Origin of the sequence: Rothia sp. HMSC067H10 (genome assembly GCF_001810635.1) — a bacterium.
In the GTDB taxonomy this organism is placed as follows: Bacteria; Actinomycetota; Actinomycetes; order Actinomycetales; family Micrococcaceae; genus Rothia; species Rothia dentocariosa.
Window position 1 is genome coordinate 1,345 of sequence record NZ_KV802312.1, and the last position, 57,671, is coordinate 59,015.

The following is a 57,671-nucleotide window of genomic DNA, read 5'->3' on the forward strand; positions in this document are numbered from 1 at the left end:
TCTGATGACCTTCAAAATACTCCTCAACGCGAGGGAGAAAATCTTTCGACACCTCAAACCCATACCCAAAAAGAACCTCATACCCTTCATGACCGGCAGGCCGCATAGGGTAATGAAACTGCATCGAATCAATGAGACGTACTACATAGTTCGCATAACTGTCACCCCCCAGATAATCGGCCATCTTTAGAACATCTTCAAAATGTTTAAGATAAACAAACAGTCCTTGGCGCATATCTAGCCAGTCGATTTCAGTAGCAAGTTCTTCAGCCCAGTATGAGTCAAATTCACCACTAATTTCATTCTCCCAATCAAGTCGGATCGCTTCCATAAGTCGATACCCAAAATCCCTAGTACCTTGCACTCCTGCGCAATCGACCTCCACAACGCACCATCCTTCTTTCTCGAGGTAAGGGCGCATATAATCTTCCCAGTATCGATCTTCTGCAAGAAACAAGGGCGCAACAAATTTCCTAGAAGAATTCTTTTTATAAGGCATCAATTTTCCTTCCTCGATTTTTACCCGATAAGACGAATAAATGTGTGATAATGATCTGGAGAGTAATACATACTCCCATTACTGCCTACTATTATACGGTGTTTTGTTTGTGGGGCGATGGCTTTCCCATTTTCTTGGATATGTTTTGCGCGAGGAATTGCATTATATTCTGTATAAGTAATACCATTACCGTTTACATCCTTAGTGGGAAGAATGTTACCGGAACTGCCATTTTCTGGCTCGTTATTGTAAAATTTCGGCTTTTCCAGTTTACGCCATTCACCATCTCTAGGAATATCTCCTTCCTTCCAAATGTGAGTAGCACCATCCTTAACTTGAGAAGGAATCATGCCTTGATATTCATTTGCTTCCAGAATTCTATGATCTTCACGGTTCTTACCCACAAGCCCGCTAAGCTCAGTAGACCTATCAGGTGCTACATTTTCTTTCCCCCAGGGAGTAAATTTAGGTAAAGATTTCTTCGCTTGCTCTTCGGGAGATGAAGTGAAATAGTCAGTTTCAGCAGTTTTGAATTTTTCACGATCTCGATAGTACTCGATTCGTTTACCATCTACTTCAGCGGGCATTTCTTGGCGCGGCGTCTTGGCTATATCAGCTTCTAAGCTAGATTTAAGTTCAGTGGCCGTCGACACAGGTCGAGGTGCAGCTTCAATCTCAGTTTCTATCGGTTGAATACCGCTTTTATCCTTTAGAGGACGCACCATCTCTCGACTCTCGGCAGTGGGTTTCTCTAATGATGGAGAATCACCCGTCACACCTTTCGCCGGAGGCAGGTTCTCAACCTTCGGTTCCTCCACAGGTTTCAGCTGCACATTGGGTTCGTGTACTGTTCCTGATGTCCTGTGGTCGAGAGATCCGGTATGGGTAGGTTTGGGTCCGTTGGGTATGTCTATCTGATGTGGGCTATTGTGCGGCGTGGGGTGCACTTTGGGCACTACGTGCTCGATGCCCAGCAGGCTGGTGCGCGTCCATGTGGCAATGCGGTCTTGGATTCCATTGATACGGGTTTTGACGGCGTTAACGGTGTTTTGGGTTTTAATGACAACAGGGGACGTCTTAACCCGATTAACCGTTCTGGAGATAACGGGGACTTTCATCGCCTGGTTGCCGGTGGCGCGTGCTACGGGCGGCCCGGCTTTGAAGAGCATCCCTATGAGTGCGGCTGTGAGTGCTTCTTTCCCGCCTTCCTGAAGGGCGTAAGCCTGCACTTTATCCCAGTCGATATTGCCGTCGGGGGTGTGGAAGTCCATGCCATCAGCGGCACCGTTGGCGGCACCAGAAATAAAACCAACACCGCCAGCCAAGAGGATACTTGTCGGCGCTATGAACAGGGAACCAATAACACCTACAAGAGCCAGAAGGCGCAGACTCTGCTGCACGAAACGTTCGCCTTCTTGGCTCTGATACTTACGGTAATCTGCAACCGTCATGGGGCGCTCACCCCGAGGGTCCACATGCTCCAGCGGATTATTGCCTGCATATGCGTAAACGTCAGCAAACCAGGATGAACCAGCTATTGCGGCCTTCGGGTCTGTTGAGAGGAAACGACGTGAAGGGCTGTCATAGACGCGAGCGCCTAGCATATCTAGACCAGCTACGCGCAGCGACCCTGCACCCGTGAACTCGAAACCGGTGGGCAGCCCGGGCACCGGGGTAGCGCTTGCAGAAGGTACGCCCCAGTCTGTCGGCAGCCCGGGTGTGCTACCTAATGCCGAATCGAAGGTGCTGCCGGTCAACCCGGGGACGTTGAGGGTATGCCAAGGTGTCACTCCGCCGGGTATACCCGCCTGCGAAAAGCCGCCGTCAGAGCTAGGCGCGCTCGTTGCCCCAGCACCCAGAAGATGCGGAATATCCGACCTGGCATCCCACATGAGAGGCACTGTAATGCCCTCACCATCAGAAACAGCGGATACCTCACCCACCGCATCAGCAATCAGTGAAGTGCGTGAAATACCTACACGTGAGGAAACAGAGTCTGTTACCGATGTCAGGCCGCCGTAGGCACCCCAGCTATATTCGCGAGAGTATGAGGCACCGGTGAGCTTATCGGTCGTGACTTCACCACTACGTTCGCCTGCCAGGTTGTAGGAGTAATCCGTGATGGTATGAGCGGCAAGCTCCCCAGCGCCGCCTCGTGCACCTGCGTATGCGCGAGCCTCAACGGCGACTAATTGGTTCGCTTCGTTATGGGTGAAGATACGCTCACCCTCCAGAACACGAGAACCTGCAGCCGTGCGTTTAGACCCGTTAGAACTATCGAGAGCAAAGACGCGCTCGCGCATCATGACTCCGGCTGTGTACTCCCACTCCCACACGTGGGATGCTGCACGGGCGCCCACAAGCTGCCCGGCATCGTCATAGGAGTACAGCACAAGACCATCCGGTGAAGTATCAGATCCCGTTGAATCTAACCCAACCACACGACCGTTATGGTCACGGATCACTTGTGTGCGTTCAAGAACCTTTGATTCTTCAAACCCTCGGACATCGGTGAGCGCCTGTTCACGCACATAGTCTGAGATTAGCCCGGTAGTGCGCTCGTGCGTCCAGGAAGACACCATATCTCCCACCCGAATCCGCGTGAGACGTCCCAGAGGATCGTAGGAGAATACTGAAGAGATAACGTCGTGAGCGGGCTGTCCCGTGGCGTGTGTTGTTACAGCTACCGTTCGACCGGCACCATCTACGGTGCGTGTAGATTTTGCGTAAGGGGTTACTGACGTGATCAGATAACCATCGGCATCATACGAGTACGTTAGCGTATATGCGCCGGTTTTGATAAAGGTATTCAAAGCGTGAAGACGCTCGTGTATATCATCGTCTGCATGAGCGTTGCTTTGCTCGTCCGATCTTAGGAATCCTGAACGGCTGCGAGAGATCAGACGGTCGGAGGAATCATAGACAAAACGATGCTCAAGGTACGGCTTTTCGACACCAGCAAAGGTGGAAGAATCGCGATCCCGGAGTGTAGAAGCTGAGGCGTAGTCACGCACCGTCACGGTCCGATGACCAATAGATGATGCTCCGGGGGAGTACGAATACTCCGCCGCGCACACACCATTGACGCTCAAAGACGCGAGCAGACCGCCACCCTGATAGTCGTAGGAGTATGCACGGGTTCGCTCACCATTATTTTCAGACAGCAGACGACCTGCAGCATCGTAGGTGTACGTAGATGTTATCTCTGCCGTAGAACCCGCGCCCTTAACAGTGCGGATAAGCTGACCTGCGGCATCATAAATATACGTGGTGACCTGACCGGTCGCATCCAGGGTGCGCACCATCTGCCCAGCAGCGTCATACTCGAAATGGGTGCGATACCCTAAGGCATCTACAGCAGTCACTAGCTGACCGGCTGCATCATAGATGAATCTGCGGTTACCAGCACTGTTATCACTCATGCGGATCAGGCGTGAGCACCGGTCGTATGCATACGTTGCTGTGCGAGCCCCATGCTGCACCCGTATAATCCGGCCAAGGGCATCGTACGTCGTATGCTCAGTTGTGCCGTCAGGATAGGTTCGGGCAATAATACGAGATGCGGCGTCGTAGGTTAGCGTTGTGTACGCCCAAGCGGTAGGCTCTTCCCACTCCATGTTCTCGCCCACCGTCGGCTTCTGTTCGGGCACGCTTAGCCCCACGCCCATACGCCGCAGCCGCCCGGCTTGATCATAGTCGAATGTTTGGGTACGTCCCGCCGCAGATACCTCGCGTATCAGCCGGTTTGCCGCATCGTAGGTGCGGCGGGTGAGCTCGCCATGAGCATCAAGAGTTTCAACAGGGTTGCCTGCGGCGTCATAGCTTGTAAACTCGGTAACAGTTTCGCTGTTTCTTGGGGATGCACTCGATGACTTTGAGTTTTGAGATGCACGTCTAACCGGCTGCGAAGAGTGGGTGTTGTTCTCGCCCTCAATAATCACCCGTCCCAGATAATCGACGTGACGGAATGAAGATCCGAGTATTCCGCCGGAGGACGTAGTTTCTTTGCCCGTTCTACGATTTACAGTGCGGTGCGTAACAACGCCAGTAGCATCCGTAATCTGGCTGATTTCGCCAGCCAAGTCGTAGTCAAACTCACTCCGGGCACCCAGAGGATCTGTCACCGCAATAAGTTGTGACAAGCCATCGTATTCATAGTTGGTTACGGCACCGAGGGCATTAATAGTCTTGACCATGTTGCCCCAGGCATCAAATACTGCACGGTTGGTACGACCCAGTGGATCCGTGACAGCGGTGAGCTGGTTGCCGTTATTGTACTCAAAGTGCGTGACATGACCGTAAGGATCTGTCAAAGAAACGGGCAGCTGACCCATAGGGCGCGATGTATCGCGTACACGGTGAGTGTCGCTTTGGCGAACAAAAGCAGGAACATCCAGCTCTTCGGGAGCAAGCTCAGGGTACGTGAGAGACCAGCGTGAACCGGCAGCATCCGTAACCGAGGCGATTTGCCCGGCGGAGTTCCAATGGGTAGAGGTTACGTGACCTAGAGCATCCCTAACCTGCACTATTCGACCGTGTTTGTCGTACTCTAGATGGGCTGTATCGCCAACGCCGTTTGTTATGCTGATCAGCTCTTGACGTGCGTTATAGGTGTATGTGGTACGTACCCCGGTGGGGTCAGTAACACTCAGAAGGTTGCCGTACTCATCCCAGCTATATTCTGTAGTATGTCCATTCCCATCAGTCATAGTGATGGGGTTTGGGTTTGCACCTGTTGGTTCGTAGGTATATGACACTACCACGGGATCACCGGGGTTGAGCCGATCACGGAAATCACATACAGAGGTCGTGAGCAGGCGGTTATGTTCGTCCCAGGTGTACTTAGACAGTGCGCCCTCGGGGGTAAGCTGTTTCGCTAAACGGCTGTGAGAGTCGTAGGAACGGCTTATCGTAGAGCCATCGCGTTCAGTAACGCTGATGCGGTTGCCGAATTTATCGTAGCGCATGACTTGGCGGCTGCCATCAGCAGCCGTCATAGAGCTAAGACGTCCGCGTTCATCCGAGCGCCAAATATTAGAGCTGTCGCCGGTTATCGCGTCAGCAACAATCGTCATAATGCCTGGAGCATACACGAAAGATACTTCACGGGAATGTTCTGTCAGCTGGTGGACCACACGTCCTTGGCCGTCATAGGTATTAGTGACTTCACGGTGGCCGTTCACGTCCCAGACTTCTTCAATAAGGCGCTTAGCGTTATGGGTGTAACGACGAATACCGTCAGGACGGTTAACCGCTGCTAGCAGATCATCATCGTCGTAAATGTAGGTGACGGTATCAAGTATCTGCACATCATGATCTATGAAATAGGTGCTGGCAGATTCAGGGCGAATACGGTTATCACGGGGTGAGTTGCCGTAGCGTATCTGAAGACCTCGACCTGAGGCCGGGTGAACAATGTCAGTTAGCTCTAACGCACCCGTTGCGGAATCCGATGAGTAAAGAGGCAGTGTTAAGGTTGCATAATGCCCCTCCATCACGCCTGTCCAGGCACCAGAAGGATCGTAGAAGTATCGAACGTGCTTGGAATTGTAAACAACCCAATAATATGCGGGTGCAGTAGGTGCGCTGACCTTGCGCCCACCGTTCTCTGCCGTCTTGATTGCTTTTGTCGTCGCTGTGGAAACATAGCTGTAAAGCTCGTCGCCGGGAACAGTTTTGCTAAGCCAATACGATTCGGAAGGAACACGACCAAAACCGTCGCCCATACGAGGGAATGCAAGAGTCCGACCATCAGGCGTGTGCCATACAGCGCCCGTGTTACTCAACGTAAGCTGAGTATCAAGCGTAGAAAACCAACCGAGACCAAAGATGCCCGAAGGGGCTTCTTCGGGATAGGTAACGGCAACGCTGTTGTACATACGTTCAAGCTTGATGAGCGATGCCGCAGGAGCATGCTCGAAGGAGAGATCACACTCATGCTCAATGAAATTCCCTGTGGCAACATTTACGGGATCAAGCGCATATCCCGCTGAGTATACCGCGCCGGTTATTGTCGCACGAGAAACGTCAATACTCGGACGATCTGTAGAAATTTTCTGTTCCTTCAGATAATTCCGGATATACCCCGTATTAAGGTACTGCGGATAATCCAAAAAATCTGCTTCAGAATAAATAGGGCCTAACATTCCTTGAGAACCAGCTGTCGCGAAAGCTTCCGCAACAGTGAGAATCCAACGAACATCAGATTGGTTAGCATCAACCCATTTTGCTAGCGAGTTAAAAAGGCTTGTAGCATCAAAAAAACCCCATGATGTATGCTCAACAAAAGAGCTATAGCATTTGGTGATATTGGAGTAAAGCTCGGCAATTCTTTGATCTAATGTGGAGTTCTTCTGCGCAAATTTCACGATGTTGCCAGGAATAGCCGATGTAGTCTCGGTAGCATCCTGGGCGGCATCCCGAGCCCTCTTTTCGGCGCGATGCGTACGGTTGCGCCCAATAACCTCTGCATTTCTGCCCGTATTACGGGATTTGATAATCGGGGCGCGTTCGTCGAACTTGGGACCTTCGCTATCTAGATTAGGCTGTGGTCGGGGAGGGTAATAGGCAGCGGGATCTTTCTGAAAACTTATAAATGTATTGCGATTATCATTTTCAATGTTATCTCTGATCTTCTTCTTTTCTTCCTCCCAATGTGCCATAGCCTCACGGAATTTTTTACGATTCTCATTTTCTTGGTGTGCGGCATCAGTATATTTCTGCAGGTCGGCGGCGGCATCGCCTAAGGCTGTAATCAGATTTTTACATTCAGAGATGGAATATTTACAGTTCTGATCAAAAATTCGTGCGAAATGTCCTTTAAACTCATGTTGGGCTATGCCGATATACCGCTGCCGTTCCGGAAGCTGTATTTCTAACTTTCTTTTTAAATACCTGAATATACTGAGCAGAATATCGGCATGATTAAAATCGAACTCAACATCACGCTCTAGAACGTGCATGTTGTCGTATTCGCCCATAGTTTATGTATCTTCCGTGATGCGTGGCTGGAAACTATGCTGAACCTAAGTGAAAGGTTGAAGCTCAACTTATGTTACCAGATGTGAACCCCCGATATGAGCACATCCTGTAGGGGCCTGAGGCGTTGCATGAGCTTGTCTAGTCATCTGGAATACTTGAGCCCCTCGAAAGTTTTCGAGGGGGCTCAAAACTCGCGCACTTCCATGCGCATGAACCGCGAAAGTTCTGGTGCTAATCAATAACCGGGCGGATGGTCTCAACCGAGACGATACCACCGTGCTCGGCGGTTGAGACCTGCAGGACTACCGCATCCCCTGGCTCCATATAGGGGTCTTCGGTGGGAAGAATTTTCGCCGAACCCTTCATGAGGTGGCCTTTAAGAGCTTTAAAAACTAGCGGAAAAACGGGGCGATGCGTGCATAGCAGCGAAGGAACTTCCTTTACGAACAGCGATTCGGTCACTTTTGCCGTGCGTTTAGGATGCCCTGCCGCGCCGCTCTCTGAGAGGGACTTCTTCTCTTTGATCGCGATTGCATGGTCGTTCGCATAGGGCGCCACGGTCTGCATGCACCGCAGCCATGGAGACGAAAGCAAACGGGTGGGGGAGTATGCCTCCAGCAGGTGGCTATGCGCAAGCGCCTGGCGTTTACCGGTTCCCGCGAGTGGGCGTTCGTCGTCGGCGGCAGTCCAGTTAGACCGCGGTTTTGCCTTGGCGTGCCGCATAATGACGACCGGGCGAGTGTGCAGAGTACCGGCTTTATGGTGAGCAACGAGCGCATCCAAAGGCTCGTGGTCGGTGCTGTTGCTCAAGAGCTTGCGTGCCTCTTTGGGGGTTACCCAGCGGATTTCATCAACTTCGCCTTCGTCAGCGCGGGGATGCTCACCCACGGGCAACTGTGCGGCCCAGTAGAACACATCCTTGGGGCGCCCCGAGACCATATAGTTGGTGACCGCCAGCGGCACGCCGAGGGTTATTCTGAGGGTGACTTCTTCGCCTACCTCACGAACGGCGGTTTCAACGAGCGATTCGCCCGCATCCTGCTTGCCTTTAGGCCAGGACCAGTCGTTATAGCGGGGCCGGTGAATCATGAGCACTTCAAGTTTTTCGCCGTGCAAGCGCCAGACGAGGGCACCTGCGGCAACGACTGGCGCTGTGTTTTCGCGGGTGCGGGTGATGGCGAGTGAATTATCGTATACGTGGGCGGAATAGTACGTTGATTCGGTGGTCACGGGATCCTCTACGAGCTGGTAGTGATGATGCGGTGTACTCCCATTCTAGGGGAAAAATCTTCAGAGGCGTCACCGTCTCGTAACCTTGTGTTCACCTTCGTAGTAAAAATCCGAATGTTACGTGGCTTGGCGCCCTGCGGAGCGCAATTATGGGCATATAGTGTGGCTTTCAGATCGAAAATTCACTATAGTGCTACTTTTCGGTCTGAAAGCCACTTGCATATGGATTTTACGGAAAGGGAAAACCGCTAAATCTTGTCGTGGTTCTTCCGGGAGCGCGAGCGCAGGTAATAGGACTGCACATCGCGCAGCGGGTTGCCGTCGGCATCGGTATCGAAACGCTTCCACGTGCCGTCACCTGAGAGATGCCAGGTGCGGGATTCGTCGCTCATGTAGACCGTGAACATATCGAGCAGGTACTTGATATGGCGGGGGTCTTTGACCCTTACGAGCGCCTCGATGCGGCGGTCGAGGTTGCGGTGCATCATATCGGCAGACCCGATATAGACGATGGGTTCGCCCGCATTCTCAAACGCGAAGACGCGCGAGTGCTCCAGAAAGCGCCCAAGCACCGAACGCACCCGGATGTTCTCGCTGAGTCCGGGTACACCGGGGCGCAGGGCGCAAATACCGCGCACGACCACATCGACGGGAACTCCCGCCTGCGAGGCACGGTAGAGAGAGTCGATAATCGCCTCGTCCACCATGGAGTTGCACTTGATCTGGATGCGCGCCTCCTTGCCCGCCTTATGATTCTCAATTTCGCGGTTGATGCACTCAATGAGTCCGCTGCGCAGCGAACGCGGGGCGACGAGCAGCGACTTGTAGGTGGTTTTCGGTGCGTACCCGGAGAGCTGGTTGAACAGGCGCGAGACGTCCTCACAAATCTGCTCGTCACAGGTGATAATGCCGAGGTCTTCGTAGAATCGTGCGGTGGAGGGATGGTAGTTGCCGGTGCCGATGTGTGCGTAACGGCGCAGCTGGTTGCCTTCGCGGCGCACTACCAAGGAGAGCTTGCAGTGGGTTTTCAGTCCGACCAGGCCGTAGACCACGTGCACGCCTGCGCGTTCGAGCTTGCGCGCCCAGGAGATATTAGCTTCCTCGTCGAACCGTGCCTTAATCTCAACGAGGGCGACAACCTGTTTGCCTGCCTCGGCGGCTTCGATCAGCGCATCGACAATGGGGGAGTCGCCGCTGGTACGGTAGAGGGTCTGCTTGATAGCCTGTACCTTCGGGTCGGCCGCCGCTTGCGCAAGAAATGCTTGCACACTGGTGGCGAAGGAATCGTAGGGGTGGTGCAAAAGTACATCGTGATCGCGGGTCGCGGCAAACACGTCCGCCTCTTTGGCGGTTTCGGCGGCGTTAAGCCAACGGGAGGTATGCGCAATATGCTTGGGGTAGTGCAACGCGGGGCGGTTGGCGCGCACGATCGCGCCCATACCACGCAAATCCAGCGGCGCGGGGAGCTTGTATACTTCGGAGTCGTCGATATTGAGCTCAGAAATAAGCAGGTCAAGAATCGTGGGGTTGATCGTATCTTCAACCTCAAGACGCACGGGCGGGCCGAAACGGCGGCGCAGCAGCTCCTTTTCGAGGGCCTGCAGCAGGTTCTCGGCATCGTCCTCTTCAACCTCAAGGTCTTCGTTACGGGTTACGCGGAAGACATGGTGCTCAACAACCTCCATGCCGGGGAAGAGCGTGTCAAGGTGCTCTGCAATGATAACCTCTAGCGGAATATAGCGGGATTCCTTGCCGGTCGTGTTGGCGGCGCGGGGACCATCCACCGAAATCATGCGGTCAAGCTGATCGGGCACCTTCACACGCGCGAAAAGTTCCTTGCCGGTCTGCGGGTTACGAACCAGCACCGCAAGATTCAGTGAAAGCCCCGAAATATAGGGGAAGGGGTGCGCCGGGTCTACCGCGAGCGGGGTGAGAATCGGGAAAATATCGCGCAGGAATTCTTGGCGCAAACGGGTTTTAGCGTCTGCATCCAAGTCATCCCAGCCCACAATATGAATGTTCTGTTTTTCTAGTTCCGGGAGTATCTGCTCGTGAAATACCTGGGCGTGGCGCTTTTGTAAGCTGTGAGCGGCGGTCGAGATCGCTTCCATCTGTTCGTCAGGACTCAACCCTGCGGCGGAAGGTACTGCCAGTCCGGTAGCGATGCGGCGTTTGAGCCCCGCCACGCGCACCATAAAGAACTCGTCAAGGTTCGAGGCCACGATAGACAGAAAATTCAGGCGCTCCAGCAGGTACAGATCAGGGTCTTCGGCAAGCTCCAGCACCCGGGAATTAAAATCGAGCCAGCTGCTTTCACGGTCGAGAAAACGCTCGGCCCCAAAATCGCCTTCGATGCTGGGCAAATCGAGTTTTTCACCCGCCTCAATGCGGTCGGCACGGGTATCGGCACGCTCAATCTTCGAGATATCGTTTCCGATGTGAATCAACCCGGTCAGCGGTGCCGGTTCGGTATTCTTTTTGGTATGCGGGTGGGGTGCCACAGGCTATTCCTTACTATGTTGAGGGACTAAGTTTACGATGCGCCGCTCGTCATCGAGCACAACGCAGAAAGAACGTTCGGTATGGGTATGAGCCGGTAAAGGATCCGCGCCCCCACCCCGAATAAACGCTAGATGCTGCCGGTCGAGATAACCGCCGTGGTAACAGCGGAGAGCACACCCGCATCCACACCGTTAGACGAACTCTTGCCGGATCCGCGTTCGGGGGCGTACATGCGATCCACGGTCGCAACTGCGAACCCTAACGACTCGTAGAGCTTCAAGGCAGGGGCGTTATCGGCGTCCACATACAGTTCGATTGCATGCAGAGGCTCGCCGTTTTCGTCGGATGCAAGCGCCAAATACGCCAGGGCACGCAGGGTCACGGTGCGCCCCAGACCGCTACCCTGGGCGTTTGGGCTGACCCCCACCACATAAATCTCACCCGCAGGCACCAGATCATCGAGCGGCTGCCCCGGCTCGGTCTGAGCGGTAGGAATTTTTGTCCACGTAAACGCCGCAATATTATGCGGGTCTTCCCGCTCAGAGATGAGAAAGAACCCCTCCGGGCGGAACCAGTCGCTGCCGGTGCGCTCGCGTAAGTCCGCGAGAGTCAGGCGACCTTGTTCGGGGTGCTCGGCGAAGGCTTCCGCGTTAACGCGAAGCCAGGGGTTTTCGTCGGCGGGGGTGAAGGTGCGCAGCTCAAGCGAGTCGGGCAGGGCGCGCGCATCCGAGAGCTCGGCAAGATTCTCACGGGTTTGCTCGTCAAGCGGAAGTACCATTTTGTACAGCACTCGTACCGGGGTGAAACCTGCGGCTTCGGCGAGCTCATTGGTGGGACTCTCAATACTGGTATCGGTTGCGCTTCCGTGTACCCAGAGATTGTAGTTGGCGGCCTCGCTTCCTAAATCCTCAATAACGCGAGTGAAGAAGGCGGAACCGAGCCCCTGCCCGCGCATCTGCGGGTCAACGGCTGCCTCAAGTACACCGGGCTCGTCGGAGTCTTCGGGGGAGGGAACGGCAACGAGCACAGCCTGTAACTCGCGATTATCAGCGGCCGGAGTGAATGCGAAAACTTGCGGTTTAACCAGACTCTCACCGCGCACCGCTTTCGAGAGCTCCACCAGAGTTTGCTCGGAGAAAGCCGGGGTACCGTCGTGCTTCTGTACGGCGCGTGCGAACTGCGTGAAATGCTCTAGAAGCTCAGCATTGAGGGGCATATTTTCGTAGTGCCCAGAGTCGAGGGTGAAGTTTTCGGGTGATGCCGCCATTCTCGCCTTCTTTCACATTGCCTACTGTTTAACTCTACCGGGTGAAAGCCTGCGTTTGAACCGGTTTGATGCAATAAGCACAATCTTCGAAGCACCAGAAAAAGAAAAGTATTTCGCCGCGCCGTTAGTCTTCTGCAGAAGGATCATGATGCGTATTCTGCGCGTGGAACGAATATCCCACGTTGCGCACCGTGGTAATCATCTGTTCGTGCTCAGAACCGAGCTTTGAACGCAGTCGGCGAACGTGTACATCGACCGTGCGAGTGCCGCCATAGTACGAGTCGTAGCCCCAGACCTCCGAGAGTAGCTGCGCCCGCGAAAATACTCGCCCGGGATGCTGAGCCACAAACTTCAAAAGCTCAAATTCCTTGAAGGTCAGGTTGAGTGCCGCTCCGTTCAGATGCGCCGAATAGGTTTGTGCATCAATGACCAGATTGCCGATGCGGATAATCTGCTGGCTGCGATCATCCGTATCTTTGAGCTCGGGTGCCGTAACCAACAGGCGCAGGCGGGCATCCATTTCGGAGGGCGAAGCCTGATCCAGCACAATATCGTCCACCTGCCACGAGGCGGAAACAGCCGCCATTCCGCCCTCGGTCAGGACAATCATGAGCGGGATAGTGATCCCCGCAGTCTTCAGAAGTTGGGCGGTATTGCGTGCTTTGAGCAGATTTTGGCGCGCATCCAGAATAACAATATCGTGTTCCGTGCCGATAGTACTCAGGGGCGAATCGAGGGGAAGCTCAATCACACGGTGGCTGAGCAGGCTGAGGGCAGGAATGAGTTCTTGCGCTCGTGGCGCATCGCTCAGTAACGCAATGCGGTACATACACCCTCCTGAATCTGCAATCCTTACTCGCACGGTTTTGTACTATTTTACTCATGCCTTTGTGTGCTCTTCGGGCACAGTACCTTCAACGGAGCTAAAACACGCAGCAGCGGTACGCGTTAAAGTTATTTTTACCCAGGAGAAAGCGCCGTGATCCGTGCTTTAGTTCAGCTATCTATGGTATTTTTAAGGCATGGACAACATCTTGTACTTAGAGATCTTCTTCATCTGCTTGATGGCTCTCATCTCGGTATGCATCGCCGTTGGTGCATACGCAGTACTTAAGGGTCTCTTCGCAGGGCAGAAGTAGAACGTAAAATTTTTCCGAGCCGAGGAAGGCTCACGGTGCCCCCGGTTAATGCTGAGGCACCCCGGGCGGGGGTGCGCAGACAGTGCCGGGGGCTTTTGCATGCCCGGCTCTCGTGCATCCCAGCCTATGGCGAAATAGCCCACGTTTTGAACTGCTGGCCACAGAAAACCCCTATAATAGGGGAATGGCAATTGAAATTCCAACCAATCTAACCCCTGAGCTCGTTCCCTTCGCGTGGCTTCTGGGTACCTGGGAAGGTACCGGAACCATGTGGTACGAAGGACAAGAGAATACCCCCTTCGGGCAGATTATTAACTTCACCCAAGACGGTCTGCCGTACCTGGAATACCGCGCCGAGTCCTTTCTTCTTGACGATAACGGGCAGAAACTGCGCCCGATTACCCTTGAAACCGGTTTTTGGCAGATCGACCGCCCCCTCACGGATGCCGACGGCGGGTTCGGGCTGGTACCCAAAGATATTGTCCCCGCTTTTGCCGATGCGGAATCGGTTGAAACTCTGCGCAACGAAGATGATGGGTTCAATCTGATCGCCACCATCGCGCACCCCGGCGGCATTAGTGAAAACTACGTAGGCATGATTAAGGGCCCGGTTGTGCGCATGCAGACCGGTAACCTGCTGCGCGACGAAATATCGCACGACTACGCCGGATCCGTGCGTCTGTGGGGCCTTGTAAACGGCAACCTCATGTGGGATTGGGAAATCGCCGATCAGGAAGGCAACCTGCATAAGCACGCCTCGGCGGAACTGCGCAAAACCTCATCTATGACCGGCGATTCGCTGGGCACAGGCATGTTTGGCTCCCTCGACGACGGCGCAGAAGAAGACTCCGCCGAAAACTAGGACTACTCCACGCAGAGTAAAACCCGCATACCCGCCGTTCCGCTGCGGTGTGCGGGTTTTGCAGACCGCCTGACCGCCACTCACGATAAAAACAGCACGAGAGGAACATCATGAGCGCCGTTGAGAATACCGCCGCCGATGCGCCCGAATACACCCCCACACTCAGCCCCCTTATGCAGGTACACGGTGCCTTCGCCGCAGACAGCCCGGATGCGGGCATCGCGGCGCATTACGGCAACCCCCTCGTCGAACAGCGCGCCCTAGCCCGCGACCGTGGAGCCACAACGGGGGACCCCGTAGTCGTGGATCGTTCCTCCCTCGGCATCGTGAGGGTCTCCGGCCCCGACCGCGCCAGCTGGCTCACCTCCCTCGCATCCCAGATTTTGACCGACATGAACCCGGGGGACAGCCGAGAATTTTTACTACTCTCCCCGCAGGGACGCATCGAATATGCACCCGCCGCCGTCGAGGACGGGCAGGCGCTCTGGCTCATCGTCGAAGGTGCACAGGCGGAGCCGCTGACCGACTATCTGAACCGCATGAAGTTCATGCTTCGCGTCGATATTGAGAATATGAGCGGAGAGTACGCCGTTATCGAGACTGCCCGAAACCCGCGCGGGGAACAGGGCGCTATCCATCCGGTCTTTGCGGATGCACTGATATGGCGCGACCCGTGGACGGCAGTCGTCGAAGGAGGCTACCATTACAGCGCAACGCCTGATGCGCATCCCGGCACCGACTACGAACGGTACCTGAGTATTATTCCCCATGATAAGCTCACCACCCTCACGGAAGGCGCTCAGCTGGCGGGCGTCTGGGCGGCGGAGGCGCTGCGCATCGAAGCCTGGCGCCCGCGCGCAGGTACCGAAATCGACAACAAAACCATTCCGCAAGAGCTGGACTACACCCGCACCGCCGTGCACTTCGAGAAGGGATGCTACAAGGGACAAGAAACCGTCGCGCGTGTGCACAACCTGGGACACCCGCCGCGCCGCCTCGTCTTTCTCGACCTTGACGGCTCTGAGCACACCCTGCCCGCAGCGGGCAGCGAACTCTTCGTAGAGGGCAAACCCCGTGCGGTGGGGCGCATCACCTCGGTGGCGCTGCACCATGAGGCGGGTCCCATAGCGCTCGCCGTCATCAAGCGGGCCGTGGACCCTGCGGCACCTCTGCGTGCGGTAGATACCAGTGAGGCTTCAAGCGATGAATCCTCAACCACTGCGACCGAATATGCCGCAGCACAGACCCTCATCGTCTCTCCCGAGGCCGGCGAAATCGCCCGCAAATCCCTTGCGGGGCAGGACTTCCTCAAACGCTAACGAACATGCGAGCATAGAAAACGCGGGTGCCCGGCCAGAAACACTCTGACCGGGCACCCGTTGCGTTCTGTGATAGGCGGACTACCGCCGAGCCCTTAGCGGCCGAAGAGAACCGCAGCCTCGTCCCAGCGCTCGCGAGGTACCGCCTTGAGACCGTCCAGAGCCTCCTCAAGGGGAACGTACTTGATTTCGGTGCCCTGAACCGAGACCATCATGCCCCACTTCTTTTCGTGCACCATATCGACGGCGCCCATACCCAGACGGGTTGCCAGCACGCGGTCGTAGCCGGTGGGTGCGCCGCCGCGCTGAATGTGGCCCAGAATAGTGTTGCGGGTTTCGATACCGGTGCGTTCCTCAATCTCCTGGGTGAGGTATTCACCGATACCGCCTAGGCGGGGGCGACCGTCCTTTTCCGTGCCCTTATTGGCTAGAACTTCGTCAAAGCCTTCGGGAATAAAGCCCTCGGCAACCACGACAAGCGGGGAACGGCCACGATCGTGCACTTCTTTCACCCAGTGGCAGATCTCGTCCATTGAAACCTTGACTTCGGGAATCAGAATAGCGTGCGCGCCTGCAGCCATGCCGGAGTGCAGTGCGATCCAGCCTACGTGGCGGCCCATCACTTCGGCGACCATGCAGCGGTGATGCGATTCGCCGGTGGTACGAATGCGGTCCATAGCCTCGGTCGCAATAGAAACAGCGGTGTCAAAACCGAAAGTGTAGTCGGTGGCGCGCAGATCGTTATCGATGGTCTTGGGGACACCGATGACGGGCAGACCCGCATCCGCCAGACGCTTAGCACCGGCAAGAGTGCCTTCACCGCCGATAGCAATAATGGCGTCAATCCCGTGGCGTTCCATCATAATTTCGATATTTTCGGGTCCGCCGTTAGGTCCATCAAAGGGGTTGGTGCGCGAGGTGCCGATAATAGTGCCGCCGCGGGACGCCAAACCGCGTACCTTCTGCCGCGGAAGATCCATGAAGTCGCCTTCGACTACGCCACGCCACCCGTCACGAAAACCGACGAATTCGTAGCCGTACTTCTTGACACCGTTGAGAACTGCGCCGCGGATAACGGCGTTGAGACCGGGGCAGTCGCCTCCGGAGGTAAGCAGACCGATTTTCATGATGGCTCCTTATGTCTGCGCGTGTTGGGTGTTCTGCGCGTGGGTAAAAATATGGTCTCCGCCAGCGTCGTGCAATGGATGCGCGAGCTCGGGAGACCATCCTCTTAGATACTATTTTAGCCGCGTTTGGGTTATGTGGGTAGCTGTGGAATTACTTGTGTTTTGCCACGAAACGGCATTAAAGTTCAGGTTTTAAATACTCAAAGCGCGGAAAAGCGTCTTATCGGGAGAGAACCATATGTGCGGTGGTAGCTCAATGCTGCCGAGAGAGTGTGTGGTATCTGGGGTGTAACCCAGAAAAGCAAGACATTAGGCAAGAAAGCCGTTTCTCTGTTCGCTCCATGGGATAACCAAAGCTCGGGTAATAATCATGATCGTGAGAGTTGAGCCCCTCAGCCTGAACCCCCTAAGCATATGCGAGGCACCCGCCGGACTTTGCGTACAAGTCAGAACGGGTGCCTTATGCATGAGATGTATGCGGTGCGATCAGAAGTGCTTAACTACTCTCTTGAGGACCGCAAAAACGCCTAGGTTTAGCGTGCGGAACCGAGTAGCTTCTGCAGGCGGGCAATGCCCTCCGTCAGGTCGTCGTCGCTCAGCGCGTAGGAGAGGCGCAGATAACCGCTAGGGCCGAAGGCCTCACCGGGAACCACCGCAACCTCAGCCTCTTCGAGGATGAGCTCGGCGAGTTCGGCAGAAGTCTGGGGGTGTTTGCCCGCAATTTCTTTGCCAAGAAGCCCGCGCACATCCGGGTAGGCGTAGAAGGCGCCCTTGGGGCTAGGGCAGTGAACCCCATCGATCGCGTTTAGTCCGTCTACAATTTTGGTGCGGCGGCGGTTGAACGCGGCATGCATTTCCTCAACGTCATTCTGCGATCCGGTGAGAGCCTTTAGAGCCGCACGTTGCGCGATATTGTTCACGTTCGAGGTCAGGTGTGACTGAAGGTTGGAAGCCGCCTTAACTACATCTTCGGGCCCGATAAGCCAGCCCACGCGCCAACCGGTCATAGCGTAGGTTTTCGCCACGCCGTTGAGAATAACGCAGGTATCGGCAAGTTCGGGAACAACCTTGAGTATAGAAACGGAATCCATGCCGTCGTAGGTCAGGTGTTCGTAAATTTCATCGGTCAGCACAAAGACGCCTTTTTCAAGCGCCCACTGGCCGATCGCACGAGTCTCCTCCTCGGTGTACACCGCGCCGGTGGGGTTAGAAGGCGAGACAAAGATGAGCGCTTTCGTAGCTGGGGTGTATGCCGCCTCCAGCTGTTCGACGGTGACCTTATAGTCCTGGTCGCTTCCGGCAAAAACCTCGATCGGGTTGCCGCCCGCCAAACGGATGCACTCGGGGTAGGTTGTCCAGTACGGGGCAGGGAGCAGAATATCGTCGCCGTCATCGATCACGGTAGCGAAGGCTTCATAGACCGCCTGCTTACCACCGTTTGTAATAAGTACTTGAGAAGGATCGATCTTAACGCCGGAATCGCGCAGGGTTTTATCCGCGATAGCCTGTTTGAGCTCGGGTAGACCCGATGCGGGGGAGTAGCGGAAGTTTTTAGGATCATTGAGGGCTTCGCGGGCAGCATCAACAATATGTGCGGGCGTAGGAAAATCGGGTTCACCGGCACCGAAACCAATTACAGGACGTCCGGCTGCCTTGAGTGCTTTAGCTTTGGAATCGACGATAAGGGTTGCTGAGGGTGCGATTGCGCCGATACGGCTGGATATGCGCGCCATGTGTGAATGTACTCGCTTTCATAGTTATTCCGCCGTGCGCCTTCGAGAGGGCTCTACGCGGCAGGCGGAATCGTGAAGTATCTCTCCTAAAGTGAAACTCGGCGGTGCGTGTGTGAGGCACGTCGAGCCCTTCTTATAAGCATAGAGAACATTGAGGGGGTGGAGAAAGTGTATGTGCAAGATTTTTTGAGTACGAAACCCGAAAAGCACAAAATATTGCCTCCAGTACTGTGTAGAAAGTTGCCAAAGACGCGGGGCTTAGGATAGAGTTATGTCAGCACCCCATGAGGGTGTTTTAGTTTGCCTCCTCGTGGGCCCACGGCTACGAGGCATTCGAGGATGTAAACACGTGGAGTAATCCACGACCGACGAAGTTTATGCTTCGAAGGGCGGTGGCTCAATTGGTAGAGCAGCGGTCTCCAAAACCGCAGGTTGCAGGTTCGAGTCCTGTCCGCCCTGCTAGTGCCTCGATGAAGTGTTCTGGCATCGTATAGGATGCGCAACTAGACGTAGAAAGGGGCAGCGAAAATGGCTAAAACTGCCACTGTGAAGACCACAGATACAGATATTTCTGATGACGTTCAACCTGGCGTCTTTGGTCGTATGTTCCGTTTCCTCCGCGAAGTTATCTCGGAGTTGAAAAAGGTTACCACCCCCACTCGCAAAGAACTCGCCATTTACTTCTTCGGCGTTCTTTTCTTTGTTGTTTTCATGATTTTGTTCATTTCGGGGCTTGACTGGGTTTTCGGTCAGGGATCCTTCTGGGTATTCGGTAACGGAACTCTGTCACCTAATCAAGGCGGGCGATAGTCTTCATAAGGCGCATCCGCGCTTATACCCGTACTATTTATTGAGCCCCCGGTGTGGGGTTAGATTCACGATGTAAAGAAAGTAGGAGCGACGTGTCCGAGCAGGAACAGGTACCCGAACTTGAAGAGACTGAGTCAGTCGAGGCTGCGGTTGATACCGAGTCTGTTGAGGCAGAAACCGCCGATGCGCCCGTCGCTGCCGAGAACGCACCCGATGAGAGCACTGTAAGCCCTCTCGAAGAGTTCAAAGCGAAGCTGCGCCGCCAGATTGGCGACTGGTACGTGGTGCACACCTACTCGGGTTACGAAAACAAGGTGAAAACCGGTATCGAGACCCGCATCCAGAACCTTGAGGCCGAGGACGAAATTTTCGAGGTTCAGGTTCCAATGGAGACCGTCGTCGAATACAAGAACACGGTCAAAAAGACTATTCGTCGCGTGCGTGTGCCCGGTTATGTGCTGGTGCGTATGGATCTGACCGACCACTCGTGGGGCGTGGTGCGCCACACTCCCGGCGTGACCGGTTTCGTAGGTCAGGATGCATACAACCCGGTGCCGCTGCGCATGGATGAAGTTTTCGACATGCTCCTGCCCGTGTTCGAGGAAGACCAGCAGAGCAAGGGACTGCCGACCCCGCAGCCCGTAGTGGAATCCGATTACACGGTGGGCGAGAATGTGCGCGTGAAGTCCGGCCCGTTCGAGGGAATGGATGCTACTATCTCCGAGATCAAGCCGGAGTCGCAGCAGGTCGTAACCCTGATTTCGGTCTTCGAGCGCGATACTCCGGTGACCCTGGAATTCAATCAGATCGAAAAGATCTAATCTTTTGTTTTTCACTATATGAAAGGCTCTTTATATTGAATAAAGAGCCTTTCATTATGTTTAAGAGAACTCTAAAAATTTAGAATACTCACCGAATAAACGTTATATATTAGCATGATAAATTCCTTGCATCTGGAAGGGTGAAATGGCAGGGTGGGTAGTGTCTGCCATAGAGAATACTCCCGCCTTGAAAATCGCTTCGCCATGTGAGCGGACAGAGATAAGGAGAAATAGATGAGTTATGAGCTTTTGACGAACCGTAAAACCGAGAATCGTCATAAAAATTACCGCCAGGTCAACGATATTTTCTTCCTTGTTGTTCACTGGTGGGATGATAAAAAAGGACTGTCTTTTGATAGCAATGTGAATTTTTTGTGCAAAAATAACAATAAAGTTTCCGCACACTATGTTTCGGAGGGCGGTCGCGTAGCGCAGATCGCAGAAAACGAGGATGTAGCGCTTCATGCGGGTAACTGGAATATGAACGTTGCCTCAATCGGAGTCGAGAACCGCCCTGAGGCCGACTCCGATGACTTTGCAACCCTTGCCGAACTTATCGTAGATATTGAAACCAAGATTGGACATACGCTCTATATCATCGGACATCGGGATGTCGTTAGTAGGTTATGTCCCGGCGTGTACTATCCCCGCATTCCAGAGCTGATTAATCGTGTAAATACCATCAAATCTCAGCGCGGAAACGCTCCTGCTCCTTTGACCGAAGAACAACGTGCAGATATGCTTTCTCGACTGCAAAACATTAAAAATAACCCTGGGTAGCTGTAATCGTGAGCGGTGGTGGAAGCCCCATTTTCAATGCTCACAGTGCTTTAGTCGTAACATCATGCTCATAGATACGAAGGTGTACCGTTGTCCGCAAAAACGGTACACCTTCGAGTTCTGTGATAACCAAGAGTTTTCCTGAACCTGCGTGCACTCCAAGCTAACCAGGTCAGGTGCGCACTTCGTCTCTGCATCCTAGAGAGCAAGCCCTCGGCTAAAAGGCTCGTTGCAAGAAATTCCGGTGGATTTAAAGCTGCTTTAACGCTAGAATATTCGTTTGTGTATGCGCATGCTCACGCTTTCATGCGCCCGCACGGGTGACCGCGCCACGGTCACCGTCTGCTGGCGTACGCTCCTGTACGTCAGTTTCCCAGCTAAGAAAAGGACCTAACATTGGCTCCCAAGAAGAAGGTCACCGGCCTTATTAAGCTGCAGATCCAGGCAGGCGCCGCTAACCCGGCTCCGCCCGTCGGCCCGGCACTGGGCTCGCACGGCGTGAACATCATGGAGTTCTGCAAGGCATACAACGCTGCTACCGAATCGCAGCGCGGTAACGTGATCCCCGTTGAAATTACCGTATACGAGGATCGTTCCTTCACCTTTATCACGAAGACCCCTCCGGCTGCTGAGCTTATCAAGAAGGCTGCTGGCGTTGCTAAGGGCTCGGCTGTTCCCCACACCACGAAGGTTGGTTCTATTACCGAGGCTCAGGCACGCGAAATTGCTGAGACCAAGATGCCCGACCTGAATGCGAACGACCTAGACGCCGCAACTAAGATCGTTGCCGGTACCGCTCGTTCCATGGGTATTACCGTCGAGTAATTAAGCCGTTTTCGGCACCGCGGTTTTCCGCATTTTAACTTGTAAATGCCCACGTTTGAGCGTGGGATGTGGCAGAGTCGAGCGCGGCTCACGAGACCACAACTGCATAAGGAGATAAGCAGATGGCAAAGCGCAGCAAGGCGTACAAGGCGGCTGAAGCCAAGATTGAAGAGGGTAAACTCTACACCCCCGCTGAGGCAGTAGCCTTGGCGAAGGAGACTTCCTCCGCTAAAACTGATGCAACCGTTGAGGTGGCTCTGCGCCTCTCGGTTGACCCCCGTAAAGCCGATCAGATGGTTCGCGGCACCGTGAACCTGCCCAATGGCACCGGTAAGACCGCTCGCGTGGTTGTTATCGCAGCTGGCGATAAGGCTGCCGCAGCTGAGGCAGCGGGCGCTGACTTCGTGGGGTCGGACGAACTGATCGCTAAGATCGCTGGCGGCTGGACCGACTTCGATGCGGCAGTTGCAACCCCCGATATGATGGGCAAAGTTGGTCGCCTAGGTAAGGTTCTGGGTCCCCGTAACCTCATGCCGAACCCCAAGACCGGCACCGTGACCATGGACGTTGAGAAGGCTGTTGCAGACATCAAGGGCGGTAAGATCGACTTCCGCGTTGATCGCAACTCGAACCTGCACTTCATTATCGGCAAGGCTTCCTTCTCTGCTCAGCAGCTGGAAGAGAACTTCAACGCCGCTCTGGAAGAGATCAACCGTTTGAAGCCTTCCTCGGCTAAGGGTCGCTACATCTCGAAGGCTACCGTTGCGACCACCTTCGGCCCCGGTATTCCGGTTGATCCCGCATCCGTAGTTTCGGCTGCAGCCTAAGGCTGGGATTCTAGGAAGCCTGTGGGCTTCTCAGACGTGAAAGAACCCGTCGCCCATGCGTATTGCACGCACGGGCGGCGGGTTTTCTTTATTCTGGCACCGTATCCCACAAGATTTGTAGAAGAACCACCCAGCCTGAAGCAGGCTTAGAGGAACACGCTTCCGATCCATATTTCCGCTCCCATGGTATTTCCCAGCGGTTCTGCCGACATATCTATTCTGGATGAAGCCGCCGGGAATAAACGGAGCTTCTTTCCCCTTATGCTTCGTGGCGTTAAAACGCTGACACACGATCTTCGCATCGCTCTTGAAGGGGCGAGCGCCGCCGTATACTGTGCATATAACCCGGGAGGATTACATGAGTACTGCCGCCGCGCATTCCGTACCTTTGGGTACGCCCACCACCACAAAACCGTTCCCTATTCCGACGAGCTATTTTTCGGTAGCGCTGGGAACGAGTGCGCTGGGGCTGTCGTGGCGGTACGGTGCCACCGCAAATTTGGTACCGTCCTGGGCAGGAGAGAGTATACTGGCGCTCGCCTCGGCAACCTGGCTGGCGCTGATCGCGGCGTTTGCCGTCAAACTTATAACCCGTCGCGATGCGCTCCAGAGCGAACTTCGAGACCTCGTGATGTGCTGCTTCTTGGCGCTGGTTCCGGTCACCACCATTGAGGTTGGGATATCCGCGTACCCCTATGCGGCACCGCTCGGGTATGCATTGATTCTTATCGGTGTGCTGGGGCAGCTGGCATTTTCGATGTACCGCACCGCCGGACTCTGGCGTGGAACGCATACAGTTGCGGCGACAACCCCGGTCATCTACCTGCCAACGGTGGCCGCGAACTTTGCTTCCGCGTCTGGGTTAGGGGCGCTGGGACACCGCGACTGGGCGATGCTGTTCTTCGGTATGGGTCTTCTCTCGTGGTTTAGCGTGGAGGCTGCAATCCTGGGCCGCCTGCGCACCGAACCTGCATTGGATCCTGCAGTACGCGGCATTATAGGGGTTCAGCTGGCCCCTCCGTTTGTGGGCGGTAATGCCTATCTGGCAGCTAATGGCGGGCACGTGGACTGGGTTTTCCTAGCGCTCACGGGTTACGGGGTGCTTCAGCTGCTGTTCCTGCTTCGCTTAGTGCCGTGGGTTCTCAAGGCCGGGTACACCATGAGTCTGTGGGGATTCTCCTTCGGATTGGGTGCTATGGCGGGCACCGGAATGCACCTGGTCGCGGTTTCTCAGCTCGTGCAGCTTGGCTGGGCGCTGTGGATTCTTGGCACCGCACTGATCGCGGTGCTTTGGCTCGGGATGCTGATGCTGGCGATACGCGGCAGGCTTTTAGCGCGGTAGCTTCATCGAACACGGATCCTCAGGAACGTGCGGGCTGTAGCGCTGCTTTTCGGGTAGAACGCCGGGACGTCATAATAGAAGCATGACAACTCAAGGTTCAACACCTCAGCCTTCCTCAACGACGACTCACGGGGGGCTTCAGATTCGTGGTGTCGCGAAGAGTTTTGGGACGGATACTCATGTTCTGCGTGAGATCGACCTTGAGGTGGAGCCGGGCGAGATGGTGTCGCTGGTGGGTGCATCCGGAACCGGTAAGTCTACGCTTTTGCGTATTATTGCGGGGCTTGAGGAAGCCAACGCCGGGCGCATTACTTATGCGGGTCAGCCGTTGAGTGCCGGGCAGGTAGGGTTCGTTTTTCAGCACCCGATTCTGTACCCGCATCTGTCGGTTCGTAAGAATATTCTTTTTCCAACTACCCTGCGCGGCTACCGCCAAAAGGTCGATAAAAATTACTATACGGATCTTATGGATGCGCTCCAGATTGGCGAGCTTCAGCACCGCAAACCCCAGGAACTCTCAGGCGGGCAGGCGCAGCGTGTGGGTATTGCGCGCGCCCTCATCCGCAAAGCACCTGTGGTTCTTTTCGATGAGCCGCTGGCGAGTGTTGATGAGGAACTGAGCGCAAGTATTCGGGCGGATATTGTGCGTCTGCACGCCGAGTACAAATTCACGGGGCTGTACGTGACGCATGATCAGAATGAGGCGCTGCAGCTTGGGCAGCGCGTGGCGGTCATGGATGCCGGGTACCTGGTGCAGGTCGATACTCCCGAGCATCTGCTGGCAAATCCGCATACGCTGCAGGCGGTGCGGCTGACAGCATCGCCAGCTCTGAACGAACTGACTCTCACGGAGGGGCAGCATCTTCCGGAAGGGGCTTCGCTCTATGTGCGTGCAACCTCGCTGCGGCGTGTAGAGGGCATTGTTGAGAACCCCACAGAGAATACGATACCGGTGCAAATTCGGAGCGTACTCCCGCAGGTGGGCGGCACACTCTACCGTGCTGTAACACAGGCAGAGGTGACTTTATATGCCGCGTCGCATGACGGTTCGGCGCGATTTCCTCTGCAGGTTCCCGGTGGGCAGCCCCTCGAATTTTTTGAGCCGGATGCGCTTGCCCTACCCGTCCTTACATCGGGGGAACGGGTACAGGTGCAGGTTCCCCCGCATCGCTGTTTTATCTTTGCCGACGGTATGCGGCACTATCTATGAGACACTAGGAAATTGTTAGACTTGTATATAGTTTGAGAATTCTAGAAGATGATCTCCGATGCCACGTTGCCCCACCGAGTAACAATGCGGTATCTGATTCGCATGGCGAATACGGGGGAACGTCCAGTGCTTTGCAGATGCGATGATGAGCAGGAATACTGGTGCAAGAGTTTTGAGCTAAGTATCAACGAGGATACGGTGGTGAATGAAATCGTTTCTGCCGAAGTTGGTCGAGCTATTGGTGCTCCCGTGTGTGAGTGGGCAATAGTCAATCCTGAAGAATTTGCGGGGACATCATTTGAGGGTAAGGAAATATCGGATGCACCGCTTTTTGGATCGCGTGTGGTTCAGACTGCACAAGAGAAGGATACTCTGGATCATTTGAACCGTGACGGTAACCAAGAACGTATTCCTAGGCTGGTTGCTCTCTGGTATCTTTGCAATGCCGTGGATATACAGGTGTTGTATAAGCAGGAGAATGATTTCCAGATATTTTCTTTTGACCACGGCTACTGGTTCGATTCACAGGAGCCGCCAGGACGTCAACTTATCAGTTTTCATCAGTTAGCTGGAAGGACCGAAATACCTGCAATCCCGGGGCATATCAAAAAAGATAACTGGCAGGCAGCCATCAACGCGGTGGACGCGTTAGAATATTCAGACCTGCATCATATTATTGACATGATTCCGTCTGAATGGAATCAGTCAGAGCAAGGTATGGACGAAATACTTCGCTATGTGCTGGGGCGAAAAGGCTACACGATAGAACGTCTCACGCACCACATGAATCAGACGAGCCACTGAGAGGAGGAGAGAAAGACTGATGCTGTATCGCTACTGGACTGTTCGGTATGTTCCCGACGCCGTGCGCCCCGATACGGTCGGTGTCGGTGTGATCGTCGCCGATGAACAGAACACTGATTCTGCAAGCAGGTTCGTGACCAAGGTTTCCGATATTCCGAATATCGGCGGACCACGCAAAGAATTTCTGGCCTCTCTCAACGGTTTGAAGGAAGATCTGAAGTTAAGATCAGCGACTCAGTCGGATTTGGACCCCACTTCGACCGTGAGCGGGTTCGTGGAACGCGCTCGCAGGCAGGGGCACGGTATTCTTCAGATTGACCCGGCTCGTCCAGCTGCTGGTATTTCTGCACAAGCTATTGCAGATGACCTATATCAGCGGATAATTGATCGTTCACATGAGGCTCGTGCGCAAAACCTTACTCGTGTGCGCGGTATCGTTCGTGAAGAATATGAAAATTCAGTTATTATCGACCAATATCTTCAGAAGAAGCCAAAAATAGATATTCTTGGGGATTCTGCAACTGTTGACTTGGCGGTACTAGGAGAAAACTACACTGAACTCAGCAGCGCTTTCTCATTCTTGGCTGCCCCCAGCGCAGAGTTCCGCAACCGCCTCAAAGCTTTTATTGCTGATATGAATGAGGTCCGTGAAGGTAACGTGTCGGTTTTGCAGGGAGCTGATAAGAAGATGCTTCACCTTTCTGAAGATACCCCTGTGATTGGGTATTTTGAAGAGCCTCAGGGAAAGGAACAGGGCAGACTCTTTGAGTCGATGCTCAAACGCTGGGACCAAATAGGGGTTAAACCTCTATCCGTGGACCAAGCACACGAACACGTCCTAGATGTAGAGCGTAAACTCCAAAAGGTATAAGCCTCTCCTGTGCCTACGTGGCTCTCACATAGATAGTCAGGTGATTCTTACAGAGGCGACAACGGACTGAACCCGGGTAATAGGGTTTAACTTGCTTTTGTCGATTTAACCTGTCATGATGATTAGACCAAAGACCGCCGGTCTAGAGCTGTGTGCTGTGCAAATTTCGGTATCTTACTGTCACGAAATACAGCATAATCTCTGATAAGAGCAGATTTCCTATCGGGAAATCGCCGCCCGCGCAGGTGCCCGATGTGACAGTTGCATCCTATGCGGATGCATTTTCATGCTGTCTGCCTCGTACGTCTGCGCGTCGGGGCATTTTTTATTGCCCCAAATACTGCACTTATTCGGCGACCTTACAAGAATCGGAAGAAGGAACTACCATGGCGACTCAGGAAAAGATCGCTGCAGTATCCGAGCTGAAGGAACTCTTCGAAGCCTCGAACGCAGTCATCCTGACCGAATACCGCGGTCTCACGGTGGCACAGCTCAAGGAGCTGCGCCGTGCACTCGGTGCTGAGACCGAATACGCCGTGGTGAAGAACACGCTTGCTGCTATTGCAGCAAAGGAAGTTGGCATCAACTCGTTTGAGGGTCAGCTTCAGGGTCCTTCCGCGCTGGCATTCATCAAGGGTGACCTCGTTGATGCTGCTAAGGGACTGCGTGACTTTGCCAAGGCAAACCCCCAGCTTATCGTGAAGACCGGTTACTACGAGGGTGAAACCCTGACCGAGGACGATGTGAAGCGCTACGCTGACCTCGAATCTCGCGAGGTTCTGCTGTCCAAGGTTGCCGGTGGCGCAAAGGCTGCTATTGCCCGCGTTGCCCAGGCTGTGGATGCACTGCGCGTCAAGCTGGAAGAGCAGGAAGGCGCAGCCCCCGCTGCAGCCGAGGAGGCTTCGGAGGAAGCATAAGCTCCCCGCACCTCACCGCGTGAAAACGCACCAAAACTTCAACCCGCCCGCCCGGGCAGGGTACTAATAAACCAGACCGCGGGCAAGACCCGCACCTGATAGTGAAGGAGCCACACATGGCTAAGCTGTCCATCGAAGAACTCATTGCAGCTTTCAAGGAACTGTCCCTCGTAGAGGTTTCTGAGTTCGTTAAGGCATTTGAGGAAGAGTTCGACGTTACCGCTGCAGCTCCCGTTGCAGTTGTAGCAGGCGGCGCTGGCGGCGGCGAAGCTGCTGAAGAGAAGTCCGAATTCGACGTTATCCTCGAATCCGCTGGCGACAAGAAGATCGCCGTGATTAAGGAAGTTCGTGCCCTGACCTCCCTCGGCCTGAAGGAAGCAAAGGACCTCGTTGACGGCGCACCCAAGCCCATCCTCGAAGGTGCTTCCAAGGAAGACGCTGAGAAGGCTAAGGAGCAGCTTGAGGGCGCAGGCGCAACCGTTACCCTCAAGTAATCGATTTCTTTTCGATTCTTATTACGCTGGGCGGCGCATCCACTACGGATGCGCCGCCCAGCGGCTTTTGAATCCTTAAACACGAAACGTGTTGTTCTTACAATACGCAGGAAGGGATCTAACCCCGGAGAAACCTTTAAGCTGTACGCCAGCTGTGGCGATGCTGAGTCTGCCTGTACATCGGACAATAAAAGGCGCATGACCCTAGGGAGGACGCTCATGGGCTGGTATGATAAACGCTTGAACCCCCACGCAGAGGTATATTGCCAACAGCCGGGGGAGCAGAGCACAGATATCTGAGAGTTGAAAAGATCGAGACCATGAGCCCGAAGAAAACCAAGACCTCAAAGAACGCATCGAAAGCGCGCCCCGAACGAGACCTAGCCCTTGAGGCACAAGACGTTCTGGATACCTTCGGCGCTGCTGTTCGATCTGACCGCGACTATCCTGCGTTGCATTTAGCGCCTCCGGTAGGAAGACTGAATGACCCCAACGGGCTGGTCTATGATGGGCACAACTACCACGCCTTCTACCAGTACTCGCCGCTTCACCCCGAACGCAAAGTGTACTGGCGCCACGCCGTGAGCACCAACCTCGTAGACTGGAAAGACGTGGGGACTGCGCTGGTTCCGAATACCCGCTACGACTCCCACGGATGCTACTCGGGCTCGGGTATTCGCGTGAAGGGCGGTTTCGAGTTCTTCTACACGGGCAACGTCAAAGACTCTAAGAATAAGCGTGAAGCTTACCAGATTCTTGCCACCGCAGGTAAAGATGCGAGCCCCGTTCGCCAGCTTCCGCCGCTTATTTCTGGTCCTCACGATGGTTACACGGCTCATTATCGTGACCCTCACGTATTTGAGCGTGACGGAAAATGGTGGATGGTCATCGGCGCGCAGCGCAAAGATAAGACCGGTGCCGTGGTCGTGTACACCTCGAAAGATCGCCGCGACTGGAAATTCAAGGGCGAGCTGGGCATCAAAGCTAAAGAACTTGAGAAATGCTACATGTTCGAGTGCCCTTCTCTGCTGCAGCTGCGTGACGAAGTTACCGGCGAGATGCGGGATGTGCTCATCTTCAGCCCGCAGGGTTTGAAGCCGATGGGGGAGAAGTACCTCAACATCTACCAGAGCGGTTATATTGTGGGTAAGTTCAACCCGAAAACCCTCAAATTCAAGGTAGAAACCCCCTTTACCGAGCTGGATGCAGGCTTCGAATTCTACGCCCCGCAGACTATCTCGGGCACCGGAACCTCAGCGGCTCAGGATGCGCCCCACGACGAAACTGTGATGATCGCTTGGTTCGGCAATGCCGAGCAGGACGACCAGCCGTCCTGGTCGAAGCGCTGGGTGCATATGATGACCTTCCCCCGCGAACTGCACTTGCGCGATGGTAAGCTCTATCAGCGTCCTGTGCCTCAGCTTGACGACGCCATGCCGCTTCAGCCAATCGAGCCAGACGAGAAAGGTAAGCTCAAAGAGCTCAAGGACGCGCGCGTCTTCCGTCTGCGCGGCCGCGTGAACGTTGCCGATGAGCGCGTGAAAATCAAGATTAAGGATACGCACGGCGTGGCGCTGAGTATCGTACTGGATCAGGATTTCGTGCAGATGGATCGCGGCGGAACCCGCTACACCGAGGGAGGCAGCCTGCGCCGCCGCACCCTCAAACGTGCTAAGACCCGCCAGTTCGAGCTGCTCGTCGATGGCTCGGCTGCCGAACTCTTCGTGGGCGGTAAGCTTGCGGCTTCGCTGGGTGCAGAGGTATTTAGTGCCCGCACCTTTTTCAAAGGTGAGAAACGCCGCGTTCGCCTGACCGGCGGGAAGGTTCTTTCGCTGGAGTATGCCCGAAAAAACTAGACCCATCAGAGAGTTTCATAAGTAGAAAAATATATTGTGCAGGAGCCTGGGATTTCATGGTCCCGGGCTCTTATCTTCGGGTATACTGCATGCTAACATGTCAAGCGATTGACATATCACGAAACGGTGATTTTTCACCACCTTTAACACAGACAGCACCTCGGGGTGCCAATCCAAAGGAGAGTAGCGTGGACCACAAATCAGTGGCAGAGCGCGTGCTGCAGGATGTCGGAGGCGTGGACAACATCCGCGCGGCGGCTCACTGCGCAACTCGTCTGCGCCTGGTCTTGAAGAACCAGGATTCCGTTGATCAAAGTGCTATTGACAATGACGAAGACCTTAAAGGCAGTTTCCTGAATGCCGGACAGTTCCAGATTATTGTGGGCCCCGGCGATGTCAACGAAGTCTTCAAGCATATGGTGGCATCGGGTGCCCCCGAGGTCAGCAAAGATGATCTGAAATCTATTGCGGCAAATCAGGGAAATATCTTCTCCCGCTTCATCAAAACCATTGCCGATATTTTTATCCCCCTGATCCCGGTGCTGGTCGGCGGCGGTATGCTGATGGCGCTTGATAACGTCCTTCGCGCCAAGAACATCTTTGGGCCAAAGCCCCTGATTGAAATGTATCCCGCCTGGGAAGGCTTCGCAGATATCGTGAACCTGCTCTCGGCGGCGCCTTTCGCTTTCCTGCCCGTGCTCGTGGGATACTCCGCAACTAAGGTCTTTGGAGGCAACCCCTACCTTGGCTTAACGATGGGTGCGGCTATGGTCTCACCCGCGCTGATGAATGGGTATAAAGTTGCGGCATCGCTCGCCCACACTGAGGGTACAGACCCCATGAAGTACTGGGATCTTTTCGGTCTTCAGGTGCAGCAGGCGGGTTACCAGGGAACCGTGCTTCCTATCTTGCTGGTCTCCTTTATCCTTGCGAATATCGAGAAATTCTTCCATAAGATTCTCAAGGGCACAATCGACTTTATTTTCACCCCCACCCTGACCCTGCTTATTACCGGCTTCGCCACCTTCCTCCTGGTGGGGCCGCCTATGTTCCAGCTGGGTACTTGGCTGGGTGAAGGCGTGAACTGGTTATACACTGCCGCCGGTCCCATCGGCGGGCTGATTTTTGGTGTGCTTTACGCGCCCATCGTAATAACCGGTCTGCACCAGTCCTTCCCACCCATCGAAACCTCGCTCTGGGCAAGCGGCGGTTCCTTTATCTTCGTGATTGCATCGATCTCCAACGTTGCGCAAGGTGCAGCAGCGGCAGGCGTCGCGCTGACGACCAAGAACAAGAAAATCAAAGGTGTTCCTCGGCTTCGGCTCCTTCGGCATTCCTGGGTATTACCGAGCCCGCGCTTTTCGGTGTGAACCTGGTATTGCGTTGGCCTTTCTATATCGCGATAGCTTCGGCTGGTCTTGGCGGAGCACTCTCAGCAATTTTGGGTGTTAAAGCATCGGCCCTTGGATCTGCCGGATACCTGGGTATTCCCTCCGTTAATCCTCAGGTTGGAGCCGGTTGGCTTGGCTTCATTATCTGCTTGCTGGCGACGACCGCTCTCGCCTTTGCCGCCTCATACTTCTGGGGTCTGAAGGCGGCACGCAGTGAGGCTTCCTCGCCGGATGCTGCCGTACTCGCTGCGGACGGTGCTTCTAAGACTGATACCGTCGCGGCGGCAGCTCAGGATCCCGAGATTGAGGGTGAGAAGACCGAACTCACCACCCACCTGGTGGGGACCGTCGTGCCGCTAGCCGAGGTGAAGGATGCGACCTTCGCATCCGGTGCGCTCGGCGATGGAACCGCCGTGGAACCCACCGAAGGTAAGCTGCTGGCGCCCGCCGACGGTAAGATTACTGTGGCATTTCCCACCGGTCACGCCTACGGCATGCGCACCGAAGACGGGCTGGATCTGCTCATGCACATCGGTATGGATACCGTCGAGCTGGACGGCAAGCACTTTACCCCCAAGGTTGCCAAGGGTGATACCGTCAAACGCGGCGATATTCTCGCCGAGTTCGATATTCCCGCCATCAAGGATGCCGGGTATGTGCTGGTGACCCCGCTGGTCATCACCAACGCGAAGAAACTCACCACCGCCGTACGTGATGCACAAACTCCGGGTGCCTCGGTTGCTGTCGGTGACAACCTACTTCAAGTTGGTCTCAAAGAGAAAACTTCGGCATAGATCTCACTGAGCGAGACATAAATTTACGCTCAGAGGTGCATAAAGTGTGTGGCACCCTATCACGAAAATCTCTGATGAGGTGCCACGTTTTCGTTGTGGTGACAATGGTTTCGCAGAATTCTGAGTTACATTGAATGGGGTGCGAGGCTGTGCGAAGGTGTGTTGTACCTCCTTGTTCGCTCCTGGTGAGTTAGATAACGTTATATAAGTCAGTATTTTCTGCATAAAAATGCAGATATTGAGAGGGGATGAGACCCCAGCCCAGCCGGTAGCCACTGCCCAACCACATGAAAGGTGATCATCATGAATACCACCCCGTACACCGTCCGCCAAGCTCGTCCAGAAGAAGTATCGCAGGTTCTTGATACGCTCACTGAGGCGTTCCTGAACGACCCCTATATGCACAAGGTCTTGGGCGAAAAACCGCAGAAAGATAAACTGCGCGCCCGCTTTGAAGTCCAGCTCGAAGGCACCTACATGCCTCGCGGTTGCGTAGACGTCGCCGTTGATCTCGACGGAAAGATTTTGGGTACCGCCCTGTGGCTTTCCCCCGAAAATCAGCAGACCGATGTCAAACAAGAGCTTCGAGATAACGCGAAGTTCATGAGGATCTTGGGACCGCGGACTATGCGGCATGTGATGGCTGAGAACCGTGAACTGCACAAGTACCGTCCGAAGTTTAAGCACTGGTATCTGCACACGATTGCGGTGCGGAAGACCGCTCAGGGTATTGGGGTTGGAACGGAGCTCCTGCGCCACGCGATAGACCGCTTTGACGGTAACGCCGCATATTTGGAGGCTTCCACCCCGCGCAGTGCGGCTCTGTACGAGCGTCTTGGGTTCATTCCTATGGGCACCTTCGCCTCGGGAGACCCCTATATGGGCATGCTGTATCCCATGAATCTTGAAACCGCTCAGGATGATGAGCACAGCGTATCCGTCCGTGAAGAAGACTCTGACGACGAGGGACATTTCATGATGCGGGAGCTCGTCGGCTCCTCCTCATAGAACGTATCCAAGTCATCGCCGCGTGTCTTGAGCACTCGTAATTCTGACATTGCGAGTGCTCAAGACACGTATTTTTTATCTGAAGTACTTGAGAGGAAATACCTTAAAACTGTAGCGGTCGTTTGGGCATATTAGACAAGTGACACGGTGTATGCACAACACTCAATCTCGTGCAGGTCGCACCGTGCCGCCCAACCGCAGGGTTACCGGCAGAATATCCTCACCGCCGCTAGCGTCTGCGGGTTCTGCATCTTCCTCAGTCTCGGCTGCGATCGCCTCCGTTAAGCGCCGAACGGCACGCTCGGCAAGAGCATCAATCGGCTGCACTACGCTCGCAAGTTCGGGCAGAAGCGTGTGAACCGTATCCGTGCCGTCAAAACCCATAACCTGGAAATCTTCGGGCACCTGCACCCGGCGGCTCTGGGCCCAGGCCAAGGCGAGCGACGCATAGGTATCATTCGATGCGAAAACCGCCTCAACGGGTTGGGTGCAGCGATGCGCATCAAGGTATTCGTACAGCATGTTGCGCTGATACTCCGCTGACTCGTGAAACCCAAGCTCCAGAAAATCCGGTGATAGTCCAGCAGCGGTAAGCGCATCCGCATAACCTCTCTGTCGTAAATTCTGTTCGCTCAGAGTCGAGGTAATGTGCAGTATACGCCGCACCCCAGTGCCGATCAGATGCTCGGTCGCTTGCCGTGCCCCCGCATAATTATCGGAACGAATATTGGGGTAAGGGCCGGTTTCGGGGCGATCGATAGCCACCAGCGGCGCCTGTACTTGAGGAAGCTGCGCGACGGCCTGTGAATGAGAGCCGGTAATAATTCCGTCTACCTGATGGGCAAAAAGCATATCTAAATAACGGTGCTCAAGCTCTGGCTGCTCATCGCTATTGCACAGAATCACCCGGTAGCCCACGTTCGCCAAACGCGACTCCAAACGATACACCATTTCCCCATAAAAAGGATGCGCCACGGTCGGAAAAATAAGCCCGATAATATGCGAACGCCGTTCCTGAAGTGAACGGGCAATGGCATTAGGGCGATAACCTAGCTCGCGGATAGCCGCAAAAACCTTGTCACGAGTCTTTTGGCTCAAATAGCCGCGGTTATTCAACACTCGCGAGACTGTCGTGGGCGAAACCCCGGCACGGGCGGCAACATCGCCGAGTTTGGGCTGTGCCATAGCGCGTCCTTTCGCGTGTCAGATAATCTCCCAACACTATACAGTCTCTTGTACACCCCCGAGAACCCTAAGCGAGCCCGTGTTTACAGTACGGAATATCTTCCCTCATGCGGCAAGTTTTTACTGAACGGCGGGGTACTTAGGTACCCTGGCCTGTACAGCAGAACGATGTGCGGGCTAGAAAACAGGTACGAGAATTGCATGCGTGCCCGCCCGCTGTCCGGCCGCATCCACGAGAGCGAAGTGGGTCGCCTGAGCCAGCCCTGAAAGCATATGAGAGGCCAGAGCGTCCAGAGGATAAGCCTTACCTTCAGAAACCCGCACCGGCATAAGACGATGCTGAGAACGCTTGCGCAGAGGCGGAATATCTGTAGCGAGTTCGGCCCGATCAAGCGCCGGAATCGGCAGATCGCGCAGCCCCGCCAGGATCACAGGAAGATACGAATATAACGCCGTATACGCCGCTAACGGGTTACCGGGAAGACCCAGCACCAAACGCTCTTGTCCCGCATTCATACCCTCAGTGGGCGCGGGAATCTTTGCCGCCAACGCCGGATGCCCCGGTCGCACCCGCACCGACTCGAAAATATACTCGGCACCAATATCGGTAAGCGTCTGCCGTACCATATCCACCCCGGACGTGCTCGACCCGCCCGTAAAAATCAGGATGCGCGCGGTCGAAGTCGTCACAAAGGTGTGGAACTCTTCAGCGATATCCGCAAGCCGCGCGGAAGGACGCACCTCGCACCCGGCGCCGGCAAGAGAGACCTCCAGAAAACCGCCGAACGCATCCCGCACCTGGCCGGGAGAGGGCATGCCGAAGGTGATAACCTCGTTCCCTGTGAAAGCGCACCGCACCGGAACGTTCTTAAGCACGGGAAGCTCGTCAAAACCATTGACTCCCAAGAATGCCGCGCGCTGCGCCGTAATAAGATCGCCGCGAGAGCTTAGAATCGCGCCGGGAGAAAGCTCCGCGCCCGCATAGCGGATATCTGTTCCGGGCTTCGGGGCAGTGTAACCCTCCGCCATGTCAAGATAGTGAATTCCCGAACCGAGCGCACCAGCACCCTCGTACCGGTGGGAATGCTCCTCACGCACAATCGCCTCGGTCCCCTCGGGCAGAAGCCCACCCGTGAGAATCGGGGTTGCCTCCCCAGCGGCAATCGGAACCGCCAGACGGTGAACGTTTGTGCGCGCATCCTCGGGGTAATCCGGCGATACGAGACGCCAGGGCGGTGCACCGGCGACCGCATACCCGTCCATCGCCGAAGAACTATAGTGCGGCACAGGCATGCGCGCCGCCAGGTCCTCTGCCACATACCTGCCGATGGTCGCCTGCAGGGGGAGAGCCTCGGTGCTCAGCGTTGGGGTGAGCGCGCTCGCGGCGGCGTGAAGCAGTTCGCGTGCTTCATGCCAGGAAACGGCGGGTGGATGGTGGTGAGACATGGAATCCTCTGCTGAAGTTGATAGTTATTAGTAGTCGAGCCAGCGTGGGGTGCTGTAGCCGAGTTCGTGCGCCTGCTCCCAGGTATCGACGTCGGCAGTATGCGCGGGATCAAGCTCGACGGCGACCGGGGCAAGACGCTTCACAAAAGAGCGCACGGAGGCGTTGGTGCTGCCCTCTGCAAAGACTTCGCGTAGGGGTGCAAACCGGTAGATGCCAACGAGCGGTTGGAAGACTCCCTCCGCTACGCCCCAGTACCCCAGAGTTTCGGTTGATGCGTCTACTGTATGCGCGAGAAGTTTCTGTACTGCGGGCGCTATCTGCGGGGTATCTACCCCCAAAATAAGGCACCACGCGGGAGGGGCCTTCTCGCGCGCCGCATAGGCTGCCGCAAGTTTTTCGAGTCCGGCATGAAGCGCCGCCGCAGGACCGGAATAGGGAGGGTCTTCGCGCGTATGCAGTGCATCCGATGGCACCGGCAAGGTTTCGGGACCGACGACTACGCGCAGCTGCGCCTGCCCGGCGGCATCAAGTGCGCGTTCCAAAAGAGTGTGGGAACCATTGGAAAGTCCGGCCTTCGGGGTGTGATTGAGGCGCGAAGATTTACCGCCCGCCACAATAATGGCGCAGAACGCGGGAATCTGGGCGGCGCGGGTCACCGAATGCTGGGTTCGTGTACCGTTATCCGGCGCACGTAATGGGTCATGCGGTGTGTGCACAGAGGTGAGACCTTCCGGGATGATGGCAGCAAGGGTAGCGTGGTGCGCATCCTGGCGGAAAACATGAAGCAACCGTCAAAAGCGAACGACAGCCCATAAGTCTGAGTTTACCCGCCAGCAAAGGGCGGCAGAACGTCTACGCGCACATTATCGGTGAGCACGGTATCGAGTTCGGAACGGGTACCATCGATCAGGAACGAGCACTGGTGCATAACCTGCGCGAGGGTCATGCCGGAGGCGGTTTTCCCGGTAAACGCCTCACCCAGTTTTTCGACGAGCGCATGCAGGGTTGGCTCGGCCAGGTCTGTAAGGCTCACCTGTGTCTCGGCAACGCCGGATGCGGCACGTGCGGCGGCGAAGAAATGTATCTGCACGTTTTAACCTCCGATAGCGCTCATTGAGCGGCTTGCTTGGGCGAACTCTTCAATATCGAAATCAGCGTCTTCTTTGCCGTGAGCGCGCGGCTTGAACCACATACCTTCGCGCCACCGCAGGGCAATCTCGCGGTCGCTGGCGCCCGAACGCAGCAGGTCGAGCAGGTCGGTTTCGGAATCCGAGAAGAGACAGGAACGGATTTTGCCGTCGGCGGTCAGGCGAGTGCGGGTGCACGCCCCGCAGAATGATTCGGTGACCGAGGCGATAATGCCCACGCGCCCAAGCGATGCGGCATCTTCGCGCGGGAACCCGGCACTGTCGAGGGCGGTACCCAGCGGGTAGACCTCCCAAAGCTGGGCGGGGGAGTCGCCGCGTTTTTCGGCGACCGTGCCCAGAACGAAGTGTTCGGAGAGCATCGTGCGAATCTGTGCCGCCGTAATCGTTCCTTCACGCGTCCATTTGTGATCGGCATCTAGCGGCATCTGCTCGATAAACCGCAGCTGGTAGCCGCCGTCAAGTGCCCATTGCAGAAGTTCGGGGGCCTGAGCGTCGTTGATACCGGGCATGAGCACAGCGTTAATTTTGATGGGCTTTAGACCCGCTGCTGCCGCGCCGTCAATACCTTTAAGAACCGACCCCAGCTTATCGCGGCGGGTCAACTCGGCGAAGGTTTCGGGGCAGATGGTATCGAGCGAGACGTTAATACGGCTCAACCCGGCATCGGCGAGCGCCTGCGCACGTTTTTCAAGTCCTATGCCGTTGGTGGTGATCGCCAGCGGAATCGTGGGGTGTTCTCGGTGAATTCGCCCGATAATATCGACGAGGTCTGCGCGCACCAAGGGCTCCCCGCCGGTAAAACGAATTTCTTCGACTCCAAGTTCACGAATGGCGATGTCAGCAAGGCGTGCAATTTCAGCGGATGTCAGCAGATTATTTTTAGGCAGCCACTCCAAACCTTCGGCAGGCATGCAATAAATGCAACGAAGATTACATTTATCAATCAGTGAAATCCGCAAATCGGTGGCGATGCGCCCCCACCTATCTAAGAGCGGACCGCGGTTTGTAATATATGGGGTCTTGTGTGCGGGTTTATGTAAGGGCTTTTGGGCGTCACCAGAATTTTCGGGCGTAACAAAAGCCGTGTTCGCATCCTGCTCAGAAGCTAAGGTGCGTAACACGGGGCCCGCAATAAGCTGTGTCCGGCCTGAACCGGCGGTGTATGCCATGGAATGACCTCAAAGAAAATTCGTATATTAGAGGTGACAATTAGATTATTCCATGTCTGCGGGTATGGGTGATAGTGTGCGTACCTTAAGTTACATCGAGCGCAAACGTACGGCACATTATTATCGCGGCGGGAATGCACGTTATTGTGCGTCATCACACCACCGGAAAGAGACATACACTATGAAAACTTCGTTGAAGGTTGCCAGTGCCAGCGCGGCACTTTTTGCCTCTGTCACCATGACCGGATGCGGTTCCAACTCCTCTAACACCGATGCGTCTGCCTCTGCTTCTTCGGCAGCATCTGGATCCGTGTCTGGCAAGGTTGAGGTCTATGCGGCTGCTTCCTTGCGCAATGCGGGTACTGAGCTGAAGGAAGCATTCGAGAAGGAAAACCCCGGCGTTGAGATCACCTACTCCTTCGAAGGTTCCTCCAAGCTGGTGCAGAAAATCGAGCAGGGCGCAAGCCCGGATCTCCTGATTACCGCCGACACCCAGAATATGGATAAGGCGGCTAAACTCGACGAATTCAAGGACGCCAAGCGCGAGGTTATCGCCACCAACAAGTTGGTGCTGGTCACCGCCGAGGGTAACCCCGGCAAGATCAATTCGCTGGACGACTTGAAGAACAGCGAAGGCGTTGTCGCCGTATGCAAGGTGAACGTACCCTGCGGTACCCTGGCGGACGAAGAGCTCAAGAAGCACCATATTGAGCTTAAGAACGCGACCACCGAAGGCAACGTGAGCGAGGTGACCACCAAGGTCACTACTGGTAACGCGGATGCTGGCTTCATCTATACGACCGACCTTGCCGCCGCTAAGAAAGACGGCAAAAACCTGGGCTCGGTAGAGCTGCCGGATGTTCCCAGGAACGAGTACCCCGCAGCACTGACCACCAAGGGTTCTTCCTCAGACGCTGCGAAGAAGTTTAACGAATGGCTCTCTTCGGATGAGGCCCAGAAGATTCTGGCGAAGTACGACTTCGAGTCTCCTCAGGCAAACTAGAATCTTCAGCGCACAACAGCTGTCACGTAACGGTCGCCCCCTGAAAGAACCTTGCGAGATTCTTGCAGGAGGTGGCTGTGTCGCCGCAGATTCCGAAAGACGTACCCGTGAAAAAACATACCGCTTTCACTGCCGTTCCCCGTTATTTTGCCGTTCCCGCGCTCCTGGGTTTCCTGCTTATTCTGGGCCCTCTTGTGGGTTTGCTGTACAACATCCCCTGGATGCGCCTGCACGACATTATCGACAAAGAAGTTCTCGACGCCGCGCGTCTCTCGCTCACCACTGCCAGTATTTCGACGCTGATTTGCGGGCTTTTAGGCGCCCCCCTAGCGCTGGTGCTCTCTAAAGTTCTCAGCCGCTCTCGCCTGAAAAAATTTGGGGGAGTACTGTATGCGATTATTTATACGCCCGTGATCCTCTCCCCGGTGGTTTCGGGTTTGGGACTGCTCTTCTTCTGGGGACGTAAGGGCATGATCGGTGAACATCTGTACCACTTGGGCATCATAATTCCTTTTACACCCACCGCAGTTATTCTTGCCCAAACTTTCGTGGCTCTGCCTTTCTTCGTGGCGACCGCCGTGACAACCCTGCAGGCTATTCCTGAAGAATATGAGCAGATAGCTCGGGTGGAAGGGGCAAAATCCTCCGAAATCACCTATAGGGTGCTCCTTCCCTTAGCAGCACCGGGAATTGCCACCGCTTTCCTGCTTTCCTTCGCACGTGCGCTCGGCGAATTCGGTGCCACCGTCACCTTCGCGGGTAATGTGCAGGGCAAAACTGAAACTATTCCGCTCGGCATCGAGTTGGCGATTGCAAGCGGAAGCATGAGCTCCGCATTGGGTAACGCCCTCATGCTCATAAGCCTGTACGTGTGCATCTTTGGGCTGCTTGGCCTATTTTCCGTGGTGAAGAAACTGCGTGCCAAAGCCTCTTACAATAGCTAGTAGATAATTCATCACCATTTGGGAGTACAAATGCACAAGCCCCAGTTCGATGGCACCCCCACCACCGAAGAGTATCGCGCCTATCTGGCGCTTTTACTGCGTGATACTTTTATCGGTCGCGCCGAAAACCTGCCGCTGGCGCGTGCTACCGACCGCATCCTTGCACAGGATGTGCTGGCCAGGCTTGATGTACCGAGTTTCGATAACTCCCAGATGGATGGTTACGCCCTAACCGCCGAGGGCGCCAGCCGTGAGAACCGCATCTTTACGGTGGGGCGTGAAATTCCGGCGGGGCGGCCGCTGCAGCGTTCGCGCGCATCCGACGATTTAACCTACCCGATTATGACCGGTGCCCCCATTCCTAAGGGATATGTGGCGGTGGTGCCGGTTGAGCATTCTGAGCGCATCGAATATCCAGACTTACCCGAATCCTTCGGGCGTCCCAGCGAAAAAATTAGGCTCCCTCAGGCGCCCAAAGGGCAGTTTATACGTCGACGTGGCGAAGACGTGGTAGCTGGGCAAATCATGGCGCGCTCTGGCGAGCGCGTGACCCCCGCACTGCTGGGTACACTCGCCGCGCAGGGGTATACACGCGTGACGGTTGCCTGCGGACCGCGTGTACTGGTGTGCACCGGCGGCGACGAGATTCGCCCCACCCTCACCGAAGACGGCGACGATACGGCTACAGAGCTCGCCTATGGCCAGATTTATGATGCTAACGGTCCCATGCTCACCTCAATGTTGGTCGAGGACGGCGCCGTGGTGCGGCGCATCTCGATCGGAGACGATCCGGAGCTTCTGATCGAGCACTTGCGGGAAGAATATGAGACTTTCGCACCGGATATTATTATCACCTCCGGCGGGATCAGCCACGGCAAATACGAGGTAGTGCGCAATGCCATCGCTATGGCACCGTCTTTGGGACTGCCAATTCCGCTTAGTTGGTTCGGACATGTGAGCCAGCAGCCCGGCGGACCGCAGGGCGTGAACGTGCTGGATTTCAACGGGCATCGCCTGCCCATGATTTCTTTCCCCGGCAACCCCGTCAGTACCCTTATTTCCTATGTGCTGATGCTTCGCCCCTACCTGCGTGCGGGCGGACCTTACGGCACCCCGCACGAGGTGGCCTCGCGCATGGCGACTCTCGAAAATGCCCCGCGCGGCGTGCTCGTCATTGACAAACCGCTGACGGCACCGCCCAATAAACGCCAATTTTTGCGCGGTAACCTGGCGATGGTTGAATCCGAACCGGGAACCTATCGGGTGGAGCTATACCCCGATGTTTTGCCCGGATCGCATCTGCTTCATCACGCTGCGACCGCCGATGTTCTCATCGAGCTGGCGCCGGGCACCACGTACACTGGGGGAGAAGCGGTGCGGTACCACCGCATCCGGCTTACGGATAACTGAACGTGGCTGAACCCTCACCCCAACACAGATCTTAAGGACATATCGTGACTGAGAAGAATCTTCACCCCGATGCGGCACAGCCAGCCCAAGACTTGACTCATGTGCGCGCCGACGGGTCTGCCCATATGGTTGATGTGACCTTGAAAGACGTCACCACACGCACGGCGCTCGCTGAGGGAACCGTGCACACTCGCGCCGATGTGATCGCCAAGATTTTTGATGCCGATTTGCCTAAGGGCGATGCCCTGCCAGTTGCGCGTGTAGCGGGTATTATGGGCGCTAAACGCACCCCGGATATTATTCCGCTGTGCCACCCGCTGCCGCTGGGTAAAATTACTCTGGATTTTGAGCGTGGCGAGGACTTTGTACGCATTGTGGCGTCGGTGAAAACCCGGGGCGTTACCGGGGTTGAGATGGAGGCGCTGACCGCGGTCTCGACCGCAGCGCTGACGATTTTCGACATGATTAAGGCGGTCGATAAATACGCCGTGATCAGCAATATTCGGGTACTAGAGAAATCCGGCGGAAAATCCGGTGACTGGGCTGTTTAGCGTTTCGCACTTTGCTATTTTGTGAAGCCCAGAAGGAAAACCTATGAACAACAGCACGAGAGGGAGCACATCGTGAGTGCAGAAGAAATCCAGCTTCCCGAGAATCTGACCGGGCTTGTTATCGTGGCGTCTACTCGCGCCGCCCGCGGTATCTATGAGGATAAATCGGGGCCTATCGCGGTTGAATGGCTGCGTTCACGCGGGTTTAAGACCCCGGACGCCGTCGTGATCGAAGACCGGCAGATTATCGACTACTTCAACTCTCTCATTGCCGATGGGAAGAAGAATAATAACCTGCCCACGTTTATTCTCACCAGCGGCGGTACCGGGCTGAACACGGACGATCAGACCGTAGAGGCGGTACGCCCGCATCTGGATAAGGAAATCCCCGGAATCATGCACGCTTTCTGGGCGAACGGCCTGCAGAACGTATCTTCCGCAGTGCTCTCACGTGGGGTTGCGGGCGTGATCGATAAAACCTTCGTGATGACTCTGCCCGGGTCGCGCGGCGGGGTTAAAGATGGAGTGAAAACCCTAGACCCACTCGTGGAGCATATCTGCCGCCAGATGGAGGACTATCATGACCACTAAGCCGCAGGGGCTCGACCACAGTGGGGCGCACGGCGCTGAGCCCACCGGTTCGGTTGTCATTTTCACCGATATTACCGAGGAAGCCTTAGAACCACTTGCCGCCGCCGTGAAGGCTCAGGTCATGACAGAGGCCATGGGCGCCCTTGTTGTATTCGACGGCATTGTACGCAACCATGATCACGGCAGTGCGGTGCGCGGGCTTTCCTATAGTGCGCATCCGCAGGCAAAAGAATATATCGCGCGTGTTGTGCAGTCTGTAGCGGATGAGCTAGAGGGGGTTCGTCTGTGGGCGGTTCACCGCGTCGGTCCTATCGCTATAGGAGAGTCCGCGCTGACGGTGCTTGCCGCTGCGGCCCATCGTGGGCGGGCCTTCGAGGCCTGCGAGGCGGTGGCTGACCGTGTGAAAGCCCAGGTTCCCATTTGGAAAGAACAGGAGCTGACGGACGGCAGCACCGAATGGGTGGGCATAGACACCTAGAGACTCAACACGTATTCCCGCGAAAGATACCATCAGGATGAGCTTTATCCCAGACCCCGAAACCGCGCCGGATCCCGTAACTCAGCTGAGCGCGGCCGAACGTGCCTTCTATGCGCGCCAGCTGATTCTGCCCGAGATCGGCATGGCGGGGCAGCTGAAGCTGAAGGCGGCACGGGTTGCGGTGCTCGGCGCCGGCGGGCTTGGTGCCCCCGCCCTGCTCTATCTTGCGGGAGCCGGGGTAGGCGAGATTATCATCATCGACGATGACTCCATTGAGGTCTCAAACCTGCACCGGCAGGTTATTCACACTTACGCACGGGAGGGAAACTCGAAGGCAGAGTCGGCTGCCGAAACGATGCGCGCGCTCAACCCCTTCATCACGGTGACCGTTATCCGCGAACGCCTCACCGACAGTAACGCTTCGACTCTCCTCACTGGCACGGATGCGGTGCTTGACGGCAGCGATAACTTTGAGGCCCGCTACGCGGTTTCGGCTGCGGCACAACAGTTGGGCATCCCACATATTTGGGCGGCAATCCTGGGTTTCGACGCACAGCTCAGCGTATTCTGGGCAGGTCACGGGCCGGTCTATGAGGACCTCTACCCGCAGGCTCCCGCACCGGGAAGCGTTCCTTCGTGCAGTACCGCCGGGATTATTGGGGCGCTCGCCGGTGTAGTCGGCTCAGCGATGGCAATGGAGGCTATTAAGGTCATCACGGGTTCCGGAAAGCCGCTGCTAGGTGAGGTTGGGCTATACTCCGCGTTAACAGGAAAATGGGAATATATACCTCTCTTAGCTTCGATGCAAGCAAAACCTAAGAAATCGGTAGAAACTCACCCTCAAGAGAGTCAAGACACTAAAAATCACTTAATATTTCGTCATAATTCAGGAAAATTGACGGGTAACCATCACACGCAAAAGTTAGAAGACATAACCCCTGTTCAAGCCCAGCAGCTTTTACAGCACGAAAAAATGACCCTTATAGATGTTCGTGAAGCTATCGAGTTTTCTTCTTTTGCGATTGATGGGGCAATTAATCTGCCGCTGACAGAAATCTTGGAAGCTGCCCGCGAAGGTCGTCTTGCCGCGAAAATCCGCGAAAAAATTGACCCCGCATCGAAATATCTTGTGGTCTACTGCACGGGATATACACGGGCGTTGGAGGCAGCACGGGATATTGCTGCCGCTACAGATACTCCCGTGCGCGTTTTAGTAGGTGGAATTTCTGGATGGCTTACGGTCTGAATAACCCTATGAATTTCCTGGATTAGAGAATATTTTTATATCGTATTTGGCATACCAATTTTTGCGATATATTGGCTGTATGGAACAAGCATCACAGACCAAAGGTCCGGATGGACCCCTTACCGATCAGCTGATCAAATTCGGTAAGTTCTTCTCTCGCTGGGACGAGACTGATGACGGTCGTGCGGTCTTCCGTGAAGGCGGTCGCAAAGGCGATACCTTCTACCGCGACCGCTGGAGCCATGATAAAGAAGTTCGCTCAACCCACGGTGTGAACTGTACTGGCTCTTGCTCATGGAAGGTGTATGTCAAAGATGGCATTATCACCTGGGAAGCACAGCAGACCGACTATCCCACAGTCGGTCCCGACCGCCCCGAATACGAACCGCGCGGATGCCCCCGTGGCGCTGCATTCTCGTGGTACACCTACTCGCCGACCCGCGTGAAATACCCTTATGTGCGCGGTCTGCTCCTCGAAATGTACCGCGAAGCAAAAGCCCTGCACAGCGACCCGGTTGAAGCATTCCACTCCATCGTCTCCGACCCCGTCAAACGCAACCGCTACATCAGCGCGCGCGGTAAAGGCGGATTGGTACGCTCCACCTGGGCAGAAGCACTCGAAATCGTAGCCGCCGCCCACGTGCACACCATTAAGTACTACGGACCCGACCGCTGCACCGGATTCACCCCGATTCCCGCAATGTCGATGGTCTCCTTCAGTGCCGGTGTGCGCTTTATCCAGCTCATCGGCGGCGTGATGACCAGCTTCTACGACTGGTATGCCGACCTTCCCGTGGCCTCCCCGCAGGTCTTCGGTGACCAGACCGACGTACCCGAATCCGGTGACTGGTGGGATGCTTCCTACCTCATCATGTGGGGTTCGAACATTCCCGTGACCCGTACCCCGGATGCCCACTGGGTTGCCGAGGTACGTTACCGCGGTACCAAGGTTGTCTCGGTCAGCCCTGACTATGCCGACAACACCAAATTCGCCGACGAATGGTTGCCCGCACAGGCAGGTACCGATGCTGCGCTCGCAATGGCTATGGGTCACGTGATTCTCAAGGAAAATTACGTGGATCAGCGCGTGGAGTTCTTCGAAGACTTTGCCCTGACCTACACGGACCTGCCCTTCTTGGTGACCCTCGAAACTCGTGAAGACGGCACGAAGGTTCCCTCGAAGTTCCTGACCGCCGCATCCCTGGCGGGGGAGCAGCACCAGGAAAACGCCGATTTCAAGACCGCCATGATGGATCGCGAAACCGGCGAGGTCTTTGTTCCCAACGGTACGATGGGTCACCGCTACTCCGAATCCGATCAGGGTAAATGGAACCTTGAATTGGACGGGCGCAAACCCATTCTCTCGATTCGCGATCTGCCGCAGGGCGAGTCCGCCGCTGTCGAGATCAAGGTGCCGACCTTCGATAACCCCAAGGGTCACGGCGACATCATGACCCGCGGCGTGCCCGTCACCTATGTTGAGGGTCAGGAAGTTACCACCGTCTTCGACTTGATGCTTGCTACCTACGGTATCGGTCGCCCCGGGCTTCCCGGCGACTGGGCCAAGGATTACGAAGACTGGTCGATTCAGAACACCCCGGCATGGCAGGAGCAGATTACTTCAGTTCCACCGGAGGCTGTTATTCGCGTGGCGCGCGAATTTGCGCAGAACGCTATCGACTCTCACGGTCGTTCCATGATTATCTTTGGCGCCGGTATTTGCCAGTGGTACCACGCGGATACAACCTACCGCGCTATCTTGGCTCTGCTGAACCTGACCGGCTGCCAGGGTCGCAACGGCGGCGGCTGGGCTCACTACGTGGGTCAGGAGAAGGCACGTCCGCTCACCGGTTTGACCAATATGGCAAACGCTTTGGACTGGAGCCGCCCGCCGCGTCATATGATCGGCACCGGTTTCTGGTACATGCATACCGACCAGTTCCGCCAGGACGGTTACTCCACCGATTACCTGCAGTCCCCGCTGGGCACTGGCGAGCTCAAAGGCGTACACACTGCGGATGTTGTCGCGCGGTCCACCCGTATGGGCTGGATGCCGTTCTACCCGCAGTTCCCCGAGAACTCGCTCGACCTCGCCGATAAGGCAGAGGCGGCGGTAGCACGCGGAGAAGCCAAGGATAACGCCGATTATGTGGCACAGCGTCTGAACTCCGGTGACCTTGAATTCTCTGTCGAAGACGTCGATAACCCCGTGAACTGGCCGCGTACCCTGATGCTGTGGCGCTCGAACCTCTTTGGCTCCTCCGCTAAGGGTGAGAGCTACTTCCTCAAGCACCTTGTCGGCAGCATGGACAACGTGCAGGGCGCCGATCATGAGGAATCCATTCCGCGTGAGGTCACCTGGTACCAGGAAGCACCGCAAGGCAAGCTCGATCTGCTGGTCACCTCGGACTTCCGCATGACCACCACGACCCTGCTTTCGGATGTTGTGCTCCCCACCGCTACCTGGTACGAGAAGCACGATATTTCCTCGACCGATATGCACCCCTTCCTGCACGCGTTCTCACCTGCTATCGACCCGCCGTGGGAAGCACGAACCGATCACGATACCTTCAAGGCTCTCTCATACGAGTTCACACGCCAGGCCAAGAAACACCTGGGCACCCGCAAGGATATTGTTTCGGTTCCGCTCCTGCACGATACCCCCGGTCAGATCAAGCAACCCGGCGGTCATGCACCCGACTGGAAGAGCACTCCCGGCATGTTAGGTGTTCCCGGTAAGAACATGCCGAACTTCATGACTGTCGAACGCGACTACAGCGCGATGTACGATATGTACACCTCTGTAGGCCCGCTTTTCGACAAGGTTGGTGCCACCACCAAATACGTGACGTACGATCTGAAGGACGAAGTCGCTCAGATGGCGAAGGAATTTGGTGTAATGGACTCCGGTAAGGGCGCGGGTCGTCCTGCACTGGATACCGACACCAAGCTCGCCGAGTCGATTTTGCGCATCTCTGGTACTTCCAACGGTGAGGTGGCCCTTAAGGGCTTCAAGGAACTTGAGAAGCAGACCGGTCTGCACCTGATGGATCTTGCCGAGGGTAACGAGGAACGTAAGATTACCTTCCCCATGACCCAGGCAGCCCCACAGTCCGTGATGACCTCTCCCGAGTGGTCCGGTTCGGAAACCGGCGGCCGCCGTTATGCGCCGTTCACCGTGAACATTGAAAAGAAGAAGCCGTTCCATACCCTAACCGGTCGTATGCACTTCTTCTTGGATCACGACTGGATGCACGAAATGGGCGAGGCGCTGCCGATTTACCGTCCCCCGCTGGATATGACCGGGCTCTTCAAAGAACCCGAAATCGGTACTACCGACGGCGTTTCGGTTGCAGTGCGTTACCTAACCCCGCACAACAAGTGGGCTATTCACTCCCAGTACTTCGACAACCAGCATATGCTGACCCTCTTCCGCGGTGGTCAGACTGCCTGGATGAGCCCCCAGGATGCCGAGAAGATCGGCGTCAAGGACGGCGAATGGATCGAATGTGTGAACACCAATGGTGTGTTCGTGGGTCGTGCGGTTGTCTCGCACCGTATGCCTGAGGGCGTGTGCTACGTGCACCACGCTCAGGAGCGTATGATGACGCCGAAGACCGAAACCACCGGCAAACGCGGCGGTATTCACAACTCGATGACCCGCATCCTACTCAAGCCGACCCATATGATTGGCGGCTACGCACACCTGGCATTCGCTTTCAACTATCTCGGACCGACCGGCAACCAACGTGACATTGTCTCGTACATTCGCCGTCGCAAGTCGCAGGAGGTTACATTCTAATGCGTGTTATGGCACAAGTTGCAATGGTGATGGCGCTTGATAAGTGCATTGGCTGCCACACCTGCTCCGTGACCTGTAAACAGGCATGGACAAACCGTTCCGGTACCGAGTATGTGTGGTTCAACAACGTTGAGACCCGCCCCGGTCAGGGCTACCCGCGCCGCTACGAGGACCAAGAAAAGTGGAAGGGCGGCTGGGTGCTGAACAAGCGCGGTCGTCTGGAGCTCAAGAGCGGTAACCGCTTCCAGAAGCTCTTCTCCATTTTCGCCTCGCCGATTCAGCCCGAGCTCAGCGACTACTATGAGCCCTGGACTTACGACTACCAGAATCTCACCACCGCACCTCTAGGTGATGACTTCCCCGTGGCTAAGCCGGTATCGATGATTACCGGTCAGGACGCCAAGATTCAATGGGGCTTGAACTGGGACGATAACCTGGGCGGCGCCCCCGAGCACGGTCACCTTGACCCGCTTGTGGAGAAGGTGCGCAAGAAGGCTGAGGACAAGATTAAATTCGAGTTCGAGCAGACCTTCATGTTCTACCTGCCGCGTATTTGTGAGCACTGCCTGAACCCGTCCTGTATGGCGGCATGCCCCTCCGGCGCTATCTACAAGCGAGCCGAGGACGGCATCGTGCTGGTCGATCAGGATCGTTGCCGTGGCTGGCGTCAGTGCATCACCGGTTGCCCCTACAAGAAGGTGTACTTCAATCACAAGACGGGTAAGGCAGAGAAATGTACATTCTGCTACCCCCGTATTGAGGCCGGTATTCCGACTGTGTGTGCCGAGACCTGCGTGGGTCGTATGCGCTACATCGGTATCTTCCTCTACGATGCAGATCGCGTGACTGAGGCAGCATCCGTTGCCGATGAGAAAGACCTGTACGAGTCGCAGCTTTCGCTTATGCTCGATCCTTCGGATCCCGAGATCATTCGTCTGGCACGCGAGAACGACATTCCCGAGGCGTGGATTACCGCAGCCCAGAAGTCGCCCGTGTACAAGCTGGCGAAGGAATGGAAGGTTGCGCTTCCACTGCACCCCGAATACCGCACCATGCCGATGGTCTGGTACGTTCCGCCGCTGTCGCCGATTGTGGATCTGCTCAAGGACCAGGGACACGATGCTGAGAACAGCCAGAACCTGTTCGGCGCGATCGAGGCGCTGCGCATCCCCGTTGAATACCTTGCTGAGCTGTTTACCGCTGGCGATACCGAGGTTGTAACCTTCGTGCTCAAGCGCCTAGCCGCAATGCGCGCCTACATGCGTGACATTAATTTGGGCGGCGAAGGCAATGAAGAGATTGCAAACTCGGTGGGTATGACCGGTGCGCAGATGTACGAAATGTACCGTCTGATGGCGATTGCTAAGTACAACGAGCGTTATGTGATTCCTCCGGCTCATATGGAAGATGCGCACAACCTCGAAGAGATGGGATGCTCGCTGAGCGTTGATGGTGGTCCCGGCATGTACGGTGACGCATTCAACGACATGGAAGGTCGCCCGACCCCCGTCTCGACCGGCGTATATGAGAGCTCTAACAAGGTTAGCCTCTTTAGCTGGGATGGAAACTCGCGCCCGGATGGTCTGTTCCCGAATACCACCGGAAAGAAGTAAGTAGTGGCTGGATTCTTTTCCAAGCTTATGGGCAAAGCCGATTCCGGGAATACCCCGGAATCGGCGCAAGCCGCGCACGACGACATTGATCCGTTTGATCGTGACTATGGTGCAGGTGAAGACCGAGACTCGGTGATTTACCAGGTCAGCGGCATGCTGTTGAGCTATCCGACGGAAGAAACTCTTGATCTTCTGCCGGAGTTTAAGCGGTTGGCGCAGGCAACTGAGAATCCCGATTTCGTGCAGGCCGTGCAAACCGTTGCGGATTGGCTTACGGCTCGCGAGCTTGAAGAAGTTCAGAGCGACTACGTGCAGGAATACGATCTCTCCCGCAGGCACGCTCTGCACCTTTCTTACTGGACGGATGGCGATACTCGCCGTCGCGGCGAAACCCTTCTTCGATTTAAGAAAATGTATCGTGATTCGGGGATGCTCACCCGCCTTAACGGAGAACTTCCCGACTATTTACCTCTCGTCTTGGAGTTTGCGGCGCTGGTGGATCGTCGCCAGGGTCGCGCAGCGCTTCAAGCATACCGTCCCTCATTGGAGCTGCTTCGTTTAGCGCTTCGGGATGGAAACCTCCCACACTACGGGTTATTACAGAGTATCTGCAATACCCTCCCCGGTGTCTCTCCCGAGACTCAGGAACAGGTGCAGCAGATGGCGGGTTATGGCCCGCCCGTGGAGACCGTTGGTCTGAGCGGGTATGCCGATCCGCGGCTGACCCAAGTTAACCCTAATAATATTTAGACCCCTCAAATTAGGAGTACATCGTGTACGCACTCGCATCCGAGCACGCAGCCCATGCGGTGCCTGTCGGCGAGCCGGGGATTGTAGACACCCTCCTGTGGGGCGTGCTTCCCTATGTCACTATTCTTGTTCTGATCGGCGGCACCATTTGGCGTTACCGTACCGATCAGTTTAGTTGGACCACTCGATCATCACAGATTTATGAATCCAAGATGCTGCGTCTGGGATCGCCTCTATTCCACTATGGTCTAGCCGCCGTGTTTATGGGACACGTGGGCGGCCTAGTGGTGCCTAAGATGCTCACAGATCTCGTGGTGGACGACCATACTTATCACATTGTCGCTTTGGTAGGCGGTTCCGCAGCCGCTGCAGTAACTATTCTTGGTTTGTTCCTGCTTCTGTGGCGTCGTCGTCGTAACGCACAGGTTTTCTCTGCAACGACGATGAACGATAAGTTTATGTACTTTGTGCTGGTCGCCGTCATTCTGGCGGGTACCGCCGCAACTTTAATTTCCGCTTTTGACCCCTCGGGCGGTCTGCCCCCGGTTAATGGGCATGAGGTGGAGTTTAACTACCGCACCTCCATTGCGGTGTGGTTCCGTTCTATCTTCTACTTCCACCCGGAGGTAGCGTTGATGGTGAATGTGCCTGTCGCCTTCAAGATTCACATCATTGTGGCTATGGTGCTATTCATTATCTGGCCTTTCACTCGTTTGGTGCATGCACTGACTATGCCGCTGCACTACCTGTTCCGTCCCTACACCATCTACCGTTCTCGTGGCAACGAGCGCGTGGGCGCACGTCGTGGTTGGGACAACCCGCAAGAGGCGCTCCCACGTGAGCGCGTCAATCGCTAACAATATACACACAACACATAACACAAAGAGGAATCATGAGTGCTCCCACTGCTGAGAGTTACGACCTAAAAAAGGGGCAGCTTTTTAACCTGCTGCTGGTTACCTTCGCCTCGACCGTTGGGTTCTGGGCGTGGACGATTGTCGGTCCGCTTGCGAAGTATTATGCCAAGCCGGATCAGATGCATTTGAACCCGGGTACCACGAGTTTGCTGGTTGCTATGCCTATCTTTATTGGTGCGATTGGGCGTATTCCGATTGGTGGTCTAACCGATAAGTACGGTGGGCGCATCATGATGAGTCTGGTACTTGCCGTCAGCACTCCGCTGGTGCTCTTGGTCGGTGTTGCCGGCTCGATGAAGTCGTTCCCTCTGATGTTGGTCTTCTCGTTCCTGCTGGGTATCGCCGGTACCGTGTTCGCGGTGGGTATTCCGTTCAGCTCCGCTTGGTACCCGCCCGCTCGTAAGGGCTTTGCAACCGGTGTTTTCGGTGCTGGTATGGTCGGTACCGCTCTGTCGGCGTTCTTTACTCCGCGCCTGATGAACCTCGTGGGTTACATGAATACCCACTACATCATTGCGGCTCTGTGCGCGGTAACCGCCGTCATCTCGTTCTTGTTCCTGCGTGATTCACCGGCTACCGCTAACCGCGAGGTTACCCCGCTGATGCCGAAGATCATTCGGGCGTTCAAGGTGAAGTCAACCTGGCAGCTGTGCTTCCTGTACTCGGTAGTATTCGGTGGCTTCGTGGCGTTCTCGAACTACCTGCCGACTTACCTGAACAATATCTACAGTTTCAACCCTGAAGATGCTGGTGCTCGTGCCGCAGGCTTCGCGGCGGCTGCCGTGGTCGCTCGTCCCTTCGGCGGTATCTTGGCTGATAAGTTTGGTCCGAGGATCATTACCTTCATCGCGCTGGGCGGCGTATCGGTTTTGGCTCTGGTTACCGCATTCCAGCCGGATGCTGAGCATGTCTACGGTCCTATCTTCTTGGCGATGGCAGCTCTGCTGGGCTTGGGCTCCGGCTCGGTCTTCGGTTGGGTTGGCCGCGCGGCTGACCCGAAGAACGTGGGTGCGGTCTCCGGCGTGATTGCTGCTGCTGGCGCTCTTGGTGGCTTCTTCCCGCCGCTGGTGATGGGTGCAACCTACGATGCCGCACATCGTAACTACTTCATCGGTCTAACTCTGTTGGCTGTAACTGCAGCTGTGGCTTTTGCCTCGGCATTCTTGGTCAAGCATGGCGGTAAGCCGGAACATCATAAGGCTGATGCCGTAGCGAAGTAGTAGCTGAGTTTTTCACTCAATTGTTTGTTTCCATGGCTCTGGCCGTTCCCTACTCTGAGGGAGCGGCCAGAGCTTTTTACGTGAGTTTCGTACCCTAAAACCAATATGGGGTGGCGGTCACAAATTCGGAACAGATGGCTCTGAACGTAAATACCTCTAATTTATTGATTACAATGCAGGTTTTGGCCGCCGGTGGTCTGGGCGGGTTCTTCCCGCCGCTGGTGATGGGTGCAGCCTACGACGCTGCCGCAAACAGCTACTTTTAACGGATAGATGCTCTTATCTGTAACGGCTGCCGCCAGAGGGGGGATGACGCTCCTGTATGTGGTGGTAAGAAATCATTCGCCGTGCCGTAACAGGTGGTCGTATGTATGCCGATAAACCCTTATAACATACGTGTCACAGGGCATATGTAGCTAGAAGTTTGAGCCCACAGTATGGGAAAATTAGTACTGTATATACACAACAGTACTGTTGTGAACCGCTAACGGTTTGCGCCGAATAGGAGAAGATATTATGTCTTTCATCGATCGTCATCTCGGCCCCCGTTCCGCAGACGCTGAGCAGATGCTCAAAGCCCTGGGATACGATTCCCTGGGAGCTCTGATGGACGACGCTGTCCCGCCTCAGATTCGCCTTCACGGCGAGCTTGATCTTCCCGATCCGTTGACAGAGCAGGATGCACTCGCCAAGATCGCCGAGTATGCCGCCGAGAACAAAGTTTATACGCAGATGATTGGCGAAGGCTATTACGATGCCGTAACCCCCGCCGTTCTGCGCCGCAACATTCTTGAAAACCCCGGATTTTACACCTCGTACACCCCCTACCAGGCTGAAATTTCGCAGGGTCGTCTGGAGGCTCTGCTGAATTTCCAGAACGTGGTTATGGAACTCACCGGCCTGGATATTGCGAATGCTTCCCTACTCGATGAGGCAAGCGCGGTCGCGGAGGCGGTTGTGATGATGCACCGCGCCAACCGTAAGGTTAAGAACGGTTTCTTCGCGATTGATTCTCGATGCTTGCCGCAGGTTCTTGCCGTGGTACGCGGTCGTGCCGAACTTCTTGACATTCCGTTCGTGGTCACCGATTTCTCGGAGGGGCTGCCCGAGGGCGATCTGTACGGTGTGGTGCTTGCATACCCCGCATCCGACGGGGAAATTCGTGACATTGAACCGCTGGTGAAGGCGGCCAAGGAACGTAACGCCCTAGTGACCGTGGACGCCGATTTGTTGGCGCTCACCCTGCTGAAGTCTCCGGGGGAACTCGGTGCTGATATTGCCGTGGGCAATACCCAGCGTTTCGGTTTGCCCTTCTTCTTTGGTGGTCCGCATGCCGCCTACATGGCCGTGCATAAGGGTATGGAACGCACTATGCCGGGCCGTCTGGTCGGTGTGTCGCAGGATTCCGCCGGTAAGCCTTCGTACCGTTTGTCTTTGCAAACCCGCGAACAGCACATTCGTCGCGAGAAAGCTACCAGTAACATCTGTACCGCCCAGGCTTTGCTGGCGATTGTTGCCGGTGCTTACGCTGTGTATCACGGTCCCGAGGGGCTGCGCGCTATTGCCGAACGTCTGCATACTAACGCGGCTCGTGTAGCGACAGCCTTGGAAAGCGTCGGATACGGTATTGCCTTTGAGCATTTCTTTGACACTGTTGTGGTTGAGGCACCGGCTCGCGCAGACGATCTTGTAGCCAAGGCGCTTGAGGCTGGCATTAATATTCGCCGTATCAACGAGAACCGCGTGGGTATTTCGGTCGGTGAATCTCATAATGACCGGGTTTTGGAGCGTCTGGTAAAGGCATTTGGCGCAGAACTTCCCTCCGAGGCAGATGCCAAGTTCAGCATTCCCGCAAATCTGCTCCGTACCGATGAATACATGCAGCACCCCGTCTTCCATAAGTACCGTTCCGAGACCGAGATGATGCGTTACCTGCGCCACCTCTCTGATAAGGATTTGGCTCTGGACCGCACGATGATTCCTCTGGGCTCGTGCACTATGAAGCTCAATGCCGCGGCGGAAATGGAGCCGATTTCCTGGCCCGAATTTGCGAATATTCACCCGCTCGCACCCGCCGATCAGGCTCAGGGCTGGCATAAGCTCATCAAGGAACTTTCCGACTGGCTGGTTGCTATCACCGGATACGATGTCGTGTCTTTGCAGCCGAACTCCGGTGCAACCGGTGAGTACGGTGGTCTGCGTGCTATTCGTGCCTACCACGAGGCTAACGGTGATCACGAGCGTGATACCGTGCTTATTCCGCTTTCGGCGCACGGCACGAATGCCGCATCCGCAGCGCTTGCCGGGCTTAAGGTTGCGGGTGTGGCGACCGCATCCGACGGCTCGATTGATGTTGATGATCTGAAGACGAAGATCGAGAAGTACGGCGATAAGATCGCTGGCATCATGATTACTTATCCCTCGACGCACGGCGTGTTTGAGTCTCAGGTATCTGAGGTTTGCGAGCTTGTGCATGCCGCGGGTGGTCAGGTCTACGTGGACGGCGCAAATCTGAACGCGCAGATGGGCTTCGCACAGCCGGGTAAGTTCGGCGGCGATATTTCCCATCTGAACCTGCACAAGACCTTCTCCATTCCACACGGCGGTGGCGGTCCCGGTGTTGGGCCTCTTGCTGCTCGTGAGCATCTGGCGAAGTACCTTCCCGGCGATGCCGCGACTGCGGATGCCGAAGGAAAGCTGCCTAGCGGCGCGGCACTTCCGATTGCGCAGGCGTTCTTTGGCTCTGCCGGTGTGCTTCCCATTAGCTGGATGTACATTGCTATGAGCGGTGCTGAGGGCTTGAAAAAGTCCTCGGAGTACGCGGTGCTGAACGCAAACTACGTGGCGAAAAAGCTCAACGATAAGTTCCCTGTGCTCTACACCGGCAACGCAAACCTGGTGGGTCACGAGTGCATCCTAGATATTCGTGAGCTTACCGACCGTTCCCATGTGACCGCCGAAGACGTGTGTAAGCGTCTGATGGACTTCGGTTTCCATGCGCCTACTCTTGCGTTCCCAGTTCCGGGCACTTTGATGATGGAGCCGACCGAATCGGAGTCGAAGGAAGAACTCGATCGCTTTATTGAGGCGATGGAGACTATCTACGGCGAAATTCTTGAGGTTGCCGAAGGCAAGGTCGCAGTGGAAGATTCCGTGCTGCGCAACGCTCCGCATACGGTGGATGTTGTTTCTGCCGACGAGTGGGACCGCCCATATAGCCGTACCCAGGCTGCCTTCCCGGTTCCTTCGCTTCGCGCCAACAAGTACTTTACGCCTGTGGGTCGTATTGACGGTGCGGGCGGAGACCGTCACTTTGTCTGCGAATGCCCTCCGATGGAGGCATTCGATCTTGAAGCTCACGCCGAGTAGCTTCGATGATTCGATGAACTTCTGTGTGTCCCGCGTTTTTCGCCTGTTTGTTAGGAGGCGGGGGAGCGGGGCACCCGGGAGTCTTACCGTACACACATAAAATAGAATGAATGTTCTTAAAAACAAGAATAATCGTTCTAGTATAAAACCATTCTGGCACAAAGCAGTGTATCTGACTATGTACTAAGGAGAAACATGTCACCCAAGAAGACCGCACTCTACCCCGTCCACGAAAAGCTAGGCGCCGCATTCACCGACTTTGGCGGCTGGGATATGCCGCTCAAATACGCCAACGATGTTGCCGAGCATCAGGCTGTGCGCACCCGCGCCGGTATTTTCGACCTCTCCCACATGGGCGAGTTCCGCATCACCGGGCCCGATGCCGCTGCATTCCTCGACTACGCTCTGGTCTCCAACATGTCCGTACTCAAGCCTGGTCGCGCCAAGTACTCGATTCTCGCCAACGACAAGGGCGGCGTGATTGACGACCTTATCACCTACCGCTTGGGCGACGAAGAATTCTTGGTTGTGCCCAATGCCGCCAATATTGATAACGATTTTGCGGCCATGAGCGAGCGTCTGGGTAATTTTGATGTGAAGTTCGTCAACGAATCTGACGACACCTCCCTGATTGCTGTGCAAGGACCGCGTGCCGAAGAAATTCTGCTTGCGGCTGGTGCCTCAGATGAGGATGCGGTACGTGAGCTCAAATACTACGCTTCCGTTCCGGTCACCATTGCCGGGGTAGATGTACTTCTGGCACGTACCGGCTACACCGGCGAGGACGGTTTCGAGCTCTTTGTACCGAACGCCAACGCTGTGAAACTGTGGGATGCGCTCGCCGCCGCTGGTGAGCCCTTCGGCTTGACCCCGGCAGGTTTGGCGGCACGCGATTCGCTGCGTCTGGAAGCTGGTATGCCGCTTTACGGTCACGAGCTGGGCCTGGATATTACCCCCTTCGAGTCCGGCTTGGGTCGCCTAGTTGAGATCGCTTTGGAGAAGAAGACCGTCGATTTCGTGGGTCGTACCGCCCTGACCGAGCTGGCGAAGTCTCCGTCAGAGCGTATTCTGGTTGGGCTGAAAGCCCAGGCAAAGCGCCCGGCGCGTGCGGGTTCGTTCCTCGTCGATGCCGAGGGTAATCAAATCGGTGAGGTAACCTCCGGTATTCCTTCCCCGACCCTGGGTTACCCGATAGCAATGGCATTGGTGAAGCGCGAATTCTCCGAGGTCGGTTCCGAGGTGGACGTAGATATTCGTGGTAAGCGTGCAACTTTCGACGTGGTCTCGCTTCCGTTCTACAAGCGCGAGAAGTAAACACTGCTTCATCTCAGGTAACCCGAGCAAGAGGCATAGGGCGGGTGAATATTAGGTACATTCACCCGCCCTTCAGCATGCCTGTGTCGGTATATCGACTCGGAG

General features: G+C 55.6%; 45 protein-coding genes and 1 tRNA gene. 33 read left to right on the forward strand and 13 right to left on the reverse strand.

The window, feature by feature from the left end; translation table 11 throughout:
- From HMPREF2756_RS05275 to HMPREF2756_RS05300, 6 genes are all read right to left on the reverse strand, one after another.
- On the reverse strand, positions 1–499 hold a 499-nt coding region (locus HMPREF2756_RS05275; protein ID WP_070619075.1), incomplete at its 3' end, for a hypothetical protein.
- Positions 500–519: 20 nt separating this feature from the next.
- Positions 520–7,479: a DUF6531 domain-containing protein gene (locus HMPREF2756_RS05280; protein ID WP_070619077.1), complete on the reverse strand. Its 6,960-nt coding sequence runs from the start codon at positions 7,477–7,479 to the stop codon at positions 520–522.
- Positions 7,480–7,711: 232 nt separating this feature from the next.
- Positions 7,712–8,710: an NUDIX hydrolase gene (locus tag HMPREF2756_RS05285; RefSeq protein ID WP_070619080.1), complete on the reverse strand. Its 999-nt coding sequence runs from the start codon at positions 8,708–8,710 to the stop codon at positions 7,712–7,714.
- Positions 8,711–8,958: 248 nt separating this feature from the next.
- Positions 8,959–11,211 (reverse strand): RNA degradosome polyphosphate kinase, encoded by a 2,253-nt coding sequence (locus tag HMPREF2756_RS05290; RefSeq protein WP_070619082.1) that lies wholly within the window; start codon positions 11,209–11,211, stop codon positions 8,959–8,961.
- A 128-nt stretch (positions 11,212–11,339) separates the two neighbouring features.
- The gene (mshD, locus tag HMPREF2756_RS05295) at positions 11,340–12,479 is read right to left on the reverse strand and encodes a mycothiol synthase (protein WP_070619085.1); all 1,140 of its coding nucleotides are present in this window, start codon (positions 12,477–12,479) and stop codon (positions 11,340–11,342) included.
- Positions 12,480–12,603: 124 nt separating this feature from the next.
- The gene (locus HMPREF2756_RS05300; protein ID WP_004005341.1) at positions 12,604–13,308 is read right to left on the reverse strand and encodes a winged helix-turn-helix transcriptional regulator; all 705 of its coding nucleotides are present in this window, start codon (positions 13,306–13,308) and stop codon (positions 12,604–12,606) included.
- Between the two features lie 494 nt (positions 13,309–13,802).
- On the opposite strand from HMPREF2756_RS05300, the gene HMPREF2756_RS05305 reads away from it, so the two are divergent.
- Positions 13,803–14,480, forward strand: coding sequence for a heme-binding beta-barrel domain-containing protein (locus HMPREF2756_RS05305; RefSeq protein WP_070619088.1), 678 nt, complete (start codon positions 13,803–13,805; stop codon positions 14,478–14,480).
- A 110-nt stretch (positions 14,481–14,590) separates the two neighbouring features.
- The gene (locus HMPREF2756_RS05310; RefSeq protein WP_070619091.1) at positions 14,591–15,799 is read left to right on the forward strand and encodes a CAF17-like 4Fe-4S cluster assembly/insertion protein YgfZ; all 1,209 of its coding nucleotides are present in this window, start codon (positions 14,591–14,593) and stop codon (positions 15,797–15,799) included.
- A 95-nt stretch (positions 15,800–15,894) separates the two neighbouring features.
- Here the strand turns inward: HMPREF2756_RS05310 and HMPREF2756_RS05315 are convergent, their stop codons facing one another.
- Entirely contained in the window at positions 15,895–16,926 is a 1,032-nt protein-coding gene (locus HMPREF2756_RS05315; protein WP_004005338.1) for a 6-phosphofructokinase, read from the reverse strand.
- Positions 16,927–17,459: 533 nt separating this feature from the next.
- A complete protein-coding gene (locus HMPREF2756_RS05320; RefSeq protein ID WP_070619093.1) occupies positions 17,460–18,659 on the reverse strand; it encodes a pyridoxal phosphate-dependent aminotransferase in 1,200 nt (399 codons plus the stop codon).
- Between the two features lie 386 nt (positions 18,660–19,045).
- Between HMPREF2756_RS05320 and HMPREF2756_RS05325 the strand changes: the two genes are divergently transcribed.
- From HMPREF2756_RS05325 to HMPREF2756_RS05395, 16 genes are all read left to right on the forward strand, one after another.
- Positions 19,046–19,118: transfer RNA gene (locus HMPREF2756_RS05325), tRNA-Trp, on the forward strand.
- Positions 19,119–19,187: 69 nt separating this feature from the next.
- A complete protein-coding gene (secE, locus tag HMPREF2756_RS05330) occupies positions 19,188–19,469 on the forward strand; it encodes a preprotein translocase subunit SecE (protein ID WP_004005336.1) in 282 nt (93 codons plus the stop codon).
- A 92-nt stretch (positions 19,470–19,561) separates the two neighbouring features.
- Positions 19,562–20,290: a transcription termination/antitermination protein NusG gene (gene nusG, locus HMPREF2756_RS05335; RefSeq protein WP_037231160.1), complete on the forward strand. Its 729-nt coding sequence runs from the start codon at positions 19,562–19,564 to the stop codon at positions 20,288–20,290.
- A gap of 234 nt (positions 20,291–20,524) precedes the next feature.
- Positions 20,525–21,070: a peptidoglycan recognition protein family protein gene (locus tag HMPREF2756_RS05340; protein ID WP_004005334.1), complete on the forward strand. Its 546-nt coding sequence runs from the start codon at positions 20,525–20,527 to the stop codon at positions 21,068–21,070.
- Positions 21,071–21,466: 396 nt separating this feature from the next.
- The gene (gene rplK, locus HMPREF2756_RS05345; RefSeq protein ID WP_004005333.1) at positions 21,467–21,895 is read left to right on the forward strand and encodes a 50S ribosomal protein L11; all 429 of its coding nucleotides are present in this window, start codon (positions 21,467–21,469) and stop codon (positions 21,893–21,895) included.
- 122 nt (positions 21,896–22,017) lie between these two features.
- The gene (gene rplA, locus HMPREF2756_RS05350; protein ID WP_070449081.1) at positions 22,018–22,722 is read left to right on the forward strand and encodes a 50S ribosomal protein L1; all 705 of its coding nucleotides are present in this window, start codon (positions 22,018–22,020) and stop codon (positions 22,720–22,722) included.
- Between the two features lie 358 nt (positions 22,723–23,080).
- Positions 23,081–24,064, forward strand: a complete 984-nt coding sequence (gene tehA / locus HMPREF2756_RS05355; RefSeq protein WP_070619096.1) for a dicarboxylate transporter/tellurite-resistance protein TehA — start codon at positions 23,081–23,083, stop codon at positions 24,062–24,064.
- A gap of 82 nt (positions 24,065–24,146) precedes the next feature.
- A complete protein-coding gene (locus HMPREF2756_RS05360; RefSeq protein WP_070619097.1) occupies positions 24,147–25,274 on the forward strand; it encodes an ABC transporter ATP-binding protein in 1,128 nt (375 codons plus the stop codon).
- 48 nt (positions 25,275–25,322) lie between these two features.
- Positions 25,323–26,078, forward strand: coding sequence for a HipA family kinase (locus HMPREF2756_RS05365; protein WP_141747827.1), 756 nt, complete (start codon positions 25,323–25,325; stop codon positions 26,076–26,078).
- Between the two features lie 19 nt (positions 26,079–26,097).
- Positions 26,098–26,949, forward strand: coding sequence for a hypothetical protein (locus HMPREF2756_RS05370; RefSeq protein ID WP_070619102.1), 852 nt, complete (start codon positions 26,098–26,100; stop codon positions 26,947–26,949).
- Positions 26,950–27,335: 386 nt separating this feature from the next.
- On the forward strand, positions 27,336–27,866 hold the full coding sequence (gene rplJ, locus HMPREF2756_RS05375) for a 50S ribosomal protein L10 (protein ID WP_004005327.1): 531 nt from the start codon (positions 27,336–27,338) through the stop codon (positions 27,864–27,866).
- A 116-nt stretch (positions 27,867–27,982) separates the two neighbouring features.
- Complete coding sequence (rplL, locus tag HMPREF2756_RS05380; RefSeq protein WP_070619105.1) at positions 27,983–28,360, forward strand: 50S ribosomal protein L7/L12; 378 nt, start codon at positions 27,983–27,985, stop codon at positions 28,358–28,360.
- A gap of 320 nt (positions 28,361–28,680) precedes the next feature.
- Positions 28,681–30,216, forward strand: a complete 1,536-nt coding sequence (locus HMPREF2756_RS05385) for a glycoside hydrolase family 32 protein (RefSeq protein ID WP_070619108.1) — start codon at positions 28,681–28,683, stop codon at positions 30,214–30,216.
- 188 nt (positions 30,217–30,404) lie between these two features.
- Positions 30,405–31,586: a PTS transporter subunit EIIC gene (locus HMPREF2756_RS11480; RefSeq protein WP_246825854.1), complete on the forward strand. Its 1,182-nt coding sequence runs from the start codon at positions 30,405–30,407 to the stop codon at positions 31,584–31,586.
- Between the two features lie 8 nt (positions 31,587–31,594).
- Entirely contained in the window at positions 31,595–32,401 is an 807-nt protein-coding gene (locus HMPREF2756_RS11485) for a PTS sugar transporter subunit IIA (protein ID WP_246825855.1), read from the forward strand.
- A gap of 303 nt (positions 32,402–32,704) precedes the next feature.
- Entirely contained in the window at positions 32,705–33,409 is a 705-nt protein-coding gene (locus HMPREF2756_RS05395) for a GNAT family N-acetyltransferase (RefSeq protein ID WP_070619112.1), read from the forward strand.
- Between the two features lie 162 nt (positions 33,410–33,571).
- Here HMPREF2756_RS05395 and HMPREF2756_RS05400 read toward each other — a convergent pair whose 3' ends face one another.
- From HMPREF2756_RS05400 to moaA, 5 genes are all read right to left on the reverse strand, one after another.
- Complete coding sequence (locus tag HMPREF2756_RS05400; protein WP_070619115.1) at positions 33,572–34,594, reverse strand: LacI family DNA-binding transcriptional regulator; 1,023 nt, start codon at positions 34,592–34,594, stop codon at positions 33,572–33,574.
- A 177-nt stretch (positions 34,595–34,771) separates the two neighbouring features.
- Positions 34,772–36,040 (reverse strand): molybdopterin molybdotransferase MoeA, encoded by a 1,269-nt coding sequence (locus tag HMPREF2756_RS05405; protein ID WP_070619119.1) that lies wholly within the window; start codon positions 36,038–36,040, stop codon positions 34,772–34,774.
- A gap of 27 nt (positions 36,041–36,067) precedes the next feature.
- Positions 36,068–36,757, reverse strand: coding sequence for a molybdenum cofactor guanylyltransferase (locus tag HMPREF2756_RS05410; protein ID WP_246825856.1), 690 nt, complete (start codon positions 36,755–36,757; stop codon positions 36,068–36,070).
- Between the two features lie 107 nt (positions 36,758–36,864).
- Positions 36,865–37,131 (reverse strand): MoaD/ThiS family protein, encoded by a 267-nt coding sequence (locus HMPREF2756_RS05415; RefSeq protein WP_070619122.1) that lies wholly within the window; start codon positions 37,129–37,131, stop codon positions 36,865–36,867.
- A gap of 3 nt (positions 37,132–37,134) precedes the next feature.
- Complete coding sequence (gene moaA / locus HMPREF2756_RS05420; protein WP_070619126.1) at positions 37,135–38,358, reverse strand: GTP 3',8-cyclase MoaA; 1,224 nt, start codon at positions 38,356–38,358, stop codon at positions 37,135–37,137.
- Positions 38,359–38,539: 181 nt separating this feature from the next.
- On the opposite strand from moaA, the gene modA reads away from it, so the two are divergent.
- The 15 genes from modA (at position 38,540) to gcvT (ending at position 57,566) form a co-directional block, all read left to right on the forward strand.
- Positions 38,540–39,361, forward strand: coding sequence for a molybdate ABC transporter substrate-binding protein (gene modA, locus HMPREF2756_RS05425; protein ID WP_070619129.1), 822 nt, complete (start codon positions 38,540–38,542; stop codon positions 39,359–39,361).
- A 77-nt stretch (positions 39,362–39,438) separates the two neighbouring features.
- Positions 39,439–40,305 carry a molybdate ABC transporter permease subunit gene (locus HMPREF2756_RS05430; RefSeq protein WP_070619132.1) on the forward strand — a complete coding sequence of 289 codons (867 nt, stop codon included), beginning with the start codon at positions 39,439–39,441 and terminating at the stop codon, positions 40,303–40,305.
- Positions 40,306–40,335: 30 nt separating this feature from the next.
- Entirely contained in the window at positions 40,336–41,715 is a 1,380-nt protein-coding gene (locus HMPREF2756_RS05435) for a molybdopterin molybdotransferase MoeA (protein ID WP_070619135.1), read from the forward strand.
- A 44-nt stretch (positions 41,716–41,759) separates the two neighbouring features.
- Positions 41,760–42,266 carry a cyclic pyranopterin monophosphate synthase MoaC gene (gene moaC / locus HMPREF2756_RS05440; RefSeq protein WP_004005310.1) on the forward strand — a complete coding sequence of 169 codons (507 nt, stop codon included), beginning with the start codon at positions 41,760–41,762 and terminating at the stop codon, positions 42,264–42,266.
- Between the two features lie 72 nt (positions 42,267–42,338).
- Positions 42,339–42,857, forward strand: coding sequence for a MogA/MoaB family molybdenum cofactor biosynthesis protein (locus tag HMPREF2756_RS05445; protein ID WP_037231153.1), 519 nt, complete (start codon positions 42,339–42,341; stop codon positions 42,855–42,857).
- On the forward strand, positions 42,847–43,335 hold the full coding sequence (locus tag HMPREF2756_RS05450) for a molybdenum cofactor biosynthesis protein MoaE (protein ID WP_048779644.1): 489 nt from the start codon (positions 42,847–42,849) through the stop codon (positions 43,333–43,335). Before HMPREF2756_RS05445 ends, HMPREF2756_RS05450 begins: the two co-directional genes overlap by 11 nt.
- Before the next feature lie 37 nt (positions 43,336–43,372).
- A complete protein-coding gene (locus HMPREF2756_RS05455) occupies positions 43,373–44,581 on the forward strand; it encodes a ThiF family adenylyltransferase (protein ID WP_070619138.1) in 1,209 nt (402 codons plus the stop codon).
- A gap of 79 nt (positions 44,582–44,660) precedes the next feature.
- Positions 44,661–48,383, forward strand: coding sequence for a nitrate reductase subunit alpha (locus HMPREF2756_RS05460; RefSeq protein WP_070619140.1), 3,723 nt, complete (start codon positions 44,661–44,663; stop codon positions 48,381–48,383).
- The gene (gene narH / locus HMPREF2756_RS05465; RefSeq protein ID WP_048751150.1) at positions 48,383–49,996 is read left to right on the forward strand and encodes a nitrate reductase subunit beta; all 1,614 of its coding nucleotides are present in this window, start codon (positions 48,383–48,385) and stop codon (positions 49,994–49,996) included. Before HMPREF2756_RS05460 ends, narH begins: the two co-directional genes overlap by 1 nt.
- Positions 49,997–49,999: 3 nt before the next feature.
- On the forward strand, positions 50,000–50,746 hold the full coding sequence (gene narJ / locus HMPREF2756_RS05470; RefSeq protein WP_070619143.1) for a nitrate reductase molybdenum cofactor assembly chaperone: 747 nt from the start codon (positions 50,000–50,002) through the stop codon (positions 50,744–50,746).
- A gap of 23 nt (positions 50,747–50,769) precedes the next feature.
- Complete coding sequence (gene narI, locus HMPREF2756_RS05475) at positions 50,770–51,603, forward strand: respiratory nitrate reductase subunit gamma (protein ID WP_070619146.1); 834 nt, start codon at positions 50,770–50,772, stop codon at positions 51,601–51,603.
- A 35-nt stretch (positions 51,604–51,638) separates the two neighbouring features.
- Positions 51,639–52,883, forward strand: coding sequence for an MFS transporter (locus HMPREF2756_RS05480; protein ID WP_070619149.1), 1,245 nt, complete (start codon positions 51,639–51,641; stop codon positions 52,881–52,883).
- A 134-nt stretch (positions 52,884–53,017) separates the two neighbouring features.
- On the forward strand, positions 53,018–53,149 hold the full coding sequence (locus HMPREF2756_RS11570; RefSeq protein ID WP_256388184.1) for a hypothetical protein: 132 nt from the start codon (positions 53,018–53,020) through the stop codon (positions 53,147–53,149).
- Positions 53,150–53,399: 250 nt separating this feature from the next.
- Positions 53,400–56,252 (forward strand): aminomethyl-transferring glycine dehydrogenase, encoded by a 2,853-nt coding sequence (gcvP, locus tag HMPREF2756_RS05485; protein ID WP_070619152.1) that lies wholly within the window; start codon positions 53,400–53,402, stop codon positions 56,250–56,252.
- Between the two features lie 195 nt (positions 56,253–56,447).
- The gene (gene gcvT / locus HMPREF2756_RS05490) at positions 56,448–57,566 is read left to right on the forward strand and encodes a glycine cleavage system aminomethyltransferase GcvT (protein WP_070619155.1); all 1,119 of its coding nucleotides are present in this window, start codon (positions 56,448–56,450) and stop codon (positions 57,564–57,566) included.
- Positions 57,567–57,671 lie beyond the last annotated feature (105 nt).

Excerpts from the sequence above, each read along its gene's own strand:
- HMPREF2756_RS05395 (WP_070619112.1), top strand. The coding sequence starts at position 32,705 with ATGAATACCACCCCGTACACCGTCCGCCAAGCTCGTCCAGAAGAAGTA.
- modA (WP_070619129.1), top strand. The coding sequence starts at position 38,540 with ATGAAAACTTCGTTGAAGGTTGCCAGTGCCAGCGCGGCACTTTTTGCC.
- HMPREF2756_RS05460 (WP_070619140.1), top strand. The coding sequence starts at position 44,661 with ATGGAACAAGCATCACAGACCAAAGGTCCGGATGGACCCCTTACCGAT.
- gcvT (WP_070619155.1), top strand. The coding sequence starts at position 56,448 with ATGTCACCCAAGAAGACCGCACTCTACCCCGTCCACGAAAAGCTAGGC.
- HMPREF2756_RS05405 (WP_070619119.1), bottom strand. The coding sequence starts at position 36,040 with ATGTCTCACCACCATCCACCCGCCGTTTCCTGGCATGAAGCACGCGAA.
- moaA (WP_070619126.1), bottom strand. The coding sequence starts at position 38,358 with ATGGCATACACCGCCGGTTCAGGCCGGACACAGCTTATTGCGGGCCCC.
- secE (WP_004005336.1), top strand. The coding sequence starts at position 19,188 with ATGGCTAAAACTGCCACTGTGAAGACCACAGATACAGATATTTCTGAT.
- gcvP (WP_070619152.1), top strand. The coding sequence starts at position 53,400 with ATGTCTTTCATCGATCGTCATCTCGGCCCCCGTTCCGCAGACGCTGAG.
- HMPREF2756_RS05450 (WP_048779644.1), top strand. The coding sequence starts at position 42,847 with ATGACCACTAAGCCGCAGGGGCTCGACCACAGTGGGGCGCACGGCGCT.
- narH (WP_048751150.1), top strand. The coding sequence starts at position 48,383 with ATGCGTGTTATGGCACAAGTTGCAATGGTGATGGCGCTTGATAAGTGC.
- HMPREF2756_RS05300 (WP_004005341.1), bottom strand. The coding sequence starts at position 13,308 with ATGTACCGCATTGCGTTACTGAGCGATGCGCCACGAGCGCAAGAACTC.
- HMPREF2756_RS05365 (WP_141747827.1), top strand. The coding sequence starts at position 25,323 with ATGATCTCCGATGCCACGTTGCCCCACCGAGTAACAATGCGGTATCTG.
- HMPREF2756_RS05370 (WP_070619102.1), top strand. The coding sequence starts at position 26,098 with ATGCTGTATCGCTACTGGACTGTTCGGTATGTTCCCGACGCCGTGCGC.
- rplL (WP_070619105.1), top strand. The coding sequence starts at position 27,983 with ATGGCTAAGCTGTCCATCGAAGAACTCATTGCAGCTTTCAAGGAACTG.
- HMPREF2756_RS05385 (WP_070619108.1), top strand. The coding sequence starts at position 28,681 with ATGAGCCCGAAGAAAACCAAGACCTCAAAGAACGCATCGAAAGCGCGC.
- HMPREF2756_RS05435 (WP_070619135.1), top strand. The coding sequence starts at position 40,336 with ATGCACAAGCCCCAGTTCGATGGCACCCCCACCACCGAAGAGTATCGC.
- mshD (WP_070619085.1), bottom strand. The coding sequence starts at position 12,479 with ATGGCGGCATCACCCGAAAACTTCACCCTCGACTCTGGGCACTACGAA.
- HMPREF2756_RS05310 (WP_070619091.1), top strand. The coding sequence starts at position 14,591 with ATGAGCGCCGTTGAGAATACCGCCGCCGATGCGCCCGAATACACCCCC.
- HMPREF2756_RS05315 (WP_004005338.1), bottom strand. The coding sequence starts at position 16,926 with ATGAAAATCGGTCTGCTTACCTCCGGAGGCGACTGCCCCGGTCTCAAC.
- HMPREF2756_RS11570 (WP_256388184.1), top strand. The coding sequence starts at position 53,018 with ATGGCTCTGAACGTAAATACCTCTAATTTATTGATTACAATGCAGGTT.
- rplJ (WP_004005327.1), top strand. The coding sequence starts at position 27,336 with ATGGCGACTCAGGAAAAGATCGCTGCAGTATCCGAGCTGAAGGAACTC.
- HMPREF2756_RS05455 (WP_070619138.1), top strand. The coding sequence starts at position 43,373 with ATGAGCTTTATCCCAGACCCCGAAACCGCGCCGGATCCCGTAACTCAG.
- HMPREF2756_RS05280 (WP_070619077.1), bottom strand. The coding sequence starts at position 7,479 with ATGGGCGAATACGACAACATGCACGTTCTAGAGCGTGATGTTGAGTTC.
- tehA (WP_070619096.1), top strand. The coding sequence starts at position 23,081 with ATGAGTACTGCCGCCGCGCATTCCGTACCTTTGGGTACGCCCACCACC.
- HMPREF2756_RS05480 (WP_070619149.1), top strand. The coding sequence starts at position 51,639 with ATGAGTGCTCCCACTGCTGAGAGTTACGACCTAAAAAAGGGGCAGCTT.
- HMPREF2756_RS05360 (WP_070619097.1), top strand. The coding sequence starts at position 24,147 with ATGACAACTCAAGGTTCAACACCTCAGCCTTCCTCAACGACGACTCAC.
- HMPREF2756_RS05305 (WP_070619088.1), top strand. The coding sequence starts at position 13,803 with ATGGCAATTGAAATTCCAACCAATCTAACCCCTGAGCTCGTTCCCTTC.
- rplA (WP_070449081.1), top strand. The coding sequence starts at position 22,018 with ATGGCAAAGCGCAGCAAGGCGTACAAGGCGGCTGAAGCCAAGATTGAA.
- HMPREF2756_RS05400 (WP_070619115.1), bottom strand. The coding sequence starts at position 34,594 with ATGGCACAGCCCAAACTCGGCGATGTTGCCGCCCGTGCCGGGGTTTCG.
- HMPREF2756_RS05320 (WP_070619093.1), bottom strand. The coding sequence starts at position 18,659 with ATGGCGCGCATATCCAGCCGTATCGGCGCAATCGCACCCTCAGCAACC.
- HMPREF2756_RS05340 (WP_004005334.1), top strand. The coding sequence starts at position 20,525 with ATGAGTTATGAGCTTTTGACGAACCGTAAAACCGAGAATCGTCATAAA.